This window comes from Sandaracinaceae bacterium, assembly GCA_016706685.1.
In the GTDB taxonomy this organism is placed as follows: domain Bacteria; phylum Myxococcota_A; class Polyangia; order Polyangiales; family Houyiibacteriaceae; genus JADJJE01.
In genome coordinates, this window is the sequence record JADJJE010000058.1 from 1 (window position 1) to 53,256 (window position 53,256).

The 53,256-nt window shown below is 70.0% G+C and carries 43 protein-coding genes, 1 tRNA gene and 3 pseudogenes; 30 read left to right on the top strand and 17 right to left on the bottom strand.

Features of this window, described 5'->3' with window-relative positions; translation table 11 throughout:
• The coding region (locus IPI43_34210; protein MBK7779119.1) for a hypothetical protein at nucleotides 1–878 on the top strand (878 nt) is incomplete at its 5' end.
• Nucleotides 878–1,708 carry a hypothetical protein gene (locus tag IPI43_34215; GenBank protein ID MBK7779120.1) on the top strand — a complete coding sequence of 277 codons (831 nt, stop codon included), beginning with the start codon at nucleotides 878–880 and terminating at the stop codon, nucleotides 1,706–1,708. The genes IPI43_34210 and IPI43_34215, both read left to right, overlap by 1 nt.
• A gap of 503 nt (nucleotides 1,709–2,211) precedes the next feature.
• On the opposite strand, the gene IPI43_34220 is transcribed toward IPI43_34215, so the two are convergent.
• Nucleotides 2,212–2,643, bottom strand: a complete 432-nt coding sequence (locus tag IPI43_34220; GenBank protein MBK7779121.1) for a hypothetical protein — start codon at nucleotides 2,641–2,643, stop codon at nucleotides 2,212–2,214.
• Between the two features lie 108 nt (nucleotides 2,644–2,751).
• Here IPI43_34220 and IPI43_34225 point away from each other — a divergent pair, with 108 nt between their 5' ends.
• A complete protein-coding gene (locus IPI43_34225) occupies nucleotides 2,752–3,090 on the top strand; it encodes a hypothetical protein (GenBank protein MBK7779122.1) in 339 nt (112 codons plus the stop codon).
• Nucleotides 3,091–3,113: 23 nt separating this feature from the next.
• Here IPI43_34225 and IPI43_34230 read toward each other — a convergent pair whose 3' ends face one another.
• The gene (locus tag IPI43_34230) at nucleotides 3,114–3,431 is read right to left on the bottom strand and encodes a hypothetical protein (protein MBK7779123.1); all 318 of its coding nucleotides are present in this window, start codon (nucleotides 3,429–3,431) and stop codon (nucleotides 3,114–3,116) included.
• Nucleotides 3,432–3,640: 209 nt separating this feature from the next.
• Here IPI43_34230 and IPI43_34235 point away from each other — a divergent pair, with 209 nt between their 5' ends.
• Entirely contained in the window at nucleotides 3,641–4,168 is a 528-nt protein-coding gene (locus tag IPI43_34235; protein MBK7779124.1) for a hypothetical protein, read from the top strand.
• A gap of 16 nt (nucleotides 4,169–4,184) precedes the next feature.
• Here the strand turns inward: IPI43_34235 and IPI43_34240 are convergent, their stop codons facing one another.
• Nucleotides 4,185–7,967, bottom strand: a complete 3,783-nt coding sequence (locus IPI43_34240) for a hypothetical protein (protein ID MBK7779125.1) — start codon at nucleotides 7,965–7,967, stop codon at nucleotides 4,185–4,187.
• A 129-nt stretch (nucleotides 7,968–8,096) separates the two neighbouring features.
• Here IPI43_34240 and IPI43_34245 point away from each other — a divergent pair, with 129 nt between their 5' ends.
• Nucleotides 8,097–9,473, top strand: a complete 1,377-nt coding sequence (locus tag IPI43_34245; GenBank protein MBK7779126.1) for a hypothetical protein — start codon at nucleotides 8,097–8,099, stop codon at nucleotides 9,471–9,473.
• 2 nt (nucleotides 9,474–9,475) lie between these two features.
• Here the strand turns inward: IPI43_34245 and IPI43_34250 are convergent, their stop codons facing one another.
• Nucleotides 9,476–10,735, bottom strand: coding sequence for a hypothetical protein (locus tag IPI43_34250; protein MBK7779127.1), 1,260 nt, complete (start codon nucleotides 10,733–10,735; stop codon nucleotides 9,476–9,478).
• 110 nt (nucleotides 10,736–10,845) lie between these two features.
• Here IPI43_34250 and IPI43_34255 point away from each other — a divergent pair, with 110 nt between their 5' ends.
• The 4 genes from IPI43_34255 (at nucleotide 10,846) to IPI43_34270 (ending at nucleotide 15,804) form a co-directional block, all read left to right on the top strand.
• Entirely contained in the window at nucleotides 10,846–12,948 is a 2,103-nt protein-coding gene (locus IPI43_34255) for a cation:proton antiporter (protein MBK7779128.1), read from the top strand.
• A gap of 54 nt (nucleotides 12,949–13,002) precedes the next feature.
• Nucleotides 13,003–13,590, top strand: coding sequence for a hypothetical protein (locus IPI43_34260; protein MBK7779129.1), 588 nt, complete (start codon nucleotides 13,003–13,005; stop codon nucleotides 13,588–13,590).
• A 110-nt stretch (nucleotides 13,591–13,700) separates the two neighbouring features.
• On the top strand, nucleotides 13,701–14,243 hold the full coding sequence (locus IPI43_34265; GenBank protein MBK7779130.1) for a hypothetical protein: 543 nt from the start codon (nucleotides 13,701–13,703) through the stop codon (nucleotides 14,241–14,243).
• Nucleotides 14,244–14,505: 262 nt separating this feature from the next.
• On the top strand, nucleotides 14,506–15,804 hold the full coding sequence (locus IPI43_34270) for a hypothetical protein (GenBank protein ID MBK7779131.1): 1,299 nt from the start codon (nucleotides 14,506–14,508) through the stop codon (nucleotides 15,802–15,804).
• Between the two features lie 17 nt (nucleotides 15,805–15,821).
• On the opposite strand, the gene IPI43_34275 is transcribed toward IPI43_34270, so the two are convergent.
• Nucleotides 15,822–19,016 (bottom strand): VWA domain-containing protein, encoded by a 3,195-nt coding sequence (locus IPI43_34275; GenBank protein ID MBK7779132.1) that lies wholly within the window; start codon nucleotides 19,014–19,016, stop codon nucleotides 15,822–15,824.
• Nucleotides 19,017–19,083: 67 nt separating this feature from the next.
• On the opposite strand from IPI43_34275, the gene IPI43_34280 reads away from it, so the two are divergent.
• The gene (locus IPI43_34280) at nucleotides 19,084–19,521 is read left to right on the top strand and encodes a hypothetical protein (protein ID MBK7779133.1); all 438 of its coding nucleotides are present in this window, start codon (nucleotides 19,084–19,086) and stop codon (nucleotides 19,519–19,521) included.
• Nucleotides 19,522–19,546: 25 nt separating this feature from the next.
• Here the strand turns inward: IPI43_34280 and IPI43_34285 are convergent, their stop codons facing one another.
• The 3 genes from IPI43_34285 to IPI43_34295 form a co-directional block, all read right to left on the bottom strand.
• On the bottom strand, nucleotides 19,547–21,070 hold the full coding sequence (locus IPI43_34285; protein ID MBK7779134.1) for a M48 family metalloprotease: 1,524 nt from the start codon (nucleotides 21,068–21,070) through the stop codon (nucleotides 19,547–19,549).
• A gap of 62 nt (nucleotides 21,071–21,132) precedes the next feature.
• Nucleotides 21,133–21,792 carry a hypothetical protein gene (locus IPI43_34290; protein ID MBK7779135.1) on the bottom strand — a complete coding sequence of 220 codons (660 nt, stop codon included), beginning with the start codon at nucleotides 21,790–21,792 and terminating at the stop codon, nucleotides 21,133–21,135.
• Nucleotides 21,792–22,619: an alpha/beta hydrolase gene (locus IPI43_34295; GenBank protein ID MBK7779136.1), complete on the bottom strand. Its 828-nt coding sequence runs from the start codon at nucleotides 22,617–22,619 to the stop codon at nucleotides 21,792–21,794. Before IPI43_34295 ends, IPI43_34290 begins: the two co-directional genes overlap by 1 nt.
• A gap of 212 nt (nucleotides 22,620–22,831) precedes the next feature.
• Between IPI43_34295 and IPI43_34300 the strand changes: the two genes are divergently transcribed.
• Nucleotides 22,832–25,621 (top strand): FG-GAP repeat protein, encoded by a 2,790-nt coding sequence (locus IPI43_34300; GenBank protein MBK7779137.1) that lies wholly within the window; start codon nucleotides 22,832–22,834, stop codon nucleotides 25,619–25,621.
• The gene (locus tag IPI43_34305) at nucleotides 25,572–27,764 is read left to right on the top strand and encodes a cadherin repeat domain-containing protein (GenBank protein ID MBK7779138.1); all 2,193 of its coding nucleotides are present in this window, start codon (nucleotides 25,572–25,574) and stop codon (nucleotides 27,762–27,764) included. Before IPI43_34300 ends, IPI43_34305 begins: the two co-directional genes overlap by 50 nt.
• A gap of 4 nt (nucleotides 27,765–27,768) precedes the next feature.
• On the opposite strand, the gene IPI43_34310 is transcribed toward IPI43_34305, so the two are convergent.
• Complete coding sequence (locus IPI43_34310) at nucleotides 27,769–29,373, bottom strand: GMC family oxidoreductase (GenBank protein ID MBK7779139.1); 1,605 nt, start codon at nucleotides 29,371–29,373, stop codon at nucleotides 27,769–27,771.
• Nucleotides 29,374–29,418: 45 nt separating this feature from the next.
• On the opposite strand from IPI43_34310, the gene IPI43_34315 reads away from it, so the two are divergent.
• The 4 genes from IPI43_34315 (at nucleotide 29,419) to IPI43_34330 (ending at nucleotide 32,965) form a co-directional block, all read left to right on the top strand.
• Entirely contained in the window at nucleotides 29,419–30,237 is an 819-nt protein-coding gene (locus tag IPI43_34315) for a phosphate/phosphite/phosphonate ABC transporter substrate-binding protein (GenBank protein ID MBK7779140.1), read from the top strand.
• Between the two features lie 36 nt (nucleotides 30,238–30,273).
• Complete coding sequence (locus IPI43_34320; protein ID MBK7779141.1) at nucleotides 30,274–31,299, top strand: 3'(2'),5'-bisphosphate nucleotidase; 1,026 nt, start codon at nucleotides 30,274–30,276, stop codon at nucleotides 31,297–31,299.
• Between the two features lie 62 nt (nucleotides 31,300–31,361).
• Nucleotides 31,362–32,237, top strand: a complete 876-nt coding sequence (locus IPI43_34325) for a hypothetical protein (protein ID MBK7779142.1) — start codon at nucleotides 31,362–31,364, stop codon at nucleotides 32,235–32,237.
• Entirely contained in the window at nucleotides 32,237–32,965 is a 729-nt protein-coding gene (locus IPI43_34330) for a hypothetical protein (protein MBK7779143.1), read from the top strand. Before IPI43_34325 ends, IPI43_34330 begins: the two co-directional genes overlap by 1 nt.
• Nucleotides 32,966–32,967: 2 nt before the next feature.
• On the opposite strand, the gene IPI43_34335 is transcribed toward IPI43_34330, so the two are convergent.
• The 4 genes from IPI43_34335 to IPI43_34350 all read right to left on the bottom strand — a co-directional run bounded on the left by IPI43_34335 (nucleotide 32,968) and on the right by IPI43_34350 (nucleotide 36,373).
• Entirely contained in the window at nucleotides 32,968–33,309 is a 342-nt protein-coding gene (locus IPI43_34335) for a hypothetical protein (GenBank protein MBK7779144.1), read from the bottom strand.
• A gap of 512 nt (nucleotides 33,310–33,821) precedes the next feature.
• Entirely contained in the window at nucleotides 33,822–34,388 is a 567-nt protein-coding gene (locus tag IPI43_34340) for a GNAT family N-acetyltransferase (GenBank protein MBK7779145.1), read from the bottom strand.
• A gap of 136 nt (nucleotides 34,389–34,524) precedes the next feature.
• Nucleotides 34,525–34,660: transfer RNA gene (locus IPI43_34345), tRNA-OTHER, on the bottom strand.
• A 69-nt stretch (nucleotides 34,661–34,729) separates the two neighbouring features.
• Nucleotides 34,730–36,373, bottom strand: a complete 1,644-nt coding sequence (locus IPI43_34350) for a TROVE domain-containing protein (GenBank protein MBK7779146.1) — start codon at nucleotides 36,371–36,373, stop codon at nucleotides 34,730–34,732.
• A gap of 857 nt (nucleotides 36,374–37,230) precedes the next feature.
• Here IPI43_34350 and IPI43_34355 point away from each other — a divergent pair.
• On the top strand, nucleotides 37,231–37,563 hold the full coding sequence (locus IPI43_34355) for a hypothetical protein (protein ID MBK7779147.1): 333 nt from the start codon (nucleotides 37,231–37,233) through the stop codon (nucleotides 37,561–37,563).
• Between the two features lie 4 nt (nucleotides 37,564–37,567).
• Here the strand turns inward: IPI43_34355 and IPI43_34360 are convergent, their stop codons facing one another.
• Together IPI43_34360 and IPI43_34365 are read right to left on the bottom strand one after the other, a co-directional pair.
• On the bottom strand, nucleotides 37,568–37,882 hold the full coding sequence (locus IPI43_34360) for a hypothetical protein (protein ID MBK7779148.1): 315 nt from the start codon (nucleotides 37,880–37,882) through the stop codon (nucleotides 37,568–37,570).
• 13 nt (nucleotides 37,883–37,895) lie between these two features.
• Nucleotides 37,896–39,446 carry an NAD(P)/FAD-dependent oxidoreductase gene (locus tag IPI43_34365; protein ID MBK7779149.1) on the bottom strand — a complete coding sequence of 517 codons (1,551 nt, stop codon included), beginning with the start codon at nucleotides 39,444–39,446 and terminating at the stop codon, nucleotides 37,896–37,898.
• Nucleotides 39,447–39,501: 55 nt separating this feature from the next.
• On the opposite strand from IPI43_34365, the gene IPI43_34370 reads away from it, so the two are divergent.
• The 12 genes and pseudogenes from IPI43_34370 (at nucleotide 39,502) to IPI43_34425 (ending at nucleotide 49,051) form a co-directional block, all read left to right on the top strand.
• Entirely contained in the window at nucleotides 39,502–40,173 is a 672-nt protein-coding gene (locus tag IPI43_34370) for a response regulator transcription factor (protein MBK7779150.1), read from the top strand.
• A complete protein-coding gene (locus IPI43_34375) occupies nucleotides 40,170–41,504 on the top strand; it encodes a hypothetical protein (protein MBK7779151.1) in 1,335 nt (444 codons plus the stop codon). Before IPI43_34370 ends, IPI43_34375 begins: the two co-directional genes overlap by 4 nt.
• 64 nt (nucleotides 41,505–41,568) lie before the next feature.
• Nucleotides 41,569–41,934 carry a hypothetical protein gene (locus IPI43_34380; protein MBK7779152.1) on the top strand — a complete coding sequence of 122 codons (366 nt, stop codon included), beginning with the start codon at nucleotides 41,569–41,571 and terminating at the stop codon, nucleotides 41,932–41,934.
• Nucleotides 41,918–42,187: a hypothetical protein gene (locus IPI43_34385; protein MBK7779153.1), complete on the top strand. Its 270-nt coding sequence runs from the start codon at nucleotides 41,918–41,920 to the stop codon at nucleotides 42,185–42,187. The genes IPI43_34380 and IPI43_34385 overlap by 17 nt, the downstream gene beginning before the upstream one ends.
• Complete coding sequence (locus IPI43_34390; protein ID MBK7779154.1) at nucleotides 42,184–43,029, top strand: FAD:protein FMN transferase; 846 nt, start codon at nucleotides 42,184–42,186, stop codon at nucleotides 43,027–43,029. The genes IPI43_34385 and IPI43_34390 overlap by 4 nt, the downstream gene beginning before the upstream one ends.
• The gene (locus IPI43_34395) at nucleotides 43,026–43,685 is read left to right on the top strand and encodes a hypothetical protein (protein ID MBK7779155.1); all 660 of its coding nucleotides are present in this window, start codon (nucleotides 43,026–43,028) and stop codon (nucleotides 43,683–43,685) included. Before IPI43_34390 ends, IPI43_34395 begins: the two co-directional genes overlap by 4 nt.
• Entirely contained in the window at nucleotides 43,682–44,449 is a 768-nt protein-coding gene (locus IPI43_34400; GenBank protein ID MBK7779156.1) for a cytochrome b/b6 domain-containing protein, read from the top strand. Before IPI43_34395 ends, IPI43_34400 begins: the two co-directional genes overlap by 4 nt.
• Nucleotides 44,450–44,509: 60 nt before the next feature.
• Nucleotides 44,510–45,026 (top strand): annotated as a pseudogene (locus tag IPI43_34405) (putative metal-binding motif-containing protein).
• The gene (locus IPI43_34410) at nucleotides 44,941–46,653 is read left to right on the top strand and encodes a putative metal-binding motif-containing protein (protein ID MBK7779157.1); all 1,713 of its coding nucleotides are present in this window, start codon (nucleotides 44,941–44,943) and stop codon (nucleotides 46,651–46,653) included. Before IPI43_34405 ends, IPI43_34410 begins: the two are co-directional and overlap by 86 nt.
• Nucleotides 46,650–46,904 carry a hypothetical protein gene (locus IPI43_34415; protein ID MBK7779158.1) on the top strand — a complete coding sequence of 85 codons (255 nt, stop codon included), beginning with the start codon at nucleotides 46,650–46,652 and terminating at the stop codon, nucleotides 46,902–46,904. The genes IPI43_34410 and IPI43_34415 overlap by 4 nt, the downstream gene beginning before the upstream one ends.
• Before the next feature lie 1,561 nt (nucleotides 46,905–48,465).
• Nucleotides 48,466–48,813 (top strand): annotated as a pseudogene (locus tag IPI43_34420) (alpha/beta hydrolase family protein).
• A 73-nt stretch (nucleotides 48,814–48,886) separates the two neighbouring features.
• A complete protein-coding gene (locus IPI43_34425) occupies nucleotides 48,887–49,051 on the top strand; it encodes a hypothetical protein (GenBank protein MBK7779159.1) in 165 nt (54 codons plus the stop codon).
• Here the strand turns inward: IPI43_34425 and IPI43_34430 are convergent.
• Nucleotides 48,984–50,344: pseudogene (locus IPI43_34430) on the bottom strand (thiolase domain-containing protein). The gene IPI43_34425 and the pseudogene IPI43_34430 overlap by 68 nt on opposite strands.
• An 870-nt stretch (nucleotides 50,345–51,214) precedes the next feature.
• Here IPI43_34430 and IPI43_34435 point away from each other — a divergent pair.
• Nucleotides 51,215–51,394, top strand: a complete 180-nt coding sequence (locus tag IPI43_34435) for a hypothetical protein (GenBank protein ID MBK7779160.1) — start codon at nucleotides 51,215–51,217, stop codon at nucleotides 51,392–51,394.
• Nucleotides 51,395–52,882: 1,488 nt separating this feature from the next.
• Here the strand turns inward: IPI43_34435 and IPI43_34440 are convergent.
• A complete protein-coding gene (locus IPI43_34440) occupies nucleotides 52,883–53,245 on the bottom strand; it encodes a hypothetical protein (GenBank protein MBK7779161.1) in 363 nt (120 codons plus the stop codon).
• Nucleotides 53,246–53,256: the final 11 nt, after the last annotated feature.

Here is a 53,256-nt window from a genome sequence, read left to right on the forward strand (position 1 = left end):
AGGTGAAGGGAACGGACGACATCGCCACCCTCCAGCGCGCCGCCGAGCAGCTGGCGCGGTACGAGATGAGCCCGACGAGCGTGAAAGCCGTGGCCGTTCCCTACATGGGGCCGAAGGCCCGGAGCTGGGCCGCGGAGAGCGGCGTCTCGTGGGTTGACTTGTCGGGCAATGCCGATGTGCACGCGGACCAGCTGCGCATCGTGGTCTCGGGTGAGAAGAACCGCTACGCCACCGCTGGCCGGCCCTCGAACCCATTCACCCCGCGCTACGCCCGGGTGAGTCGAGCCCTGCTGCACGACGCGGACCGCTGGTGGAAGCAGGTGGAGCTGGCCCACGAGGTGGACGTGCCCTCCGGCACGGTGAGCAAGGTGGTGCAGCACCTCGATGGGCTGGAGCTGCTCAGTCGGAATAAGGCAGGCGAGCTGCGCGCCGCGTCCCCCTCGCTGCTGCTCGACTCATGGGCGCAGCGCTATCGCTTCGCTGAGCACTCCGTGCGCAAGTACCACGTACCCGCCCGCTCAGGCTCTGAGGCGCTCCAGGCTGTTGCCGCCCGCTTGAGCGAGCAGGACTTCAAGTGGGCTGCCACCGGGCTCTCGGCCGCGTGGCTCTACACGTCCTTCGCCGGGTTCCGCCTCAACACCTTCCTGGTCGATCAACACCCCGTGGACCCCAGCGCGCTCGGCCTGCGCCCCGTGGACAAGGGGGAGAACGTCTGGCTCGTGGTCCCGAAGGATGACGGCGCCTTCTACGGCATGACCGAGCTGGCCGCTTGGTGCGCGCATCCCGTGCAGGTGTACCTGGACCTGCTAGCTCACCCCGAGCGCGCCGCCGAGGCCGCCCAAGCGCTGCGGGAGCAGCGGCTGACGTGGAGGGCGTGATGGACAACGCGCCTGCCACCAAAGACGGGTACCCGCGCGAACTGGCTGAGGAGGCGCGCCGGATGGCGCTGCACATCGCCACCATCCTGGGCGATCTCACGGACGACATCGTCATCGTGGGTGGCCTGGTCCCCTACCTCATCGTGGATCAGGAGCGCGCGTCGGAAGAGCACGTGGGAACGCGTGATGTCGACCTCGGGCTCTCCATCGGCGTGCTCTCGGAGGAGCGCTATCGCGAGATCAGCGGGCGCCTACGGGAGCGTGGCTTCCTGCCCACCCTCACCGAGCAGGGCAATCGCCAGACCTGGCACCTGCCGGGACAGCTCATCACCGTGGACTTCCTCATTGGTCAGACGCCCGACGGACCCGAGCCCGGGCGACTGCAGAATCTCGAGAGCGACTTCGCGGCGTTCGTCATCGACGGACTCCCTCTCGCGTTTGTCGACAAGCTGACCGTTACCATCGACGGCGAGACGTCAGCCGGCGAGCGCGCCAAGCGTGACGTGTACGTCGCGGGGCCCGCCGCGTTCATCGTGCTCAAGGCCTTGGCGTTTCGGAGCCGCGGGAAGAACAAAGACTCGTACGACCTCGTGTACGTGCTCATGAATTACGGGAAGGCACCGTATGTCGACGTGGCCGAGCGGTTCGCGTTGATCGCTCATGCGCCGAAGGCCGTCGAGGCCTGTACCATCCTGGCGGAGGACTTCGCTAGCGAGGAGCACCTTGGACCGAAGCGGCGGGCGATGTTTCTCGGCGATGTCGACGACGCTGAGCTTTGCCAGGACGCGGTGGGTGCGGTTCAGGGATTCCTCGACGCGATTCGCAGGTGAAGTAATCGCGGTAGCCCGCTTGGTGTCAATCCTCGACAGTGGTCTGCGAGTCGGCGCGCATGTCCTGCGGCAGCTCCTGCGTGAGCAGCTTGCCGTCTTCTCCGAGGACGCCCATCGCCGTCAGGCGGCCCACCGCGGCACGGATTCGTTCCGGAGCGCCAGCGAGCACGCTTGCGAGCCGCTCCTCCTCGGTCAGGGCGTCGGTTGCGGCAGGAGCACTCGCAAGCTCGGCTCGAGGGGGCCACGGTGCGCGTACTTGTCGCGGAGCTCGCGGCGCACATCGTCCCAGTCTCGTGCCCCACTCTCGCCCGATGACCCGGAGGGAGAACGCGTCGAGCGCGACGCCGCAGGCGTCCAGGACGCCGCTCATGAGTGGAGTGCCCATGTCTTCGTCGTTCCAGCTCCAGATGTCGGAGCAGTACCCGACGCATCCCGCGACGCTACCACTGCCCACGCGCTACGAGCGGTGCCCAGCGCTTCAGAATGAACACCGCGCAGATCCCCTACCGCGGCGTGCGTGCGAGTCCCAGCGCGAGCAGCTCGACGCGGAGCGCGTCGGTCATCAGGCCGCTTCGTCCGCAGCGCCGCACGTGCACTTGCTCGCCGGAGCCAGAGAGGAAGAGCAGGTATGCGCTGCCTTCGCTCCCCGCGCGTGGCCAAGGCGAGACTGGCCCTCCGTAGCCCGCGTTCAGCGTGAAGTGGGCGGGAGCCTCCGACTCACCCTTCCAAACAGCCACCGTGCGGAACTGCGCGCGGCTGCCCGCGCGGACCACGGTCGCTTCGACCACGACCGGGCTGCGCGCGACATCTTCCCGGACGCTCATTCTGGCGCAGCGCGCGTCGGCGCTGGAGTGGAAGGCGATAGCGCCGGTGGCGGACGCGAGCACGACGATCAGGGCCAGGCTGGTGCGCTTCCAACTGTCGAAGAGACGCATGCCTCGGTTCTACACGAACGGGTGGGTGGTGTCGTTCCCCGGTGGAGGACCACGATGAGCGCCGCCGCTGCTACCCTCGCGCGTCCCCTTCACGACGAGGAGCCCGTCATGCCCATCACCAACGCCAAGATGAAGGCCCACCCCTTTCTCCAGTCGATGTACCGCGACACCTACTTTCCCGACGTGTGCGTGGACAAGGTGAAGCAGGTCCTGGTCGCGCTGTGTGAGCGCATCGAGACGGAGAAGCCCGCGGACCTGGATGCCTTGTGCGGCCTCACCCACGCGGCCACTGACGAGATCAACGGTCTCCTTGATTTCTTCGACGAGCACGGCAGCGAGATCGAGACGGGCGCGCGCGAGGCCATCGCGGAAGACTTTGGCTACATCGCGGCGGCCTATGGGTTCGACGCGGATGTCGAAGAGCTGATCGCCACGCGCGACTGGTGAACGCCCTGGCGTGCGCGCCAGCTCTACTGCGCGCGTGCCTGCATGGCAGCGGCGCGAAGCTCTGGCGTCACACGCTCAGGTGGAATGGGCGAACAGCTCACCTGGTGGGCGCTCGTCTGGTTCGGTCCCTGCGCGCCGTCGGTCCCGGTGCACGCGTAGTAGTCCTCACCACAGGCTGCCTGCCAGGTGGTGGACTCCCAGTGGCTCTGCCGGTTGAAGACCACCGTCTGTTCGGGGGTGCAGCCGATGTGTCCCGAAGTCATCGGGCCCAGCTGGGAGGTGGAGACCATGCATCCCGTGACGAGGGAGACGATGGTGGCGATGAATGCAGTCCTTTGCATGCGTGCCTGGTAGCATAGGTCCCGGTCTGGCGCCGCGGAGCGTGGTCGCCGAGCACTGCGGCCGGTGGACAAGCGGAGGACTTCGGCCACATCGCGGCGGCCTACGGGTTCGACGCGGACATCGAAGAGCTGATCGCCACGCGCGACTGGTGAGTGGCGGGTCGCTCAGACTGGGCCATCTCCGCGCGCGCCTCACGCTACACTGCGGCATGCGCGCACTCCGCCCGACCTTCCTCACCGCACTCCTGATCACGCTCACCGCTTGCGGCGGAGCCACGCCGCCCCCGACGGAGAGCACGGCAACGGAGAGCGCGGCGACGGAGAGCGCCGCGGCGGACCTCCCCACTCAGGCCGAGATCGACGCCGTGGCTCTAGCGGGGGCTCGAAACATGTGCCCCAGCCTCGTGGCATGCGGCAATGCCGAGTACGGCGACCTCGCCGCGTGCGAAGCCCGCTGGGTCGAAGAGACCGTCGACAGCATCTCCGGGGAACAAGCCCGTCGACCGTCCTGCGCCCGCGAGCGCTTGGACTACTACCACTGCCTCATGACGCGGCCGCACGAGTGCGCGCCGAGCTCGAGCTTGCGCGTGACTCCCACGGTCATAGACGGGTGCGACGCGGTGAGCGCGCGCCTCGATGACTGCATGGGGCCGCCCGTCGAAGCCCAAGTCGAAGAGGAATACGAAGACGAAGAGGGATACGAAGACGAACTCGACAGCGAGACCACCGAGTTCTGACGAGCCGCTCCGGTCCTCACGGACCTGGGTCGGCGCTCCCATACCGCGTCACCACGTCCCACCCCGCACGCTGCGGCGTCACCAGCACCACCACGCCGTCCTCCACATACGCCACATGCACGCCGCGCCGCGCGTCGATCACCGCGGCCACCGACGGTCGTCCTTCGGGCAAGGCGTGCGCGGGGACCACCTCGCGCCAGCGGCTCCCGGCCAGCTGTGCCACGCGCACGAAGCGCTGCTCGGTGCCGAGCGCGCAGTCCACCCACACCACCCGCGGCGGCGCGGCGGAGAGGGCGAGCACGTTGGGTTCACACCGGCCGGTACCAATGGGGTGGCCCAAAAGCCGGAAGGCGCCGGTGCGTGACGTGCCCAGCACATGAAGCGGTGCGCCAGACGTGGTGGCAATCGAGGCGACCACCGTGGGGCCGGCGCTCGCCACGCGCAGCTGGGTGACCGTGCCCAGCATGTCTTCATCGAGCTCGAGGGCGGGGCCTGTCTGCAGCGTTCCGTCCGGGCGCAGGTGATGAACGCGCAGCGCGTACCCGCCCTGCGGGTGCGCGGTCAGCTCCACCAGCCGCTGCCCGTCGCTGGTGAGCCGTGCCCACCACCGCGATGGCTCCCGGGATGGGACGCGGAACTCCGCGTGCAGCCTTTCTCCCTGGGCCCCGGGCCAGTCCACGTGCACGTCGTTGCGGTTCAACGCGGTCACCAGCGTCTCGCCCCCCTCATGGCGCACGGCGTCCACGAGTCGGGTTCCCTGTGGCGCTTCGCGCGGGGGCTGCACCACACCGTCGGAAATTGGAAACGCCCCGTGGCCAACCAGCAGGAACCCCGGGCGCGTGTCCACCAAGGGGGGAACGAGTATCTCGCCCCACTGCGGGTCATGCATGATGAAGCGCGTGGTCTCCCACGTGAGCCGGGAGACCCCGGCGGGCACGGGATGACTTGCCACTGGGACCCACAGCTCGAGGCCCGCTCGCGTGGCCGTTAGCCCGATGGTGGGCGTCACGCTGTCGGAACGTGTGACGGGCAAGCGCACTCCGGGAAAGGTGACCGGCCACTCCGCCGTGCCTTGTGCCGAGATGAACCAGCCTCGCAGCGCAGCGCCCGTGGCCAAGACCAGCTGCGTTCCTGCGGCTCCGTCGTCGAACCGTGGTGTGAGGGGCGCGGCCCAGGCCCGCATGCACGCGTGTCCTCCGTGCTCCTCGGACGACACCCAGCTGCCCGTCAGGGCGATGGCCCGCCGCAACGCGGGTTGGGCGCTGCCCCACGTGCTCGCAAAGCGGTTCGCCGCTGCGTTGGCAGCCGTGGTGCAGGGGCCCTCGGGTGTCCGCGGCTCGGTGATCTCACGCTCGCCTCCGGTCACCAGGTACATGCGCGCTAGGCCCGCGCCGCTCGAGACGGCCAGCCCGAGCTCGCCCTCGTGCCATGCCACGGCTTCGTCACGCACGTAACCAAGGCCCGGGAAGGCCCGCTGCGCCACGACGTCACCGTCCTGGCTGAAGCGCACCAGCCAGCGTTTGCCGGGGTGGAAGACGTACACGCCGAGGCCGCCATCCGGCAGGGGCAGGGGCCACGTCATGGTGTCGTACGAGCTCAGCGGCACCGGCGGAATCAGCGCCGGGTGGCGGCTGCTCTGACCGTTGCGCCGGACGACCAGCAGCTGCATGGGCGCTGCTGCCCCGCTGGCGGGCGCGGGCGCAGGGAGCAAGAGCGCCACGAACCTCTCGGTCATGGCCAGCACTTCGTGTTGGTTGAACTGGAGGGGCGCAGCGGTGACCGGGTCGGTGGCCGTGGTCTCCACGTGAAAGGGTACGCCCTGCGGCGTGACGCCGCGCCAGGTGAAGTCGCCCGTGTGCTCGGGCCTCGCGGGGTTGGTGGCCACCACCCCTCCCACCACGCGCGACAGCCGGCTGCGCCAGTGGCTGCGAGGAGCTTGGCGCAGCGGCGCAAGCGCGTTCGACGGCGTGAGCGAGGGGTGCGCGGGCGGAGTGGTCCGCCAGGGAACCTGGTCCAACGGCTGCCGTTGCTCCTCCGGGTCGACCTCGTGTGTGGGCCCCTGCGCCGTGCGCGCGAAGCCGAGCGTCTGGGCGAGGTCTGCCGGCATCCAGTACCGGTCTGCCACGCGGCACGCGTCCGCCGAGCAGCTGGGGTCGGGCAGCGCGAACCTGCCTGGGGCTGCGGGCGGCATGGCGTCCCAGCTCTCGCCCCCGTCGGAGGTGCTCCACACGCTGTCTCGCGCCACCAGCACGCCGTGCTGCGCGTCGGCGAAGGCCACCGCGCCTTCGGCCGGCAGGGGGAGGGACCGCAGCGTCCCGCCGAGTGGCCCCGCCAGGAATCGGTCTCCGTCTGCGGTGCTCACCACTCCACGCACGGAGTTGCCATCGGGCAGCATGAAGCTGCTGTCCTCGTCCAGGTAGCACTCGTCCTGGTCGACAGGCCGCTCCTCGAGGCTCACTTCGCCCTCGATGGGCACGGGGATGGCGTCGAGTGGAGCGCCGCCCTGCAGCAGGTCGAAGCGCACCAGCAGGTGTTCGCCGCACGCCGAAGCGGGACAGTCTTCCCCACCCGCCAGCAGCTGACCGGACCCAAGCGCCAAGACGTCTGCGCAGGCCACGCCGGGGGGGAACTGCACGGTGCGAGAACCGGCCGCGTCGGTGTAGCACCCCAGGTCCGCGATGGGGCTCTCCTCGGGGTCGTGGTCGCACGCACCGCCGAGCGCCAGCGTCTCATTCCCGTCGTGGCCCACGAGGATGGCCTCGTTCGGGACTTCGGCGAGGGGCTGCATGGTGAGATCGGGGTTCACGCGGAACAGCTGCTCGCGCTCCACGTCTGGCCATGCGCGCGCCAGCCACCCGTGCGCCAGTGGCGCGATGTCGCCAATGTTCGACCCGTCGGGCGGGGTCAGCACGTGCAGCGCCAGCAGGTAGCGGCGGAGCGCGGGCAGCAGGTCGGGCAGGGTCACGCCGTGGTGCTGAGCAAACCGGCGCATCTGCTCCGTGAGCCATGCGCGCGTGACCTCGCGCTCGAACTCGGGGTCCATGACGCGCGACCTCCCTGGCGCGTCGTCCACCAGCGCCGCAAAGCCCTCGGGCAGCGTGGCGCCGTCCAGCTGGGCAATGCTGCTGGGTGCCCCGGAGGGCTGCAGCGCTGCGGCCCACGGTTGCTGCGCCTCCCGCAGGTACACCACGCCGGGCTCCACCAGCGCGATGCCCAGGCCTTCTTGCGAGAACGCTGCGTCGTAGACACGGCCGGGAAAGGGCAGCGGCGTGAACCCCGCGCCAGCCCACACCAGCAAGGCGCCGTCCACGGTGCGGCGAGCGGGCGGCTGCCAGCCGCGCCCCACTGCGATGGTGAGCTGGTCCTGGGGCAGCTCGCGCAGCGCGCCAGTGAAGGGGCGCGCCACGAACACGCGCCGGGCTTGATCCTCGAAGACCCAGTCCTCGCCGGCACGCCCGGTGAGCATGAGCCAGCCGTAGCCGGAGCCCATCGCCACGTCGCGCCACGCGCCATCGCGCACGCAGGCCCGGTTGCTGCCGGACGTGATGCAGTAGTCGTCTGCCGCGGTGCGCGTGCTGGCGCTGATGACCTCGGGCGTCCAGCGGGGCGCCTCCACCCACACCCACTCGCGGGCGGCGTCATTGACGGCTTCGGCTGCTGCGCTGGGCGGTCCAGGTTCCGCGGTGCGCGCCGTGGTGGCGCGTGCGCCGCAGCCACCGAGGGTACCCGACGCCAGCACCAGGGTGGCCAACAGGCGCGGGAGGATGCCGTGGATCATCACTGTGGATGCGAGCCGCACGAAGAGGACGGTACCACGCGACGTGCGCGCTCGACGGACGGGCCCCGTGTCCATTGCACTGGATTGGTATCGGCGCCCGGGGACGTGCTACCCATGAGCTTCGCGCCGCGGGCGGAGAGGAGCATGAGCATGAAGGTGCAGTGGATGATGTGGGTGGCCGTCTCGATGGTCGCCGGTTGCTATCGAGCGCATGGGCTGCCCGAGGATGTGCGCGTGAGCGTGAGCGTGAGCGTCATGGCGCAGACCGGCGCGCTGCCCCCCGTGCCTGCCGACGCCGCGCGCGTGGTCGTCGAGGACTGCACCACGGGCCAGCGTATCGAGGCCGTGACGGGCGCAGACGGCCTGGCCCACTTCGACGCCGTGGAGTCCACGTGCTGGAACGTCACGGCGGTGATTGACGGGCTTGCGCGCAGCGTCTTGCGCGCTCCGGTGCCCCTGCCTGGCCCCATCGTTTTCCCGCTGGAGATGCCTGCGCTCGATGAAGAGGACACGCTCGACTGGGAGATCGAGTTCGAAGGAGTGCCGCGCGGCGACGAGACGTCTCTGCGCCCGTATCGGCTGCAGGCCAGCGTGCCGGGCACCCTGATGGACGACTACTCGCTTCCCATCGAGCGCGTGGGTGGTCGCGCTCACGCGGCCACCCTGCTGCGCGACCGCCAAGCGCTGATCGTGGCCACCACGGCCGACGACGACCAGGTGGTTGGCATGGCGCTGGTCCCGTTTCCCGAGCCCGAGGCGGGGCACGTCGAGGCGACCATCGCCGTTCCCACGGACCTCCCGCCGCTTCGAACGGCCAGCGTCCGCGTGCTGCTGCGGGCCGGCGGCGTGTACAACATCGTCAACCCCTACTACTCGCTCGACAGGAGCGTCTTCGCGTCTTCGCCTTCGGGCTCCGAGTACCAGATTGGTCCACAGGAAGAGTGGGCGGAGTTGCAGACGTCCTCGCCCGCCGGGCTCGAGGTCGCGACGGACTACAGGTGGTTCGAGCTGCCGGGGACCGAGTCCTGGACGCCTGCGATGTCCGGCGGGAGCACCGGGTGGCGCGCCATGCAAGAGCCTTGCTCTTCCCAGCGCGTGTCCTGGGGCCGCATCCCCCTGGTGGACGGGGCCACGCACCGCAGCGAGGTCCCGCAGGTCACCGCGCGCCAGGTGAGCGGCACCTCGCTCGACACGCTGGTCATCGACTACGGCGGCGCCGGTCACCGCAGCTTCCTCGCGTTTCGCACGGCCGGAGAGCAACCCTTCGAGTGGACCATCGAGCCCTTCGACACGGGCGTGACGCACTTCGAGGGGCTGCCGCCACTTCCCGCAGGCGTCGCGGACAGCGTGGGGATCATGGAGCGCAGCGTGTACGTGCGCTTCGGCGTCACCGCGCCCTCCGCGGCATCGTTCGCGCCCATGGACCCGGCAGAGCTCACGGTGCCCTGGCGCATTCACGAAGGCTTCGTCATCGGGCAGGTGTCCGACTTCGACGAGAGCCTCGCCGAGTGCGAGCAGGTGCCCTGACCCTAGCGAACGAACGCGAGCGCCGCGCCCGAGAACGTCCGGTCGGCCTCGGGTGTGGCGCTGCAGTCGGCGGCCACGCGCTCGAAGGTCAGGGTGTCCCCGCCTGCGCCGAGCTCGAGCAGGAAGTACGCGTCGCCAGCCACGCCTCCGGGCTGCGTGGCCAGGCAGTAGACCGTGCCGGGCTGCGTGTCCTCGAACGCCACGTTCACGTCACCCGTGGTCACGAAGTCGAACAGCAGCAGGCGGTTGTTCCCGTCGATGGTGCTGAGCGAGTCCAGCTCGGTGGAGACCGCGCGACGCTCGTCCGGCAGCAGGGTGTCGGGGGCCAGCACCAGCAGACTCCCGAGCACGCCCGCGAGGTCGTCGTTGATGGAGAGGCCCGCCTCGGATGCCAGGATCCAGATGCCCGCTGCGGTGCCCTCGACGTCCACCGACATGGACCCGCAGGGGGCGTCCGCGCTCTCGCGAAACATTCCGGCCGCGCCCACGCGGTCGAGGTAGGAGGACCGCGTGGGCTCGGGGAAGTACTCGTACACGCATGCGCCGTTGCGGAAACCCGCGCCCGGACCCTGGTCGGCGCCGATGCGCTCGGGGTTCACGTAGAAGTTGGGAAAGCGCGTGTCGAAGAGGTTGAGGTCCAGTCCCGGAGCGTAGCTCGACAGACCCGTGCCGCCGGCGGTGCCCACCAGCGTGCCCGCGGCAATGACCACCTCGTTGGAGAGGAACCCACGGCACTTCTCCACGGTCTCCTCGGCGCCTCCGTACGTCTCGCATTCGAGGTTCAGCGAGTCGAAGATGTCCTGGATCACAGGCTCGATGGTGGTGAGGTGGGCGAAGTCCCCCTCCACGGCGACGCGGCCCTGCGCGTCTCGGCACACGTCGAACACGATCTGGTAGTCGGTCTCTCCGGCACGCGAGCCGGTGAGGTAGGCGTTCGAGGCCACGGAGCGCACGAAGAGTTCGGCCGGCGCCCGCACCGGGACGTTGATGGCGTTGAGCTGGAAGCCGAGCTCGAAGTTGATGGGCTCGAGCGTCCCCGGATCCATGTCTCCGAAGACCAACGCGTGCTCCACGCTGGCCGCTGGCACCGCCGCCACCGTGAAGAGCGCACGCGGGTTCGTCGCGTACAGGTCGGTGCAGAGCGGCGCATCGCTCCCATGGCCGCCACCGCCCCCGCCGCAGGCCGGCAGCCCCATGGCCGTGAGCAGCAGGAATGAGAGGCCGTGGGCTCGGAAGGCGCGAGGGGCCGTGATGCGGTGCATGCGCGAGGATCACGTTTCTGTGCTGCGGGTCAAGTGGGGGGCCTCCATGTCGCGCGCCGAGACACTCGCTTTCTTTTGCGCCGCTCCGCGCATCTGATACCCAAGACGCAATGCACGGACAGAGCCTGGTAGCCGACCTCGCCGTGGTGCTCGGCGTGGCCGCGGTCACCAGCGTCATCGCGCGGCGCCTCCATCAGCCCAGCATCCTCGGCTACCTGGTGGCGGGGTTGTTGGTGGGGCCGTACGTGCCCATCCCGCTCATGGCCAACCAGGGCCGGGTCGAGGCCCTGGCCGAGTTCGGCGTGGTGCTGGTCATGTTCGCGGTGGGGCTCGAGTTCCGCATCGCGAAGCTCATGCGCGTGCTGCCCACGTCGGGGCTCACGGGTCTGCTGCAGGTCAGCTTCATGATGTGGGCCGGCGTGTCGCTCGGGCAGGTGCTGGGCTGGAGGTCGGTGGAGTCCATCTTCCTGGGGGCGTGCCTCGCCATCTCCAGCACCATGGTGGTGAGCAAGGTGCTGGAAGAACGCCCGGTGCAGCCGGACGCGCGCGAGCTCATCTTCGGCGTGTTGGTGTTCCAGGACGTGGTGGCCATCATCCTCATCGCCGTGCTCACGGCCATCGCGGCGGGCGGCGGCCTCGAGGCCAGCGAGCTCTTGTCCACGGTGGGCAAGCTGGCGGGCTTCCTGGTGGCCATGATGGTGGGCGGCCTGCTGCTGGTGCCACGCGTGGTCCGCATGGTGGCGCGCTTGAAGAGCCTCGAGATCCTGGTGGTGTTCTCGGTGGGCCTCTGCTTCGCCATGGCCGAGACCGCCGCGGCCATTGGCTACTCGGTGGCGCTCGGGGCCTTCATCGCCGGCATCCTGGTGGCCGAGTCCGGCAAGGGCGAGAAGGTGGAGCACCTCATCCAGCCGCTGCGCGACGTGTTCGCCGCCATCTTTTTCGTGTCCATCGGCATGACCGTGGACCCCATGCAGGCCGTCAAACACCTCCCGGTCTCGCTGGGCGTCTTCGCGCTGGTGGTCACGGGGCAGCTGCTCATCGTGTCGGTGGCCGGCGTCATCTCGGGCAACGGCCTGAGGCGCTCCATCATCGCGGGCTTGGCCCTCGGGCAGATCGGTGAGTTCGCGTTCATCCTGGCGGGCATCGGCATCGGCGCGCGAGTGGTGCGCGCCAGCCTCTCGCCCGTGCTGGTCACGGTGGCGGTGCTCACCGCCTTCACCACGCCGCTGTTCTTGCGTGGCGCCGACAAGCTGGTGAGCTTCGTGGACAAGGCCATGCCGCACCGCCTCGAGCGCCTGCTCAGCCTGTACGAAGACTGGCTCGTGCGCCTGCGCTCCGAGGGCGAAGCCGCCGCCGATGCGCCGTCCATCATGCGGTCGCTGCGCATCATCGTGTTCGATGCGGTGGCGCTCATCGCCATCGCGGCGCTCGGGCTCGAGGCGCTGCCGAAGATCGTGCCCATCGTCTCGAAGTACGTCACCCGGCGCACGGAGTTGGTGCCGCTGGCGCTCAACGTGGCGGTGCTGGTGGTGGCCGCGCCGCTGGTCTGGAACCTGGTGCGCACCACGCGGCTGCTGGCCACGCTGGTGAGCCACTCGGTGGTGGGCGACAACACCGAGCAGGACTCGGGGCGCGTGGTGGTGGCCCGCACGCTGCGGCCCATCGTGCAGCTGGTGGTCTTGCTGGCGGTGGGCTTCCCGGCAGCGGCCGTGCTGCGCCCGCTGCGTGGCGGCACCTATGTGCTGCTGGGCGTCATGACGCTGTTCGTGGGCGGCCTCTTCGTGCTGTGGCGGCGAGCGGGCGCCGTGGAGACCGAGCTGCAGTCGAGCGCCGCGCGCATCGCGGGCCTCTTGGCCAGCAGCCCTGCGGACACCACGCAGAGCCCAGCCACCAGCAGCGTGGACACCCTGGCCGACAGCTCACTGCTACCGGGCCTCGACGTGGTGCGCCGCGTGCGCCTGGCGCAGGGGGCCTTCGCGCTGGGCCAGACACTCACCGCGTTGAACCTGCGCGCGCTCACCGGCGCGTCCGTGGTGGCCATCCACCGAGCCGGCGGCGATGTGGTGCTGCCCACTGGGCGCGAGCGCTTGGAGGAGGGCGACACGCTGGCGCTGGCCGGCCCGCCCGGGTCGCTCGACGACGGCCAGCACTTGCTGGTGTCGGGGCCTTCGCCCGTCGAGCGAGTGTCCTCGGTCACGTCGTCCGAGGGGTAGGGCGCGGCGCACGTTCTGGGTGGACATCTCGAGGTGACAGGGCAGGATTCGGCCATGCACAAAGCCTCCCCCCTCTTCTTGGTCTTCCTTGCGGCGCTCCTCTTCGCGGGTGTGGCGCTCCCCAGAGCGGCGTCCGCGCAGCCGCGTGGCAACATCGGCGCCAATGGCATCCACGGCGTGCGCATCGAGGTGCACGGCACGCTGGGCTACTACCAGGCGCTGGGCGCCGGCATGCGCGTGGACATCCCGCTCTTGCCCGAAGGGTTCACGGACAAGCTGGACGACGAGTTCGCGCTGAGCGTGGGTGGCGACTTCACGGCGCTGAGCTGGCGCGACCGCAACTACGCCGGCGTGCCGGGCTACGGGCGCGGCTGGGGTCAGTGGTATGGCGACTGGTCCATCTGGACGGTGGCCACCGCCAACTGGAACCTCTACCTGGGCGAGAAGATCTCCGTGTTCCCCGAGCTGGGCCTCACCGTGAGCATCCACGACTGCTGGGACCGCAACGGCCGCGACGACGTGTGTGTCACCGCAGCCCCCGTGGGTGGCGTGGGCTTCCGGTACCACTTCGCGCCTCCGCGCGTGGCGTTCGTGGCGCGCATCAACTGGCCCGTGGGCCTGCAGGTGGGCCTCACGTTCTGAGCCGCCTCCCGGAATTATTCCGATAGTCGCCGGTGCGGCACGGCTTGTATCGTCTGCGCGTTCGACTGATTCCAGTCACGTGGTGAATCCACACACCGAGAGGAACGCAGATGACCAAGCTCCCGAGTCTCCTGACAACGTGCGGGGCCGCGGCGTTCGCCTTGTTCGCGACCGTCCTTCCCACCGTCGCAAGCGCAAACTGCGGCTGGATCGACGGCGGTGATCAGCGCGCGCCCGCCGACCCCGGCCGCGGCGTGAACGACTGGCGTCAGCACTTCACCGCAGGGCAAGCCAACGCCGCCAACGTACCCGAGTGGGTGGGCAGCCGCTTCGACACGCTGCGTGGCTGCATGAGCCGCGAGAACTTCGCACGCCTCTACGCAGACGCGTCGCTCCGCATCGCGCGCGCTGGCGCTCAGGCGGGCTGGGTGAAGTGTCCCGACCGAGCCGCCCCGCCCAACGATGGCGGCCGCGGCATTCGCACCTTCCGGCCCCACTACGACCACGCGCTCGATGCAGGGCGCGCCGCAGGTGTGAGCGCCTTCATCCGACAGCGCCTCGCCGACCTGCGCACGCGCATCAGCGCCGACGAGTACGCACGCCTGTATGCCGACCTCTCCATCCTGACCGTCCACTACGCCGGCATGGACTGACGCGCTGCCCGGTAGATACAGCAGCTTCCACGGACCCCCTCCCGGCATGCTGTCTCCGTGGCAGCTCGCCTCACGGCGGCCTGAGCCGCGGCGGTAGCGGTCGCGGTCGCGTTAGCGGTAGCGTGCGGAGATCGCGGCGCGCGTAGGCCCGTGCTAGCGTCTGCTCCGGCGCGCCATGAGGCGTCGCGAGGGGACCATGCAACCGACCCGAAAGCTTTCTGTGTTGGCGAGACTTCCGCGGCCGAGCCGCAGCGCAAGAGGCGTGTTCATCGCGCTGCACCTGTTGAGCGTCCTCGGCCTGCTGCTGGCGGGATGCGCCGACGACGTGGCCCAAGGCCCCTGCGACACGCGCTTCCGCGCGTGTCAGGAGCGCATCGCCCGCGAGGTGTTGGCGGCCCGCGGAGGGCCCGTGGCGGACCTGCCCGTCATCGAGGTGATCACCGAAGCCGAGCTGCGCGAGCGGTTCAGCGAAGAGATGATGGCGCTCACCCCAGAGGAGGAGCTCAGCTTCGCGTGGTGGGGGCGCGCGTTGGTGCTGCTGCGTCTGGTCGAGTCTCCGGCGGCGCTGACCGCGGGCACGCTCGAGGACTTCGTGACGCACGTGGCGGGCTACTACGACCGGGAGACGCGCGTCATCACCCTCATCGATCGTGGCGTGCCGCGCAGCCTCGAGGACGCTTCCAACTTGTTCGCGCACGAGTTTGCGCACCACGTGCAGAACGTGGACGAGAGCGCGGGCTTCGCGCTGCACGATGGGCTGGACGACACCCTCGACGGCGTCGATGCGCTCTCGCACCACGGGGAGGGCGAGGCCGTCGTGATCTCGGGCCTCGTGACCGTCGCGCTGCGTGGTGACACGCCGGAGGCCCAGGACTGGGAGCAGTACTTCGCAGGGTGGCTCGTGGGCGCCCGCGCCGAGGTGGCAGACTCTGCGGACCCGTACGTGGTGGTGCGCAGCCGCATGAAGTACCCCGTGGGCGGCGCCTATCTGATGGATGCGTGGCTGGCCGGCGGTGCAGACGGCCTGCGCGAGCAGTGGACCCCCGGCGTCCGCGAGACGGCCAGCTGGATGCGCGGCTACGGCGAGCGTGCCTCGGCGGAGCCCATCGACCACTGCGAGATCCCACGCGCGCCCCTGGGCTACGCGGCTTGGACCGACGAGCGCCTGGGTGGCGAGCTGCTGTTCCCCATGCTGGTGCCGCCCGAGGAGCGCGGCGAGGTCTACCTGGCCGCCAGCTGGGCGAGCGCCATGGGCTGGCGCGGCGACCACCTGCGCGTGTTCGTGGGCCCCACCGAAGACGCACCCATCGCCTTGGCCTACCGGGTGCGCACCGCGTCTCTGGATGCCGCCCGAGACATCGCCGCGCGCCTGACCGCCGCGCAAGACGAGCAGGTCATCGTCATGCACCTGGACACCGACGTGCTGCTCCTCGCCAGTGAAGAACCCGGCGCGTGGGACGCCTTGAGCTTTCCGCTCGACTGCGCCGGCGTGCCCATGGGCTTGTCGCCGGCGCGCATGCGGTCGCTGGCGGACCGGCTGCCTCCGTTGACCGCGTGGTGAGCGAACAGGCGTCAGTCTTACAGCTGGAAGCGCGCCACGCTCACTTGGTCTCCCGCGTTCGTGAGCCGCACCACCCGTCGCGTGATGCGCTGCTGCGGCGTGCCCACGTGCTGCGTGATGGTCAGCGTCACGTAGGTGTCGGCCACCAGGCGGTTCCCGTTGTTGCTGTAGTAATGCGCCTGCACGTGGTACTCGCCGCGCGGCGCGTGCTCGAGCTGGAAGCGCTCGGGCCCGAAGCCCTGCGTGACGTCGTCCAGCAGGTGGCCGCCCGCCGCGGTGTCGCGGTGGCCGTAGTAGCAGCGCTCATCGGATGGGTCGGTGACCCACAGGTCGATGTCCGTGTTGTCGGTGTTCCAGGTCATGGTCACGCGCAGGTCGCCCTCGGGCACACGCAGGTTGAGCGCCTGCTGGCGGTCGCGAAGCCAGCGCGCGAGGGGGCTGTCGGGCTGCTGCTGAATGAGCGCGTGGGCGAAGAGCGCGTACTCCTCCTGCACCACGGTCATCACGCCGCGGAAGCGCCCGTCCCACTGGCCCGCCAGCGCGGCCTCGAAGAGCACGGCGGTGATGCTGGGGCGCTCTAGCCAAATGGCGCCGGCCAGGTCGCGGTAGCTCTGCGGCTCGTAGGGGCGCTGCTCCAGCACGCCGAAGAGCAGCTCGGCGGCCTCGGCATTGGCGTCCCAGCTGAGCAACGTATACGCCAGCGAGCGCGCCACCTCGGCGGACGCGGGCGCATTCTCCACGCCGCTCGACAGCGCGCGCACGGCGGCGCCCATTTGCTCATCCTCGAAGCGGCGGATGGCCTCGTTGCGGTAGTGCTCCACGGACTCGGCGTCGTGCGGCATGTCGTCGCGGTAGGCGCCGCGCACGTCGCTGCGCATGACCATGGGCACGGGCACGCGGCCCGGCAGGAAGTCCACCGGCGCCTGAGAGACGAAGCTCGACAGCTGTTGCAGCACGCGGCCCTCGTCCAGCTGGTCCAGGCGATGATGCGCGCTCGACGCGTCCAGCACGCGGCGCAGGCGGCTCCACGAGGTGCGCGCGCTGGCGGTGGCGCGGCCGTCGCGGCGCTGCGCCGTCAGCTGTGCGAGGGCCTGCGCCAGGGGCTCTTCGCGCAGCGCGTACTGCTCGTACTCGGCGTCGGTCTCCAGCACCAAGAACGAGGCCACGCGCGAGGGCACCTTGTAGTGCTGGCCAATGGCCACCGCGAGGCGCTCGTGCTCGTCGTCGTGCCCCGCCAAGAGGTGCGCCACGGCCACCTCGGCCCAGGCGCGCGACGCCAGCTCGCCGTTCGGGCTCAGGTCGAGGTCACGCGTCCACGTCACGGCCCGCTCGCCCAGGTGGCCCACCAGGCGCACGCGTGCGGCGCCTGCCCGCTCGAGGCGACCGACCACCATCAGCTCGGTGCCGGGCGCGAAGCTGGACGCGCCACCGGCCACCAACACCTCGCTGGTGGTGGCACCCGTGGGCCCGCGGCCCTCCACGATCACCTGGTCCACGCGCAGGGCAGGGCGCTGATGCGCCACGGCGCAGCCCGGCACGCTCTCGATGGACAGGCAGTTGAAGACTCCCGCTCCGGCCACGCGCCGCAGCAGGTCCGTGTTCTCGGCGCCGAGGCCCGTGCGGTACGCGAACGTGCGCGTGGCCGCCCAGGGCGACGTGCGCGCCCGCAGCAAGGTGGGCAGGTCGCGCTCGCCCCACGTGATCTGTCCATCGCTCAGCACGAACACGTCGGCCGCGCTGCCCGCCGCGTCGCGCATGGGCGGGGTGTGCAGGGCATCGAGGGCGGCCGAGAGGTCGGTGGCGCCTTCGAGCAGCACCTCGTCGAGCAGCTCCAGAACCCGCGCCCGTCCCGCCGCGTCGTTGCTCACCCACTGCGGCACGAGCCAGCGCGCGCCTGCGTCGAAGGTCACCACGTTGAAGCGCCGGATGCTGCTGCTGCGCTCCAAGATGGCGCGCAGCAACGCCACGTCGATGCCGAAGCGCTCGGGGTGCTCGGAGAGCGACGTGTCCAGCAGGAACACCGCGTTCTCGGCGCCCGCGCCGCCCTCGCCGCCCAGCGAGTCGTCGCCCCGCAGCCGCAGCGCGAAGTGGTGATCTTGGCGTGTGGGGTCCGTGCCCACCACGGCCTCCACACCGGCCGCGGCTTCACGCGGGCGCAAGCGGAACGACGCGCGCCCCGCCTGCGTGTTGCCCTGCACGCGCAGCCCAAAGGCGTGGTTGCCCGCGCTCTGCACCGCCTGCCCACGGTAGTCGCCGGTGTAGCGCAGGCTGCTCACGGTGGCGGTGCTGGCGTGCAGCTGAAGGTCCAGCGACGACAGCGCGCCCTCCGGCACGGGGAAGATGTACTCGAGCTCGTCGCCCACGCGCGGGAGCGTCTGCTCGTAGCTCACGATCACGCGGTGGAAGCCGCGCGCCTGAATGGGGAACACGCGCGCCTCGAACGTGTTGGGCGCCACCTCTTCCACCAGCGCCGGGTCCACGCGCCGGCGGGTGACCTGCTCGTAGACCTCGCGGCCGTGCTCGGCGCGCACCAGGCGGCCCACGCGCAGCTCGCCCCACGCGCCCGGGTCCACGCCGGCCATCACCTGCTCCACGCTGCCGCCCTGCATGGCCACCTCGCGGCGGCGCATGGCCTCTTCGCCGGTCACGTCGCCGAAGAACTGCGGCTGTTGCGTGCCCTGGCCCAGGTACATGGCGTAGCTGGACACGCTGGCCTCCGGCGGCAGCGCGTAGCGGAACGTGCCCTCGAGCGTGCGCTCGTGCGGGTTGTAGAAGATGTGGTCCACCACCGTGCGGGCACGGAAGCCCTCCACGTGCACCCGCACGCGCACGTCACGCAGCTCGAGCGTGTTGCCGCCGCCGAGCGACACGGTGGCGAAGTGCGCCGACGCGCTTTCGCGCCGCCAGGACTGCGCGGCCGGCTCGGGCTCGCCGCTGGCCCCTCCTTCGCCACCCATGGTAGCGGACGTCTCCGCGTCCATCTCAGCGCGTGCTGCCCCGCTGGGGGCCCCTTGGTAGCCGCCCGTGCTGGATGGTGATGGAGCGATGCCGTCGTCGGTGGGGCTGTACTCGGCGGTCCGCTCGGCCTCTGGGCTCTCCGGAGAGGGCGGGCTGCCGCCGGTGTCCACCTCGTGCTGGTTCGCGTGGTGGTAGGCGCTTGGGCTGCAGGCGCACAGGAACAGGAAGACGAGGGTTCGACGCAGGTGGTTCACGGGACCTCCGCCTAGGGAACGCCCGTCCGCCGCTGGGCTTACACCTCGGGTGCGCTATGTTCGCCGCATGGACGCCCCCGAGAACGACGCCCTCGAGCGCTTCGTCGCCAGCATCGCCACCAACCTCCAGAAGAATGGCTTCCCCAGCCGCAGCGTGGCGTTCTCGCTCGAGCGCATGTACGAGTCCGCCGCGGCCAAAGGCCTGAGCTTCAACAAGGTGCTGGAGGTGCTGGCCGAGCGCGGCGTGGCGCACGAGAAGACCCCCGAGAAGGTCATCTTCACCAGCCCGCTGCCCAGGATGCCCGAAGGCGCCGACCCCTTCGGCGGCATGGACCTGGGCGCGCTCGGCGGCATGTCCCCCGATCAGTTGATGGCCGCCGCCAACGAGGCCGCGCAGCGCATGAGCCCCGAGCAGCTGCAGGCGCTGCAGGCCATGGTGGGGAACATGAGCCCCGAGCAGATGCAGCTGATGATGGAGCAGGCGCGCAAGCTGGGCCTGGGCTGACGAGCCTCGGCGCACGGACCGCCGCCTACTCGCTGCAGCCGGGCAGCTGGGTCAGCTGGGCGTGGAGCGCCGCGAACTCCTCGTCGTGCTGCCCCACACGCTCTGCGGCACGGGTCAGCACCGCCGCTCCCGTGCAGTCGCCCATGACGGCCAGGTCCCATGCGCGGCTGTACCAGGCGTCGGGATCGCGCGACGTCACCAGGCCGAGCTCCACGAGCGCGCGCGTTGGCTCCTCGGTGCTGTTCGGATCCAGCGAGAGGAGATCCTCGGCGCTCGGGGTGACCAGCCACGCCGCGCTCGTCATGTCTGCGGCGTTGCCCACGGAGGAGCGAGCCGTTCCCGCTGCGAATCCCACCAGCGCGAACGTGACGACCAAGACGAAGAACGAGAGCACGCTGCTGCCGTTCGCCGGCGGCGGTGGTCGCGGGAAGTCAGGCGCGACGCCCGCTGCGAGCATCCGGTCGTACAAGTCTGGATGACTCTTCTGCCCTCCGCCGGGCATGACGGCCGGTAGCAGCCGGTCCTGGTGCAGCTTCTCGAGAGCACGGGCGTACGCGGGCGAGGTGTGTCCCTCGTGGGCTCCTGCGTCTGCGGCATGCTCGGCGCGGTGCATCGTGCGCGCGCCCAACAGCGAGACCACGACGAGCGCCCCCAGCAGTCCGAGGGTGGCGAGGATGCCTTGGCTCACCACGGTCGGTCGCAGCAGCAGCAGGCTCAGCGGCGCTACGGACACGCACAGACGCATGAGGTGGATGCGGCGCGGCTCGCGGAGGTGGGCCAGCTCGTGCAGCGCAACGGCGCGCAGCTCCTCCGGGTCTAGGATCTCCACGAGGCGCTCGGTGAGCGCAATGTCGTTCGACAGCGGGAACGCAAAGGCGTTCGCCGTGCGCCAACGCCAGACCATGACACGCCGCAGCGGCGTCTGAGCGCGCTCCGCGGTCTCCCGAATCAGCGCTTCCACCTCGGGGGTGGGCGCGGTCAGGAGGCCGAGCGAGTGCCACAGCGGCAACGCCGCGAAGCCCCACGCGAAGTGCAGCGTGATGGCCAGCGTCAGCACCATGCCAGTCTGGTTGTCGAACGCGGAGGTGACGAAGGGTGCCCACACGAGCGGAGCGATGGCCCAGTAGTAGAGGGTCCCCGGCCCGAACGCGAGGTCGGCCAGGCGCTCGCGCGCGGTCCTGGCGGTGGTCAGCGACGGGTGCAGCGCCCGAAACGCGAGCTGCGCGCCAGCAGCGGCTGCGGCCATGCTCAGCACGGTGAGGACGGACGCCAGGAGGCCGAGGGGCTCCGTGGTGTAGAGGGCGAGGAACCCAACGGTCATCACCGCCACCAGGCCAGATTGCAGCGCCACCGCGCGGCACCCCTGAGCCCAGCTGGCCCGCAGCGACCAGTGCACCTCGGGGCCGGGCGCCCTGCGCTTCTGCGGCCAGCTGAGCAGGACGGTCCACACGAAGCCGATGGTGGCCCCCAGCAGCGGCCACGACAGGAGTGGGCCGAACCACACGTGGCTCCCCAGGATCTCCGCCAGCTGCGCGCCATAGTCGCTCACGTTCCGTCATCCTTCACCAAGACGCACCCGAAGGCGACGAGGTGTTCTCACCGCGAAGACGCTCAGGCACGAACGAACCAGCGCTTACCGTCTCGGAGCGTCAACTGGAACGCAGCTGCGTCCTGGCAGCAGCGCGCGAACAGCGAGTGCGCCTCGTCGTCGCTCAGCGCGTCGTCCACGCGGAAGCCCGAGAACCCGACGCCGGTCGCCTCGGCGTGGAACTCGTAGCGGAACTCGTAGTCGCCGGCATAGGCCAGCGCGATGCGTCCCTTCCAGGCGACGTTCCAGTGTTCCCCAGCGGGCTGAAAGTGGATGCGGTGCTCCGCCACGTCGTCGTGACCCAGCAGGTAGATGTGGAACGCGCGCTCGTCGAGGTCGGTCACGTCGAGTTCGGGCGAGTCGAGCGCATCTGCGACCAGCACGCGGTCCGCCAGGCTCGAGAACGCGAAGGGCACCTCCGCCGTGCCCACCACCCAGCCGTTGGAGCCCCACTTCGTGGAGGACAGGCTGCACGCGTGATAGTTGCCCCAGACGATGGGCGACCGGAAGTCGTCGTCGATGTCACCATCCAGGCCTTCGTCCTCTGCGTAGTACTTTGCGCTCTCGAGGTGCAGGTCGAAGACCAGGCCTCGCTCGCTCTCGAGGCGACCTGACCACTCGAGGGCCTCGATGGCGTGACCTGCGGGCCACGGGTTGCCAGGAAAGTAGATGCGTCCCTGCATCACCCCGGCTCGGCGATGAACGCGGCTACCAACGCGTTGAACGCGGCCGGCGCGTCGTACTGCGTGAAGTGGTTGGACTCGTCCACCACCTGGATGGCGTTGCGCCACAGCTTGCTCTCGAGGCCAAGGCTCTCGAGATACGGAAGCCGCACGGTGCGCTCGTACTGCCCTTGAATCAGGCCGATGGGGCAGGGGTACTCGCGCACCATGCCCACCTCGTCGGCGAGCACGCCCAGCGAGTTGGCGAGGTCACCGCGCGCGGCCGGGTCCGTGCGGGCCACCGAGGCGGCGAACCACTCGGGGATCGCGCTGTAGAAGACGGACGCCTGCCAGTGGCAGATGTCCCGGTCAGTCAGCGGGCTCGTCAGGAAGTGCGGCCCGCCCGGCATGGGGAAGAACGCGCGGCCCAGCTGCTCGTGCGTGGAGACCGGCGGCGAGCCGAAGATGAGCGCCCCCGCGGGCGAGGGCAGCCGTGAGCCCGCCTCGATCACGGCGTGCCCACCCAGGCTGTGGCCCACGAAGAAGGCCCGCTCGAGCTTCAGCGCGTTGGCGAACGCAGCGAGCGCCTCGGCATAGAAGGGCAGGGAGTAGGCGTTCTTGCCCGCGCTCTCGCGCTTCGTCATGCCGTGGCCCGGAAGGTCGAACGCCACGCGCCGGCACGTGGCCAGCGGGTTGGGCGTGCCATCGGGGAGCGTATCGGCCAGCTGGTGCTCCCACGACTCCGTGGAGCACGAGTTGGGATGCACGAACACCACCACCGGCCCCGTGCCGCCGTCGTCGTAATACGCGATGGACTGGTCGCCGAGCAGCGGCGAGCTGACGCTCACCCGCTTGGTCGCCGCAAACCTGTTGGACCCTGCTGCTTCGATCGATTCCGACATTCGATGCTCCCACCCGTGGCGTTCACGTGTGGCGAGGGTACCCGGGCCGCCCTCACCGTGGAGCTTTTCTACCATCGGCGCGCCTTGTGCGGAAAAATGATGAAACGTCAATTTTCGTCGTGCAGTCAAACATGGGTGCATGCTATTTACGGTGGGCCATGCTCGCCTCCGCTCCGCTGCGCCTCGGTTTCACGCTGCACCGCGTGCTCTCGCTCCTGCCCGTGCTGGCGCTGCTGGCCTGGGCACCGCTCGCTGGCTGCGGCTCGAGCGCTGCGCCCGGGGCAGACGCCGGGCCGGACGCGGACGTCGACGGCGGGACCGACGCTGGTCAAGACGCGGCTCTCGACGGTGGCCAGGATGCAGCGCTCGACGCAGGCGCCACTGACGCAGGCGCCACCGACGCTGGCCTCGATGGGGGTGCCGACGAAGGCGTGGACCCCGGGACAGACGCGGGCGCCGATGGGAGCGTGGACCCCGACGCGGGCGCGGACGCTGGCCTCGATGGGGGCCCCGAAGACATGGGCCCCCCCGGGCCGACTGCGCCCACCATCGGAAGCGTGGAGCTGACGGGCGGCTCGGCCTGCCGCGCGTTCACCTGCACCGCCGTGGGTGTGACCGACCCTCAGGGCGACGCGGTCACGCTGCGCTACGCGTGGGAGGTGGACGGCCAGGCTGTCGCAGCGAGCGGCGCCGAGCTCCCCGTCGGCGCCGTGATGCCGGGTCAGACCGTGGGCTGCGTGGTGGACGCCACCGACGGCAGCATGGATGGCGGCGTGCTGGTGTACGGCAGCGCGGTGGCCTCCAACGAGATGGTGGCCGCGGACGAGCCGCCCAGCGCGAGCGTGGTCATCCCTGGCCACGTGCGTGCGGGCGAGCTGCTCTCGTGCACCGTCACCGCCAGCGACGACTGCAACCCCACCCCCGCGTTCAGCACCGCGTGGTTCGTGGATGACGTGCCCGCCGGCACTGCGCCCACGCTGGACACCGACACGCTCCCGTCGGGCGCCGTGGTGCGCTGCTCCGCCACCGTCACCGATGGTCAGAATGATCCGCGCGTGGTCGACTCGCGCGAGGAGACGGTGCGCCCCTCCACGTGGTCGCTCGAGGCCCTGACCCCCTTCGGGCGAGCGGGCTATTCGCTGGCGGTGACGGACGACCTAGACGGCGATGGCCTCGGCGAGATCGCCATCGGGGCCCCGGACACCAGCACCACCACGGCCACCCAAGCCGGCGCGGTGTACGTGGCGCACGGACGCGACCTGGTGTCCGCCACCGATCTCGAGGAGCTGCGCATGGGCACGGGCGGCTTCGTCATCGCCGGCACCTCGGGCTCCTACGACGTGGCCACCATGGGCTGCACGCCGTATCTGGTGTCGGCCTGCCCCACCATTCGCAACGTGGGCGAGCTGGACGGTGAAGACACCGGCCCCGCGGGCGCCGGCTTTGGCGCGGGGCTCGCGTGGCTGGGCGACGTGAACGGCGATGGCTTGGGCGAGCTGGTGGCCAGCGCGCCCTACGAGCTGGTGGGCAACTTGTGGCGTGGGCGCTCCTACGTGATCAGCGGTGCGGGTCTGATGCACGACCCGCTGGCGGGCGGCACGCTGGACGTGGCCGGCTTCACGGTGTTCGGTGAGTGCGGGCGCAGGCGCGATCTCGACCAGGCCATGCGCATGATCCCGGCCCCTGGGCGCGCCACCAACGCCGACATCGCGGGTCACCGGCTGGTGAGCGTGGGCGACGCCAACGGCGACGGGCTCGGTGACTTCGCGGTGAGCGCGCCCAACCACGGCAACGACGACGAGGGCTCGGTCTTCCTCATCTACGGTCGCGCGGGCGACGAGCCGCTCGACGTGGGCGAGATCTACAACCGCGGCTGCGGCGCGGTGGAGGTGTCGAACCCCGGTCCGCGTGACGGCATCGACGGCATCGCCGCGTTCGGACCCAACGAGAGCAACAGCGCCTCGGCGCCCTCGCGCTGGGGCACCCACCTCGCCAACGCAGGAGACTTCGATGGCGACGGGTACGACGACCTGCTGGCTCCGAGCTCCGGCCTGAGCGCCACCAACGTGGCCCACATCCTGCGGGGCGGCGCGCGCCGGCGCTCGCTGCGCCTCGCCAGCCCGAGCCCGGATGCGAGCGGCATGTGGGGCGTGCTGCTGGGGAACTTCTCGTTCAACGGCACCACCACCACGGGACGCTTCGGCGTGGGCCTGCCCTCGGGCGGGGGTGGCGACGTGAACGCCGACGGCTTCGACGACCTGGCGTTCGTGGCGCGCGACTTCGACCGCAACACCTTCATGAACGTGCTCTTCGGCCGCGCCACGGACGACGATGGCACGCTGCGCACCGACGAGACCGTGGACAACTCGGGGCGCGGCTTCGCGGTGCCCGGCTCCATCAGTTTCACGACCACCTCGGGGCGCGCGCGCATCGTGGGTGACCTCAACGGCGACGGCTACGACGACATCGCAGCTTCCGCCGTGGGCGAGCTGACCAATCGCGGGCGCGTGTACGTGATCTACGGTGGGCCGGGCCTGACGCCCGGCGTGTCGGCCACCAGCTTGCTGGCCGGGGTGGGCGGCTTCGTGGTGGCGGGCACGCAGGACAACGAGAACCTCGGCGCGGAGCTCACCAGCGGCGACATCGACGGCGACGGCTTGGACGACCTCGTGCTGGGCGCGCCCGGCTTCGACAGCGACGCGGGCTGGGACGCGGGCCGCGTGCTGGTGGTGTTCGGCACGGACACCCACGGCGCCATCGACCTGCGCGGCAGCAGCGAGCCCGACGTGCTGCGCGGAACGGTGGAAAGCCAGTCTCTGGTGGGCGGCCGCGGCGACGACTTGCTGGTGGGCCTGGGCGGCGCCGACGTGCCTCTCGGGTGGCGAAGGCGACGACCTCATGGAGTTGGGCGACGCCACGTTCCGCCGGGTGCGCGGCGGCCGGGGTGAAGACACGCTCACACTCGCCAGCAGCTCGGGCGACCTCGACCTGCGCACGGTGCGAAGCCGGGTGGAGGGCGTGGAGCGCTTTGCCCTCAGCGGCCAGACGCTCACGGTCTCGCGCATCACCGCGCTGCGCGTGTCGGACCACTCGCGCGTCACCGTGCAGGGCAGCGGCCGGCTGCTCACCACCCCGGGCGACGGCTGGATGTCCCACGGCCTGCTCGCGGTGAGCGGGCGCACCTACCGGGTGCTGCGCTCGGGAGACGCCGAGCTGCGGGTGGAGGTCACGCTCGAGACGGCCATCCCGCCCACCGTGTCGGACGCGCCATGGGCAGTCCCCGAGAACCCCACGGCAGGACAGGTGCTGGGCGCCGTCACGGCGGTGGACCCCGACGGTGACTCGAGCGCCATGCTGTTCGCCATGAGCGCCGACCCGAGCGGGGCGCTGGCCATCGACAGCGCGACGGGCGCGCTCAGCGTGACGTCGCCCGCGTGGTTCGACTTCGAGGCGCAGCGCGGCGAGTGGGCCGTGGTGGTGAGCGTCACGGACGAGAGCGGCCTCGAGACCCTCACCAGCATCCCCATGAGCGTGGCCGACGTGAACGAGGCCCCTGGCTTTCCGGAAGGAGCCCTGGTGTGGAACGTGGAAGAGGGCACGCCCGGCCCCTTTGGCAACATCGGCGCGCGCGACGTGGACGCGGGCGACACGCTCACCTACTCGGTGGCCACCGACCCGGCGGGCCTGTTCGCCATTGACCCCGTCACGGGTGAGGTCACCCTCGCCATGGGCGCCACGCTCGACTTCGAGAGCGCCGCGCTGCACCAGCTCTCGTTCACGGCCACGGACGCGGCCGGCTTGTCCACGCAGCGCGCCGTGACGGTGCACGTGGGCGACATCGACGTGGTGGAGCGCGACCTGCGCCTGACGTTCGACCTGCGGGAGTGGTCCACGCGCGACGACGACCTGGCCCAGACGTCGGCCGGGCTCGAGATCTTCGGCCTCACGACCTCGGGCCAGACCGAGTACTGCTACACGGTGCCGGCCAGCGACGCGATCCACACCGAGAACTTCTCCACGTCGTGGAACGGCGGCTGGCCCAGCGCACCCATGTCGGTGGAGGCCGAGTACAGCGGGACGTTCTGCGCCAGCACCTCCGTGGTCTATGACGAAGGGTCGTGGAACGCGAGCGTGCCGGTGGACGTGCACCTGGGCATCCCGGACGAGGTGGCGCCGGGCTCCACGTTCACGCTCACGTCGTCGGCCACGCCTGTGGACGAGGGCGCCGCGCTGTGGGGCACGTCACCCGGGCTCGCGTTCGAGTTCGGCATGCGGCTCAGCAACGTGAACTTCTACCTCGCGGGCTGCGACAACCTGGTCACCGACACGTGCGCCGTAGCGTTCGACCGCCGCAACATCACCACCAGCTTCCGCGACCAGTGGGGCACCGACTCGTTCGCGTGGACCGCAGGCAAGCTGGACGACCCGGGTCGCTTCGTGCTCACCGTGGCCGAGCCCATCGAGGTGGACGGCCACGACATCGTCATCGACTGGGACGACTACTGGTTCAGCATCGCGCGGCAGCTGGGGTTGCCCTCCAACACGGGCAGCTTCCAGTACCAGCTGGGCGGCAACAACTCGAGCTCCGGGATGATCGCCACCATGGACTACGCCATCTTCAACACGGACGTGGTGTTCCGCAGCGCCGCGTCGTCCGTGGTGGCCCTCGAGGTGCTGGGCGTGGACGGCATGCTCACGTTCGAGGACGGGACCATGGTGCCCTTCCGCCTGGGCACGCCGCAGCAGGTGACCGTGCCCGCTGATGGCGACGTGGATGGTGACGGCGACGTGGACGTCTCGGTGACCTTCTTCCTGGACGCCGAGTTCACCAACGAGTTCGCCCACGCCGAGCGCGCGGGCTACGCGCTCTCCGGCGGCTTCGGGAGGACCCGCGTGGTGTCGGTCGCGGGCGACGTGTTGGTCAACCGCCGCTTCGGGCCCGCGCTCGAGCAGCTGTGCGCGCCGCGCGTGGGTGGCCAGGAGATCCCCATCACCTGCTTCACCAGCGGCGAGACCACCACCCACGAGTACCGGCCGAGCGGCTTCAACGAGCCCCGCATCCTCGGTGGCATCGACCTGGCCACGCCCTGACGGTTCAGGCCGTGCGAGCGTCTGCCTTCGGCGGGACGAAGCCCATGGCGCGCTCGGCCATCGCGGTGATCGTCAGCGACGGGTTCACGCCCGGGTTGGCCGACACCGCCGCGCCGTCGATCACGAACAGCCCCGGGTAGTTGAACACCCGGTGCTGTGCGTCGATGACGCCGTCGCTGGCGGAGGTACCCATGCAGGCACCGCCCAGGATGTGCGCCGTGCTGGGCGTGCCCAACAGCGTCTCGGTGGCGAGGCTCGTGGGGATGCCGCGCACCTTCTCGGCGAAGCGCCACGCGATGTCGGTGGCCTCCTGCATGAAGGCCTCGGGGCCCTTCTCACCCGGGTCCAGCTTGGTGACCAGCCCCTTCGCGAAGCCGGTCATGGGGCTGCGGCCCAGGCGCAGCTTCAGCGAGCCCTCGAGCGTGCGCATGTACAGCATGATGGTGCTCTGCGAGGCCATGTCCTTGGCGCGCTTCATGGCGCGGTAGCGCCCGCCGTGCCGCCGCAGGATGCGCACGGTCTCGGCCACGCGACCCGCGAACGACTTGCCCGGCGCGTGCGGCAGGAAGTACGGCTGGAAGAAGTTCGAGCCCTTGCCATAGCGCACGATCTCGAAGTGGCTGTGGTCGTCCGTGTGCACGATGGACGAGATGGCGATGCCCTTGGCGTAGTCCACCTTGTCGTCCTCGGCGCACACCCCGATGATGGACTCGCTGTTGGTGCGCACGAAGTCGCCCACGCGGTCGGACAGGCGCGGCAGGCCCTCTGGGTCCGCCTTCATGGCCAGCAAGAGCGGCACGGTGCCCAGCACGCCGCCCGCGAACACCACGTTGTCGGCGCTGAAGTCCACGTAGTCCCGGTCTTCGGTGGAGCACTTGGTCTCGAGCACGTAGCCCCCGCCCGCCAGCTCACGCACGGCCACCACCTCGGTCTCCGGGCGCACCACGCAGCCCAGGCGCTCGGCCAGGTACAAGTAGTTGAGGTCGAGCGTGTTCTTGGCGCCCACGCGGCAGCCCGTCATGCACGCGCCGCACTGGATGCAGCCCACGCGCGAGGGGCCCTTGCCGTCGAAGTACGGGTCCGGCACCTCCTTGCCCTCTTGGCCCTTCTCGCCGAAGTAGATGGCCACGCGCGTCTTCTCGTAGTGGTCGGCGCGGCCCAGGTCCGCCGCGATCTCGCGCACGATCCGGTCGCCGATCTCGTCGCACGGGTTGGGCTCGGCGCCCAGCATGCGGGTGGCCGTGTCGTAGTGCGGCGCGAGCTCGCTCTTCCAGTCCGCCAGGTGCTTCCACGACTCGGCCCCGAAGAAGTCGTCCTTGGGCGTGGGGTGCGTGCACGCATAGACCAGCGAGCCGCCGCCCACGCCCACGCCGTGCACCACGGTCACGTGATCGAAGAAGCTCATCTGGAAGATCCCTTTGGCCCCCATCTGAGGCCGCCAGTACCAGCGCTTGAAGTCGGTGTTGTTGGTGGGGAAGTCCTTGCGGCCGAAGCGCAGGCCCTTCTCCAGCACCAGCACGCGGTAGCCCTTCTCGCTCAGGCGAAGCGCTGAAACGCTGCCGCCGAAGCCGGATCCCACAATCACGAAGTCGTAGTGCTCGGTCTGCATCGCACGATGCTAGCAGCGCCGCGCCCGCGCGAGTATCGTTCGCGCGTGAGATTCCTGCTGCCGCCCGACCGCAACCAGCTCGCCACGCAGGCTCGCGTGTCGCTGCTGGCCGAGTGGATGAGCGACTGGCTGGGCCGCACCGTGGTCATCACCGTGGCGCCCACCTACGGCCACATGGTGGACGCCGTGCGGGCCGGTGAGACCGATCTCGCGTGGACGCCGCCGGTGGTGTTCGCGGGGCTGCACGCCTCCACGCGCTTCGCGCTCACCGCGCAGCGTCAGGGGGTGTGCTCCAGCCGCGGGGCCATCATCGTCCGGCGGGGTGACCAGGCGGCGTCCATTGCCGAGTTGGAAGGTCGTCGCGCGGCGTGGGTGGACCCGCTCTCCATGAGCGGGCATCTGGCTGCGCTCTCCCAGATTCGTCGCTACGGCCTGGACGCGGCCACGCTGTTCGCTTCACAGGAGTTCTACGGCAGCTACTCGCGCGCGCTCGCGGCCGTGCTGGACAACGAAGCGGACCTGGCGTCGGTCTACGGGCAGCTGCGCGACACCGCCGACGAGTCCGTGCGGCGTGCCTTGGACGACCTGGTGGGCCCGCGTGCAGCGGGGCTGCGCGTGCTCGAGCGCACCGGCCCGTTCCCCTATGACGCCATGGTGGGGACGCTGGCGCTGCCACAGCCCATGGCCAACGACACGCGCGACAAGCTCCTGGCGCTGAAGCACACCCCGAGCGCTCCCTCCATGCTCCTGGATGTCTGCGCCGCCGAGCGCTTCGTCCCAGCAGAGCCGGCGGCCTATGCCTGGCTCGCGGCCACGCCGTCTTACCAGGCGTCGCGTCGCTCCTCGCGGCCCAGCAAGCGCTGACCAGCGGTCGCCAGATGGCTGTGCTATCTGGCGGAGATGTCTACCAGCCAGCCCTTCGATCTCTCGGCCGAGCTCGAGCACGCGCGTCGTGCCGTGCGGGCCGCCGCCCTCGTGACCCGCGCGGTGCAGGCGGACCTGGTGCACGCCAGCACGCTCGAGAAGAGCGACAAGAGCCCCGTCACCGTGGCCGACTTCGCTTCGCAGGCCGTGGTGGCCGCCACGCTCTCGCTGGCCGGCTCGGCCGTGCGCGCCATGGTGGGCGAAGAGGACGCCGCCGACCTGCGCGGCGAGGACGCCACCACGCGCCGTGGCCAGGTGGTCCAGCACGCCCGCGGGGTGCTCGGCGCGGAGCTCAGCGAGGAAGACGTGCTGGGCTTCATCGACCTCGGCGGCCACACGCCACCCCTCGACGCGGGCGGCCGGGCCAGCGGCACTTACTGGACCCTCGATCCCATCGACGGCACCAAGGGCTTCCTGCGCTCCGAGCAGTACGCCATCGCGCTCGCGCTGATTCACGACGGCCAGGTGGTCGTGGGGGCGCTCGGTTGCCCGCGCCTGCCCGTGGACATGGACGCCGAAGACGAGGGCGTGCTCATGCTGGCGGCCCGCGGCCAGGGCGCCTTCTCGGAGCCGCTCTTCCGCGATGGCAAGCGCGTGGCCATCCGCGTGAGCACCGTGCAGGACGCTTCGGAGGCGCGCTTCTGCGAGTCGGTCGAGGCGGGCCACAGCGACCAGGACCAGAGCGTGCAAATCGCGCAGGCGTTGGGCATCACGGCGCCGGGGCTGCGCATGGACAGCCAGGCCAAGTACGCGGGCCTCGCGCGCGGCGACGCCAGCATCTACCTGCGGCTTCCCACGCGGAAGGACTACCAAGAGAAGATCTGGGACCACGCCGCCGGGCTCATCGTGGTGGAGGAAGCCGGCGGGCGCGTGACCGACGTGCGCGGCGCGCCACTCGACTTCGGGCGCGGTGGAACGCTGGCCGGCAATTCGGGTGTCATCGCCACCAACGGCCCCATCCACGACGAGGTGCTGGCGGCCGTGATGAAGGTGCTCGGGTAGCAAGGGTGGAGGCCGTGCTCGGCGTGGTCGTGTTCTCGCGTGGACGTTGCTATCGTTCGCCAGTGCTTCGCCACGCTTCGCTGATCCTGGTCATCGTCTCCCTGTTCTTTTCGAGCGCTGCAGCCGCGCAGGCCGGGCGCAGGGCGCCGGGCTCGCAGCAAGCGGCCGCTCGCGCCGCGTTCGAGGAGGGCAGCGAGCACTACGAGCACGGCCGCTACCGCGAGGCCATGGACGCCTTCGAGCGGGCCTACGCGGCCATGCGCTCGCCCGAGTTCCTCTACAACATCTACACGGCGGCCCAGCGCGCGGGTGAGCTGACGCGGGCCCAAGAGGCGCTGTCGGAGTACCTCGAGTCCCACGTGGTTCCGCAAGACGAGCGGCCCGCGCTCGAGGCGCGTCTGGTGCTGCTGCGCCAAGAGATCGCCGACGCCGAGGCCGCGCGGCTGGCGGCCGAAGAGCAGGCGCGCGTCGCTGCGGCAGCCGAGGCCGCAGAAGCCCAGCGGCTGGCCGAGGCCGAGCGCCGGGCTCGCGAGGCCGAAGAGGAGGCCGCTCGCGGCGCCCCGCGCGTGAGCTCCGGAGCCACGGTGGGCTTCGTGGTCGGCGCCGGAGGCCTCGCCAGCTTTGCCACGTTCGCGGCCCTGGCCGCGCGCGAAGACCGCCGCGTGGGCCGCAGCTGCGGCGCCGAAGTGGGCGAGTTCTGCACGGAGTCGGACGTCCGCCGGCTGCGGGCCTACTCGGCCACGGCCGACGTCTCGCTGGTCATCGGCGGGGTGGGCGCCGCCACAGGGCTCATCGTCTTCCTCGTGCAGCGCAGAAAGCGCGCCGACATCCTCGACAATGCGCAGGAGGCGGACGAGCCGGGCGCCTCGGTGCAGGTGGCGCCCTTGATCGGCGGGCCAGCGGGCGCTTGGGGCCTCGCGGCCGGAGGGACGTTCTGATGCGGACCATGCTCCACCTGGCGCGCACTTGCGGGCTGCTGGCGGTCGCCCTGCTCGCGGCCTGCACCATCGTGCTGGACACGGACCGGCATCGCAGTGATGTGGTCCCCGTCGCCGCCACGGAGTTCTGCGCCGAGCTCGCGGACATCGCCTGCACCGGGCTGCGCGACTGTTGCCCACAGCCGGCGCTCGACTTCGACATGTGCCTCCGCACGGCGGATCGCGACTGCGCCAGCGACTTCGGGGCCCTCGGAATCGACCCCCGCACTGGCTACGACGCCAATCAGGCTGGCCTCGCGCTGGCCGAGGCGCGCGAGCTGGTGGCCGCGTGCGACCCCGGCATCGAGACCTGGTCCAACGCGCCGAGCGGCCTCCTTCGCATCTTGGCGGGCACCATCCCGTTCGGCGAGCCCTGCGACCCGAACATCCTGGACCTCCCCAACCTCTTCGCCTGCGAGGACGACGGAGTGTGCACGCAGATGGGCACGGCGGCAGAACCCGACTGGCGGTGCGCGCCACCCACCCCTCTGGCGGCCGAGTGCACCTTCGACGCGGAGTGCGCGCCGGGCTTGCGCTGCAGCGCCGCCTTCCAGTTCATCACCAGCGGCACCTGCCAGCCCCTCAAGGCCAACGGCCTGGCCTGCGTGCGCGCCTCCGAGTGCGCCACGCTGATCTGCGACACCACGTGCCGCGACGCCACCAACGAAGAGGCGTACTGCGGCGACTGAGCTCAGTGAAGGCGCTCGCGGTCTTCGCCGTCGTCGATGGCCACCACGCGCACCTGCCCGTCTGGGCCACGCTCGATGCGCACCACGCGCCCAACCTCTTCCTCGGGCTCCTTGCGGAACGGGCCGGGCTCGCGTTGGCGGATCTTCGCGGCGAAGCTTGCCGCGAGGTCGTCGGGGTGCGGTGACGACGGGCGACGGTGACGCACGCGGCGCCACCAGAACCCAGGCAGCTTCCACGCGCGCCCGCCATCGAGGCCGTTCAGCGGCAGCAGGTTGATCACCGCGATGATGGCGCTCACGCGGGTGAACACGTGCACCATCCCGGCGCTCGGCGGTCCCAGCACCTCCCGTCGCCCGGGCCCTGGCCCAGGCGCCAGCGACCAGTCCCCAGCAGTGACACGCCGCCAGGCATCGCTGCTTGCGCCAGCACACCGCCCCACGCCCACGATCCACGGCGAGTTCTGGGTAGGCAGTGGGACAGGCCCGCGGTAAGAGCACAGCCCATGGCGGAAGCCGTGCACGTCAGGCTCGTCACCACGCACCGCCCCCCCCCCCCCCCGCCCCCCCACAGTCGCCGCGCCTAGCAGGCCGTGCCCCTGGGTAGCTCGTCGTGCGCGGCCACCAACACGGCCGAAGGTCGGCCAGCCACAGACCAGGAACGAAGTGGAAGGCCCTCGAATCGTGGGAGCATCCCGAGGGGGGACCAAGTCCAGGGAGCGCGTCACGGGCATCCCGCGAGGATGACGCGCACCTGAACGAAGCCGGGGTCGGCTCACCCGGCGGCGCCGTCACCCCTCGTCGCTCAACATGAGGGGCGGGAGTCTCGAGGCCCGAGCGGGCCGCTCCCATGTCGAGGTCAGGCGCCGCGTCGAAACCGGTCGGAGGCTCCCGGCCGCATCACCCGATCGCTCCTGCGGGCGGACTCAGCCCAGCCAGGACCGAACGGAAACGCAAGGGACCTCCTTGGGGAGTCGCATGGGGGGGGCGGGGGCATGGAGTGCGGCCCTTCCGGACCGTCCTCGCTGGTGGCCTCGATCACGCCGCCGAGCTTCGTGTAGAAGCGCAGGGCGCGCTCGTTCTGCACCACGCACTTGAGGCGCACGGGGCCAGGGATGTCGCGCATGGTGGTGCGCAGCAGGCCGAGGCCTGCGCCTTGGCCTTGGTGGGCTTCCACGATGAAGAGGTGATGCAGGAAGCTGTCCTGCAGCCACACACCGCTGAACCCCACGATCTGTCCGGCGAACTCACAGACCAGCACACGCTCGCCGTCCGTGTCCTCGATGAAGTCGGTGCGCTGGTACTGGCTGGGGTCCACCCACGTGAAGGTGTGGCGGCGGCATGTGAGATAGACGTCGGCCAGCGCGTCGCGGTCCGCGAGCGTGGCCACCCGCATGACGTAGCGGCGGCCGGAGTGCGGGGACACGTGCACGACCTGGTCGTGAGCTTCTCGAGGGGTGTGGCGAAGCATGCGAGCGCGCGAAGATAGAAGAAGCAGGCAAGGGACGCGAACGGGACTGATCAACCCTAATGATAACCCGTCCGCTTCGGCCCGCTCCAAGTGGTTGCACCGGTGGGATTCGAACCCACGACCAACCCGTGTTTGACGATAACGACTCTCATTCGGACCGCGCATGCGCGACGGTCAAGTTGCTGAAGGCCGCTTTTTGTTGCTCTACCCGACTGAGCTACGGTGCAGTGAGGATCAAAGGGTCCTCGGACGGACGGCTGGCTCTCCGTACCGTCCGCCCGAGGAGCGTCAGGGGCTCACCCCGTGATGAAGTCCGCCATCACGCGCGGCGCCGCGGTATCGAACCCCACCACGTCGAGCATGCTCGGGTCGTCGGGGGCTGCGATGCTGAACTTGGTCGCGGTCATGCCGACCACGATCAACTTCGCCGCGATGCCCAGCTGCTGGCGGTACTGGTCCAGCGCTTGGTGCGGGTGCACCTTGCCGAACCAGGTCTCGTTGTCGGTGTACACCACGAAGGCGTCCACCTTGGTGCGGGTTCGCGCGGCCCACAGCATGGGCTGCGCGCAGTCCGTGGCGCCCATCGGGACGGCCGCCACGGTTTGGATCACCTGCTCGAGCGACATGCGCGGGTGCAGGTTGAGGGGCACGAGCTCGTGCGAGAAGCCCATCACCATCCAGTTCGGTTCTGCCCGCATGGTGGCCATGGCCATGGCGGCCGAGCCCACGCGCGGGGTGATGCCGGTCATCCCGGCCACCTGCCCGCAACCCATCGAGCCGGACACGTCCAGCGCGAAGAGCATCCGCGCCCCGGTAGCGGGGATCACCCCGAAGGTGAGGTCGAACGCGCTCTCGAGCGCAGCCACCACCTGGGGCACGGGCTTCCACTGCTTTCCACCGCGGACCCCGTGGCCCATGCGGTACGTGTTCAGCGCCACCAGCACCGACAGGGGGTGCACGCGCGCCTTCGCCAAGCGCGTCACGTCGTGAAGACGGGACACGACCAGCCGTGTGCCTTCAGAGCCCTGCGCCAAGACGCCGAGCGTGGTCAAGCGACCCAGGTTGCGCAGCATCGCCGTCATGGGCATCTGCTCGAGCAGCGCGCGCCACACCAACGGCGAGCCGTGGAGCGTGGTGGGCACCATCTCGTGCGTGAGCCCGTGATCGGTGATGAGCTGCGCCGCCCGCGCCTCGTCGGTCTCCCCCTGGAGCTCCTCGAAGGCCAGCACGAGGCGCGGCAGCGCCTCGATCGGGATCGCATCGTAGTGCGTGGTCTTGCCCGAGCGCACCACGGCGCGCGCGCCGAAGCCGTTCGTGCCCGTGGTGAGGTAGCGCAGCACCGCGTCCTGCTCGAGCGAGCGAGGACCCACGGCGCCACCCGCGAGGCGCAGCGCGTCTCGGTGCGAGAAGCCCGCGCGCTGCCGGTACTTGACCACCTGATACGCGAGCGCATCGGGCGTCTTGGCCATGTACCAGCGGCACACCGCCTTGCGGAGGCTACGACCCCAGCCTCGCAGTTCCTGCACCGTGGTGAGGAACTCGAAGAGCTGAGCGCCCGTGCGGCACACGCGCGGCAGTGCCGCGAGGGCCGCCGTGCGCGTCACGTCGTGCGGGTGAGCGCACGCCATGGCCAGCGCGAAGATGGCCGGGCTCTGCTTCGGAGCGCGACCCGCCTCGCTGATGGCGACGATCATCGCCACTGCGCGCACGCCGTCCTCGTCCAGGCAGGCCGCCACACCGCGAGCGTTCGCCAACACCAGCTTCTGCTCACTGGCGTAGTACGTCCCGCCCTCGGCACCGAGGATCAGGAAGCGCTCGAGGCGCGTCCACGGGGACACCACGAAGGCGTACCCGCCGGCCGCGTTGCGGGCCTGCTTGGGCGACGCCGGCTGCGACTGCGGGGTGCTGCCGTGCTTCATGTACTTTGCGTAGCGGGTCATGGCGTGGTCCTCGTTGAATCTCTGCGGAGGACTAGAGCAACGGGCGTGCCATGCGGGATTTGCAGCGATTCTTGGATGAGCGCCCCGAATCGTCCCGCGCAACCGGATATGAATCTATCTGAACGGATACACTCGTTGCCGTTGCGGTCGGTTGACGCGCGGCGCAGTGTGCTCCGCATGGAGCCGTTCGTCGTCGTGGGAGCGCTCGTCTTCGTGGGGGTCGGAGTCGTGTCCGCCGTCATGGAGAAGCGGCAGAACCGTCGAAGGGCGCTTATATGGCGTGCGTTGGCCCAGAGGCGGGGCGGCACTTGCAACGAACTGCCGGGGCAGGTCACGGCTGCGACTCCTCCCGACTCCGTGGATGTCCGCGTGGCCCACGCGGTGGTGCGCTTGGACCGGACGACGCGTACCAGCGGCAGTAACGCCATTCCCGTCACTCGCGGCCGCGCGCGCTTCTCTCTCGGCGCAGGCCCGACGTTCGAGGTGACGCCCGCTGGCATTCTCTCAGGCGTCGCGCGGAACATCGGACTGCAGACCTCGAGCTCGGAGACCCGGGCTTTCGCTACGCGTTCGTCGTGAAGGGCGCTCACCTCGATGACATCAGGAGGGTGTGGACGATCCCGCTCCAGCGGGCGTTCACACGGAGGCTCCCCGCCGCAACGATGCACTCCGACGGCACCCATGTGACCCTGACGTTGGCAGGATCGGGCGAGGAGACCCAACATCTCGACGCCATTCTGGACCTCGTTGGCGCGTTGGCATCTACAGGGGCTGCCGAGTTCGAGGCTCTCGCCGCGCTGCCCGAGGTGACCCTGGTACCAGCATCGGGGCCGCGAACCAAACCGCCTGCGCGGCGCTTGCGCCTCACCACCGCCCACGGCGAGGCGACTGCCACGCTCCAGTGGGTGAAGTCCGCCCCGCGCATCTGGCTGACCCTGCCCACCTCCCGCGACCTCCCGCCCTTCCGCATCGTGGTTCGCGACGGCACCGCAGACGGACTCCCGACCGGCCTCCTGAGCGAGTACGCGCTCCGCCTGCTGGGCGAACTCAACGGCGTCCTCCTGCTCAGCGAGGCTGGCAAGCTCGACGTCCGTTGGCTGGGCATCCCCACACCCGACGGCCTGATGGTCGGCGCGAAGCTGCTGGGCGAGCTCGCGGGCGGCACGCACCACGTGGGCGCGTTCCGCTAGCCCCTCAGTGGCTGAGCTCCCAGTGGCAGCCCGCGTTCACGGCGGCGTAGCCCGCCGAGAAGTCGGTGGACGCGTTGTAGGTCCAGAGTTCGCTCGCGGCCGCGAACGTGGTGGTGGCGCCATCCGGCGCGCGGCACGTGCACTCGTAGGGCGGCGCGGCGCTTCGAGCCGGGTCGGTCCCCACGCAGGTCACTTCGAAGGTCCCGCCGCGGCACTCGAACGTGACGTTGGGGGTCCCGTAGGAGTGGGTGCAGGCTCCCTGCGCGTCACAGCCCGCGACGAACACAAAGAGCAGGGCGAGGCGCGTGAGCGTGGTCATGCGGGGCAGCGTCTCACCCGCGCTCGGCGGCCGCAAGCGAGCGCGCTGAATGGCGAGGGCCCGAGTAGGCGTAGTCCTCGAGGTCGAAATGGCCGCTCTGCCACCACAGCCGGAGGCCCGTGTGCGGCCGCACGAACGGCGAGTCGCCGTGCTTGTCGAAGTAGTAGCTGTTGGAGGCCGCGCAGCCTGGCTGCGTGAAGATGGTGCTCTCCATGCGGCGCCGCATGTCTTCGGTGTAGGCGTCGTGGGGCGCCTGCTTCACCACCACGCGCGTGGCCGAGCGCCGCTGCGTCTCGCGGATGCAGCGCACGATGTGCCGCACGTTGGCCTCGATGATGCTGAACCACGAGGCACCCGTGACCGAGTAGGGCCCGTTCATGAGCCAGAAGTTGGGCGCCTGCGGCACCGAGATGCCCTCGTAGTTCTGGTAGCGCTGCTGGTCCCAGTAGGCTCCCAGCTCCACGCCAGAGAGGCCCACCACCGGGAACGCGGGCATAGCGCCCAGCTCCAGCACCTTGAAGCCAGTGGCCAGGATCAGCGTGTCGATGGGGCGCTCCCGGCCGTCCGCCGTGATGATGGCGTGCTCCGTGATGCGCGCGATGGGCTCGGTGATCAGCTCGGTGTTCGGGCGGTTGAACGTGCTCAGGTAGCGGTTCGAGAACGACGGTCGCTTGCAGCCGAACGAGTAGCGCGGGGTGAGCTTGCGACGCACCTCGGGGTCCTTCACCTGACGCTGCAGGTGCTCCAGGCAGACTCGCTCCATGGCGCGCACCAAGAACGGGAACTTGGTGTGCTGCACCACGCCCAGCACCATGATCACCTCGGTGGCGGCGCTGGTCACCACGCGCATCAGCTGCTGCGTGGGCGGCGCGGCCTCGAAGAGCGCCTGCACCTCTCTGGCAATCGCGAAGTCCACCTTGGGCATGACCCAGATCGCGGTGCGCTGATAGACGTCGAGCTGCTGCGCGCCTCCGGCGATCTCGGGGATGAGCTGCAGCGCCGAGGCCCCTGTCCCAATCACCGCGATGCGCTTGCCGCGCAGGTCGGCGTCGTGGTTCCAGCGCGCGGTGTGGATGACCTGGCCAGCGAATCGCGCCACCCCCTCGATGTCCGGTATGTGCGGCTTGTCGAGCGGTCCCACGGCGCCGACGAGGAAGCGGGTGGTGATCACGCCCTCGCTCGTGTGCACCCGCCAGACGTCGAGGCGCTCGTCGAACACCGCCTGCTCCACGTACGTGTGGAGGCGCAGGTGCCGGCGCAGGTCGTACTTGTCGGCGCAGTGCTCGGCATAGGCGCGCAGCTCTCTCCCCGGCGCGAACGCACGCGACCAGTCCGGGTTCGGCTCGAACGAGTAGCTGTACGTGGTCGAGGGGATGTCCACGGCCACGCCCGGATACGTGTTGTGCCGCCACACGCCGCCCACGCCGTCGGCTGCGTCCAGGATCACGAAGTCCTCGATGCCCGCCTCGCGCAGCTTGATACCAGCGCCCAGTCCCGAGAAGCCCGCGCCCACGATCACCACCTCGTGGTTCACTGCGGCGCTGGAGCTTGTCTTGGAAGTCATTGCGTCTCAGGCTCTCGCTCTCGCGTGCGCTTGGCAAGCGAGCTGAGCAGTCTCCATGCGCATCCTGGTGGTCGAAGACGACGCAAAGATTTCCGGCTTTCTCCAGCGCGGGTTGGGAGAGGAGGGCCACCGCGTGGAGGTCGCCCGCACCCTGTCTGCGGCCCGCGCCGAGGCGCGCTCGCTCGCCTACGACCTCATGCTGGTCGACCGCATGCTGCCGGACGGCGACGGGCTCACGCTGGTGCGCGACATGCGCCAGCACGGCGACGTGACCCCGGTCATCTGCCTGACCGCGCGCGACCAGACCGAGGACAAGGTGGAGGGGCTCTACGGCGGCGCCGACGACTACCTGGTCAAGCCCTTCGAGTTCGGGGAGCTCCTGGCGCGCATCGCCGCGGTGACGCGCCGGGTGCCCAGCGCGGGCACCCTGAACGTGGGTGACCTGAGCATCGACCTGCCCAGCCGGCGCGTTCACCGGGCGGGGCGAGAGCTGCACCTCACCGCGCAGGAGTACGCGCTGCTGCGCTATCTGGCCGAGCACGCCGGGGTGGTCCTCTCACGCACGCGCTTGCTCGAGGCGGTCTGGGACATGTCGCACGACCCACGCACCAACGTGGTGGACGTGTACATCAGCTACCTGCGCGCCAAGATCGACAAGGGCTTCGACCACAAGCTGCTGCAGACCGTGCGAGGTGTGGGCTACGTCTTGGACGACAAGCCCCGATGAGCACGTCCATCTCGAAGCAGATCGCGCTCGGGGGGACGGCCATCTTGGGCGCAACGCTCATCCTGGTGGGCGTGGCCACCGCCATGGTGCTGCACCGGCGTCAGACCAGCGCGCTCGACGAGGCGCTGCTCATCGCGGCGCACGGACGCGCGCACCCCGAGGTGGACGTCGAGGTCGAGGTCGAGCACAGTCGCGCGCCGATCGACGCTTGGATCGTGGTGCCGGGTGACGGCCGTGTCTCCGCGTCCCTGGCGCGGGCCGCGCTGCGCGGCGAGGCTCCGCTGCACGTCACCGTGGGCGACCAGCGCATGGTGCTGCTGCCCTTCGAGGTGGAGGGCGACGAGGACGAAGAGCGCGAGGAGCTGGCCGCGGCCGCTGCCCCGGTGGTCACCCTCGCACGCAGCGTGGGCCCCTTCGCGGGCGTCTATGCGCTCCTCGCGGCCATGGCGGCGCTGGTGGCCACGTTCGTCCAGCTCCAGGTGGTGCGGCGCGCGTTCGAGCCCGTCGACCGCGCTCGCGAGCGCGCCAGCCGCGTGACCGGGTTCGGGGTCGACCAGCGCCTCGACGAGGACGCGCCGGTCGAGATCCAGCCGCTGCTGGTGGCGCTCAACGGCCTGCTCGAGCGCCTCGACCGGTCGTATCGCGCGCAGACACGCTTCACCGCCGAGGCCGCTCACGAGCTGCGCACGCCCGTCACGGCCATGCTCGGGGAGCTGGACGTCACGCTGCGCAGCCCACGCTCGGCCGAGGCGTATCAGGAGGTGCTCACGTCCATGCGCGACGACGTGCTCCGCCTGCGCCAGCTGGTGGAGGGGCTGACGGCGCTCACGCGCGTGGACGCCAGTGACCTCGGGCGCAGCCACGAGCTGATGCGCGCGGGGGAGGTGGCGTCCAACGCGCTCGCTGCCGAGGCCGCGACCCTGCGCGCCGCGGGCAACACGGTCACCGTGCAGCTCGACGACGACCCCGAGATCGAAGCCAACCGCTCGCTGGTGGAGGCGGCGCTCGGCAACCTGCTGCGCAACGCGGCGCGCCACGCACCCGGGCGAGACGTGGTGCTGCAGGTGGCACGCCGCGGTGACTTCGCCGAGTTCACGGTGGACGACGCGGGCCCCGGGGTGGAGGAGTCCGAGCGCGAGGTGCTCTTCGACCGCTTCGTGCGCGGGGGACGGGCGCGTGAACTCGACCGCCAGGGCCTCGGCCTCGGCCTCTCCATCACGCGCGAGGTGGCTCGCCGCCACGGGGGGGACTGCGTGCTCGAGCGCTCACCGCTCGGGGGGCTGCGGGCGCGTCTCACGCTGCGGCTCCCGGCGCCGCTCAGCGACGTCTAAGGCCGCTCTAATCGTCCTCCAATCTCGGCGCCCCAAGCTAGGGGCGAACCAAGAGGAGGTTCCGATGAACAAGCACCTGGCTCTCGCATATGCATTCGCAGGACTGGCCGTGGCGGCCGCCCTGATCGCTTTCGTCACCACGTCCACCCTCACGCCTGATCCCGCGGAGGTCGCCACCGGCGTCGTAGAAGCTGCGGCGCCCGATCCCGGTACCCCCGCGGCGGCGCCATCCGAGGCGCCCGCGGCCACGGTGGCGGCGGCTCCCGCACCCGAGCCGGCGGTCGAGTACGTGTACGTCGACGAACCGGCGCGCGCGGGCGGTCGTCACGACGACGATGACGACGAGGACGACGAACACGAGAACGACGAGCACGAGGACGGCGACGACGACCGCGAAGAACGAGGTGGCCACCATGACGACGATGACTGAGCGCGAGATGCAGAAGCGGCTGGTCGACCTGTCGGTCATCACGCTCTCGGCGCTGGTGTTCGGCGGTGGCTATCTGCTGGCCTCGAGCGTGGACCGCGAGCGCGCGCGGCTCGCCCCGCCCGTGCAGGAAGAGACCGTCCAGCTCGCCACGGTCAGCCTCGACGTGGCTGACGTGCCGCCTGTGCCGGGGCTGCAGCCGGCCCCACCGCCCACGCGCCGCGTGGTGGTGGTGCGTCGCACGAGGGCGTCATGAAGCAGCACGCGTTTCTCGCCATGGGCACCGACTGGACCATCCTCGCCGACGGCTGCGGCCCAGAAGCGCTGGTGCAGGCTGAGCGCCTGGTGCGCGACGTGGAGGGGCGGCTCTCTCGCTTCTTGCCGGACTCTGCCGTCTCACGGCTCAACCGCGACCGCGAGGCGAGCGACCCCGTGCTCGCTGCGGTGCTGCACGAGGCCATGGGCTTCTTGCGCGACACTGGAGGGGCCTTCGACCCGCGCCTCGGAGCCCAGCTCGCGTCGCTCGGCTATGACCGCCCGTTCGCGGAGGTGAGGAGCCCTGCGGGGTCCCCGCGCCTCGACGAAGTCCAGGAGCTCCAGGTGATGATCGAAGGTGCCCACGTCTCGCTCGAAGGCAACGGCAGCGTGGACCTCGGCGGCATCGCGAAGGGCTGGACAGTGGACCGGGTGCTCGACGCGCTCGTCGCTGCGGGCGCGGGGGCCGTCCTCGTGGATGGCGGCGGCGACATCGCCGTGCGCGGCGCCGAGTGGCCCATCGGCGTGGATGACGACCTCAGCGTGCTGCTGCGCGATGGCGCCGTGGCCACGTCATCGACGCGCGGGCGGCGCTGGCAGTCGGCACAGGGTCAGCACGCGCACCACATCCTCTCGGCCCGTACCGGCCTCCCTGCAACGTCCCCGGTGGACACCGTCACGGTGGTCGCGCCCAACGCCACCACCGCCGACGCGCTCGCCACGGCGGCGTTGGTCGACCCGTCCGGTCAGCTGCCGCGCCTCACGGGGCCGGGCTTCCAAGCGGCCATGCGCGCGTCGAGCGGCGCCTGGTACACCACGCCCAACTGGAGCGAGGCGCCATGAAGAGCGCGTTTCCCACGTGGATTCAACGCTTCGCCCTTGCGGCCCTCGGAGCGGCCACCGTGCTGTCCATGGCCCCTTTGGTGGAGCGCTTCGCCGCGCCCGGCGTGCCCGTGATGTGGTGGGCAGACCGTGCCCTCGGCATGCTGGCGTACGTGTCCCTGTGGATGTCCACCCTGTTCGGTGTGATGGTGGGCAGCCGTGGGGCGGGCGGGCTGCTCGACCGTGCCACGGTGCTCCAGCTGCACAGCCGCTGGGCGCTGGTCGCGCTCAGCGCCACAGGACTCCACGTCCTCACCGTGGTGGCTGACCCCTACTCGGGCATCTCGCCGCTGGCCGTGTTCGTGCCCGGCGCGGCGGAGAAGCTGACCGTGCCGGTGACGCTCGGCACGTTCGCCCTCTATGGCCTGGTCAGCATCGGAGTCGCCACGTACCTCGCGGACCGTATCCCGAAGGCGGTCTGGCGCGCCATCCACGCCACCGCGTTCGGCACGTACCTGTTGGCCCTCGCTCACGGCGTCCTCGCCGGCAGCGAGACGCAGGTGCTGGCGGTGCGTGCGCTCTACGTCGGCACCGCCGCCGTGCTCTTGGCCGCCGTCTTGCAGCGCGTGTTGCTCAGCCTCGCACCCTCCACCTCGAAAATCGGACCTGCATCATGAAACGCATCCTCGTCTGGGACCTCCCCACTCGGCTCTTCCATTGGCTGCTGGCGGGCTCCTTCATCGCGGCGTTCACCATCGCCAACGTGATGGACGACGACAGCCCCACCTTCGCAGTCCACATGCTGCTCGGCGCGGTCATGGGCCTCATGGTCGTGCTGCGCGTGGTCTGGGGCTTCGTCGGCTCCCGCTATGCGCGCTTCGGCTCCTTCGCCTTTGGTCCGAGTGACGTGCTCGCCTACCTGAAGGGCACCGTGAGCGGCGAGGGCAAGCGCTACATCGGCCACAACCCGGGCTCGAGTGTGGCCATCTGGGCCATGCTGGGGCTGACGCTCGGGCTGGGCGTGAGTGGCGCCCTGATGTCCACCAACGAGGCGCTCGAAGAGGTCCACGAGGTGCTCTCCTATGCGCTGCTGGCGGTCGTGGTCACCCACGTGGCAGGCGTCATCTGGCACACCCTGCGGCACCGCGAGAACATCACCGCCAGCATGGTGAGTGGCTACAAGGACGGTGAACCCGAGGGCGCGATTCCGTCTGTGCACCCTGCGGCTGCCGCCGTCTTCTTGGTGCTGACCGCCGCCTGGGCGGGGCTGTTGGTGCAGGGCTACGATGGCGCGACGCGAACCGTCACTCTTCCGTTGGTGGGCACCACGCTGCAGCTGGGCGAAGGCCCCGAGGGCGGAGGCGGCGACACAGGCGAGCCGGGTGCCACTCGCGCCGAGGAAGCGGTGGAAGAAGAGGAAGAGGAGGACGACGACGACTGAGCCCGCGGCGTCCGGGGCGTCCGTTGACACCGGTCACGCGCACGCGAGAGCATCCCCATCATGAAGACCGTGGGTGGTTCGAGGTGGGTGTGGACTTGGGTTGGCACTGGCTTGGTCACGATGGCGCTCGCGGGCTGCGGCGAGGCGGCCGCTCCTGCGGTGGACGCCGGCTGGACGTGCACCACGGCTACGCAGTGCGAGGACGGGGTCTTCTGCAACGGCGTGGCCACCTGTGCGCCGTCCGATCCCAACGCGGACGAGAACGGCTGCTTGGCCGCCGAACCGCGGTGCGCGCTAGCCCAGTGCGATGAAGCGGGCCGACGCTGCCTCGAATTCTGTGGGTCGGTGGCCGACGTGGACGGCGACGGTCACGTGTCCGTAGCCTGCGGAGGCGCCGATTGCGACGACACCAACGCCGAGCGCTTCCCCGGAAACCCCGAGCGCTGTGACGGGCTCGGTCGACGAAGACCGGCCGCTGACGCTCGGCTGCGATGTGGACGGACTGGCGCTGTGTGGCGTTCGCGTGCTGCAACCGACAGTCCGACGGGGGCCTCGCTTGCGGTCAGGACTGCAATGATGGCAGCGACGAGGTGAAGCCCGGCGCGCCGGGATCTGGCTTCGTGGACGGCTTGACTGCGATGGTGTCGTGGACGACGCTCGGCGCGGTGGCGACGTCGCACCCTACCAGGCGGGGCCTCTTCGGCTTCGACGCCGGTGTGGGGATGAGCGCCTGCGCGCAGCCGAGCACTCCGCCCACGGTCTGTGGAGGCCGGCCCGGCGCGGCGTGGTCCGACCGCTCCACCGACTGCGACGACAGCACGGCCTCGGTGAACCCCAACCGCACCGAGCTGTGCGCCGGCGGCGACGACGACGACTGCGATGGGGACCTGCACCCCAACGAAGACGCCGATGGCGATGGCTGGATCAACGCGTCCTGCGGAGGCACCGACTGCGACGACGATGACATCGCGACGTTCTTGGGAGCCCCCGAGCTGTGCGACGGACGCGACAACAACTGCGACGGAGGCGCGTTCGAGGAGGATCTCGATGGTGACGGCGAGCTCGGGGTGGGCGCGGGCTGCGTGGGCGGACCACGCGCTGCGTTCCCGCGCACGGACTGCGACGACAGCAACGACTTGGTCGCCCTGGGAGCTCCTGAACTCTGCGATGGAATCGACAACGACTGCGACGAGGACGTGGATCAGGTCCCTGACGCGAGCGCGGCCTGTCCGGGTGACGCCTACGCCTGCGTGGCGGGCGAGTGCCTGCAGTGCGCGACCTGCGACCTGACGGGCCCCAACCGCACCTACTGGTATCTGCTCTCCGAGCTGGGGGCCACGCGCTTCGACGGCTTGGACCTCGACGACGGGCCGGCCTCCACCGGCTGCTCCACGGACCTCACGGCACCGGATGGACGCACGCAGGTGGACAACATCATCGGCGGCGTCATCGACCTCGGCGCCAACGCGTTCGGCATCACCGTCAACGAGGACCTCACCGACGAGATCCTCGCGTCCGACATCGTGCGTGTGCTCGAGGTGCGCGGCGTCGACGGCTGCAACGACCCCGAGGTGGAGGTGCAGCTCTGGCAAGGCCGCGTGCCACCGCGAAGACGCGCGCACCCTGGCTGTACAGCGAGGGAGAACCTCCTGGACCCCGACACGTCGCCCGCTTCCAAGTACCTCGCGACCAGCGAGCTGAAGACCGCCAAAGCCTGGGCCAGGCGAAGGTTTCTCCTGCGTCACCTTCTGGGAGCACACCAGCAAGCTCTGCCGCGGGTCGCTTCCCGGCGCTTCCGGGGCTGGAGTGAGAATTGGGGTCTTGATCGGGTGACCCAGAGGGGGCGACGCTCGGCGCGTGAACGACGTCGAACTCTATCAGGCGGTGCTTGGCATCCAGGCGCCACGGAAGGTGACGAAGGTGGAACTGGCGCTGACGGACGGTCGCGTGGACGCGTGGGTGGAGCACCCGCGCGGGACAGAAGTTCGCGTGCCCCGACTAGCCAGACGATGGCCCCATCCACGACCCACGCCGGCGCGAACGTGGCGCCATCTGGACACGTGCCAGTACCGGACGCCCGCTTGCACGCGGGGGCCGCCACGCGTCCGCTGCGAGGAGCACGGCGTTCGGCAGGTGGTCCTCCCATGGGGGAGGCCAAGTCGCAGTTCACGCTGCTCTTCGAGCGGTTCGCGATCGACTGTTGAAGGCGACCGACATCGCGAAGGCCGCCGCCATCCTGCGCATCCGGGACGAGGCCATGGGCGACTATCAAGCGACGGGCGGTGGCGCGCGGCCAGGCCCGCCGAGCTGTCACCCCGTCCGCGCCCACGCGCGTGGGCGTCGACGAGAAGTCTCCCGGCAGGGGCAGAGTACTTCACGATCAGGCAACCCCGACACCAAGACGGTGGAGTGGATTGGCGATGGGAAAGCAACGGCCCACCTCGACGAGTACTGAAGGGCACCTCCAAGCGACCCGAGGCAATCGAGTGCGTCGCCACGGACACGTGGAAGGCCCGGCCCATGAGCTCGACGCTGCGCAGCGTCCCCCCGACGGAATGCGCAAGATCGTTCTCGACCGCCACCACGTCACGCACTGCGCCACCGCGGCGGTGGACCAGGTCCGCGCAACGAGCATGCAAGCCTCACCCGGCAGGGAGAGACGCCGCCACCGCGAAGACGCGCTACCTCCGGCTGTACAGCGAGGAGAACCCCCCCGACCGACACGTCGCCCGCTTCGAAGACCCCAAGACCAGCGAGCCGAAGACCGCCAAAGCCTGGGTCTTACTGAAGAGCCTCTACGCGTCACCCTCTGGGAGCACGCCAGCAAGCCTGGCCGCGGGTCGCTCCTCAGCTCCCCATTCGCCCGCTCAAGGCCATGAAGCTCCCGCCGCTCCAACAAGCTCCGCAAGCACCCCTGCGGACCATCGCGCGAACATCCTCACGCTGCATCGACCACCGCGTGACCAGCGCCGCCTGGCGAGGGCATCAACCCGTCATCCAGGAACTCAGCATCGCAGCCGCGCGTCGCGCAACCGCGAGAACTTCAAGACCGCGATCCTCTTCCAACTCGACAGACTGACCTCCATCCCGCTCTACCCCTCAGCCGTGACCGACCCGAACCCCCGGTAGCCCCGCTTAGCCTCAGCCTCATTCGCTCGCTCAAGGCCATGGAGCCCCGCCGCTCAACAAGTTTTCTCGTCAAGCACCCTGGCAGACCATCGCGCGAACATCCACGCGTGCATCGACCACCCCCCCGCGGGGTGACCAGCGTTCCCGCCTGGCGAGGGCATCAACCCGTTCATCCAGGTGCTCAAGCGCAGGACGCGGCGCCGGAAGCGAGAACCGCGAGAACGCGACCCTTCCAACCCGGTGGACTCGACCTCCATCCCGCCGCTCCCCCTCATCTGACGCCACGAACCCCGGAAGTGCCACCAAAGTCCATTGATTCCAAATCCATGCGATACCCTCGAGATGATGTGTGAAGTTCCCGGCGGCGAGTATGCCATGTGAGTTGCGGTGGGGGGTAGGGTCCGTGCAATCAACACCACCTCGACCGCCGAGCCCCCGCCGAGTATCTTCGCCGACCATGACCCGGTCGACCGCGCGACGGGCCGCTTGGCTCGCGCAAAAGATGTTTGCGGCGGGCTTTGGGGACGTGGATGCCCTCGAACGGATGCGCGACGCATCCGCGCTCTTCGACGTTACACACGGAATTTTCCTCGAAGAGGCCATCAAACAATCGCCATTCCTGACAGGGCGTCAGCGCTTTCAGCCGCGATCGACGAAGGGCCTCAACCAGCGCGACGTATCGTGGCACTCAGGCGCAGTCGACCCGCGCTTCGAGGGCTCCGTGAGGAGGGGCCGCGCGCTCTTGCTCACCCAGCAGGGGGAGCTCTCGCACGATGCGCCCCTCTGCATCGCCATGGCGGCGAGCGGTGAAGAGGCTGGCGCACGCCGCGTAAAGCTCTTGGCGCCGTTGGTGCGCGAGGGCCTCGAGGTGCTGGTGCTGGAGAACCCTGTTCTACGGCGCGCGGCGCCGGCCCGGTCAGCCGTCCGCGCGGTTGCCCACGGTCTACGAGCAGTTCCACATGAACCACGCGTCGGTGCTGGAGACGATGGGGCTGCTGCGCGCGCTGCGGGAGCGCCCCGGCTTCCAGCACAAGCCGCTGGGCCTCGTGGGCTACAGCATGGGCGGCTTCATGGTGTCGCTCGCCGCCGGTGCGTTCGGCCAGCCCCTGGCCGTGGTGCCCGTGGCGGCAGGCCGTTCACCGCGCAGTGTGTACCTCGACGGGGCCCTGTCGTGGGCTGTGGACTTCGCCGCGCTCGAGCGCGAGAGGCCTGATGCACGCGCGTTCTTGGGCGAGCTGTTCGAGGCCACCGCTCGGCACCTGCACGCGCCCGCGCCCGGGTCGTCCATCGTGATGGCGTCCGCCGAGCGTGACGGGTTTCGTGTGCCTCGAAGAGACCGACCAGCTCTTGCAGCACTGGCCCGGCGCGTCCTGGTGGCGCTACCGCGGTGGGCACACGCACGTCTTCACCACGTTCGACGCGCACATTCGGCGGGCGGTCCGCGACGCCTTCCGTGGCCTCGCGCGCGGGTAGCAAGAGAGACGAAGAAGCCCGCCTGGACCGAAGTCGAGGCGGGCTCGTTCATGCGTTGCGCGCGGGTGTCAGACGCCGATGACGAAGCTGACGCTGGCGCGGTGCCGCCGCCGCCGATGTTGAGCGTCGCACGTTCCGGCGCCGGCCACCTGGTGGTCGCCCGCCGTGTCGGTGACCCGCTTGTAGGCGTCCAGCGCCCGGCGCACGCCGGAGGCGCCCACAGGGTGACCCGCGCCGATCAGGCCGCCGCTCGGGTTGATGGGGCAGCGACCGCCGAGGGCGATGGTGCCGTCCTCCACGGCCTTCCAGCTCTCACCGGGCTTGGTGAGGCCGAAGTGGTCGATGGCCATGTACTCGCTGGTGGTGAAGCAGTCGTGCGTCTCGATGCAGTCGATGCCCGACACCTCCGCGATGCCAGCGCGCTTGCGGGCGCTGGTGATGGTGGAGCGCACGTGCGGCAGCACGTGCACCGGCGTCCTTGCTCTCGGCCACCTTGTCGTCGAAGCGCAGGCGCGCCGTGTTGTGACCCCAGCCCTTGATGCGCGGGATTTCGAGCTTCACGCCGTTGCGCGCGGCCCACTTGCTGGCGAACGCGGCCGACGCGAGGATCACGGTGGCCGGAGCCGTCCGTCACCTGCGAGCAGTCGCTGATCCACGCGGCCGCCCACGGCGCTGCTGAACTCGTCGCGCGCCAGCGCGTGGCCCTTGTTCGGCGTACCAGGTGCGGGTCTGCGCGTTGGGGTTGAGCTTGCCGTTGGCGTAGTTGATGGCGCTGATCTCGGCGAGGTGCTCGTCCTTCAGGCCGTAGCGCTTGTCGTACTCGTCGCCCAGCTTGCCGAACAGCTTCGGGAACGGGAACTCCACGCCCTTGGCCTCGAGCTCGTACCAGGCCGCGGTGCCGAGGTAGTCGCCGCCGATGGCCGGGCTCACGGTCTTCATCTGCTCGACGCCGACCACCAGCGCGCAGTCGTAGCGCCCGGCCTCGATCTCGCCGCTGGCCGCGAGCAGCGCGATGCTGCCCGACGCGCAGGCGGCTTCATGCCGCCCAGTGGGCAGGCCGCCGAAGGCCGGTCGGCCTCCGAGAAGAAGGCGCCGATGTGGCCCTGCTTCGCGTAGAGCGACGCGGCGAAGTTGCCCACGCCCGCTCTCGATCTCTTCCGGAGCCACCTTCGCGCCGCGCAGCGCGCCGGCCACCGACTCGCGGATCATGGCGACGAAGTGCTTCCGCTCCTTGCTCCAGTTGCGGGCGAAGTCGGTCTGGTAACCACCAAGGATATAAACCGGGACCCTGATTTTCTCCTTCTGCTGGTGGGACTGACGCTCAGCCGGCGACGAAGAACTGGCCGACGTTGATGGCGTGGGTGGTTGAAGCGCGTGCCCGGCGCGGCGTTCGCCAAGATGGTGGCACGGGGACGTTCCGACTTCTCGAGCATGCCGATGGTCTGCGCGAGGCCGATGGTGTCCCAGCACGCTGGGCGGCGCTTCCAGTTGGAGCCCTGACCCATGATCGGGTCGATGCCCGTGATGGTAGCCGGTGAACTCGCCCACGCGGTGGAAGGAGTAGCTGATGTAGCCAGAGATGACCTTGCGCGCGAGGGCCGGCCTCGGGGCGCCTTGGCGGCCACGAACGCGGCCATGGCGGCGTCGTAGCGACCGATGCGGTGCAGCGCCGCAGCCCCCGCGATGAAGCCGAGGTCCGGGAACTTGATCTCGTCCACCGGCTGGTAGCGATCCGTGCCGGATGAGCGCGAGCTTGCGCTTGCCGTCGCGCATGAAGAAGCCGCGGCCGTCTTGTTCCGAGCGTGCCCTTGTCCATGGAGCTCCGCCATGTACTTCGGCAGTTGGAGCGTGTCGTGGCCCCGTCCTTGGGTGAGGTGCATGATGCGTCCACGATGGCGCGGTGGATGTCCCAGCCCACGAGGTCCACGGTGGCGAGCGGCGTGAGCGCGCGCGGCCGCGTGTAGGGCCGACGATCTGTCGACCAGCGCGGGGCCGTGCTGCCCGCGAGGATGGCGCACTCGTTGAGGACCTTGAAGCCGACGCGGTTGCCGGCGAAGCCCGCCGTGTCGTGGTGCGGATCATGGTGCGCCGAGCCTCTTCTCCGAGTAGGCCTCGATGAAGTCGAGCAGGCCAGGTCCGTGTAGTGGTTCGGACTGAGTCTCCGTGCCGACGATGACGCGAGCGGTTGAAGAAGTGCAGGCCCAGGAAGGTCTGGCGGAAAGTCTCGCTGCGGCCCTCGGCCAGCGCGTCGATGGCGAGGCTGCCGGTGACGGTGGCCGCGATGGAGTCACGCGCGCGCGCGGCGTCGACGCGGGCGAAGAACTCTCCCGCTTGAGCGAGTGAGCTGCTCTGGTGACGGCCTGAAACGATGGAGGTCCGGCGCCGGCGCAGACCGCCTCGAGGTCCTCGTAGCACGCCAGCGTCCACCCGGTCAGACACGGTGGGTGAGAGGACCATGGTCCTAGCGGCGCTGGCGAAGCCCCTGCTCGGCCTCTTTCTCAGGGCGCGCGAAGAAGGTGACTTGGGGACGGCCTGGGTGAAGAGGACGCCGCTGCTGTAGCCCATGGTGCCGTTCGCGCCGGAGCACGACGACGTGGTTGAGCTGCAGGACGCGAGCAGGTTCTGCGCGGATTGCGTCGAGGTGGACACCAGCTTGTTCCTGTGGGGCCTGTTTGTTGCCGCCCCGTGAGGTCGACCGCGCGAGCCAGGGGTTGGGGCGCTGTTTACTAGATTTACCAGCGCACCCCGAAACGTGACGCGTCAGGGTGCGGACGTCAACCCCGGAGTAACGAAATACACTATCCCGCTAGGCTTGTGACAGCAGTTTACACGCTGTTTACAAAACGCGCGTTGGCTGGGATCCCGCGTGATCCTGCGGGATCTCGGGGGGATCCGGGGCGATCAGGAAGGTGGGCCGGATGGGTCACTTGGGATCGGGGTGATGGGCACCCCCGGCTGGAAGCCGGGGGCAGCAGACCAGGCCTGGGCGATTCGAAAGTCCTCTTCGGGCGGGACCCAAATGGTGAAGTCAGCCGGCCTACCAAGGGTACCGGACCCCGGGTCTCGTTCCGTTCGACTGCGCCTGGGGCCGCGGAGGGAGGCTGCACGGTGCCGGAGGAAGTTGCCCCCAGATCTTCTTCTGGATGCGCTCGGCCGACCAGCCTCCGCGCAGCATGGGGTCTGGCCAGCCGCGGCAGCTTGAGGATGGTGGGCAGGTCGGGCGGCGGCGAGATGGCGCTGTCGTAGTCGGTGCCGATGGCTGGCAACGTCTTCGCCTTTCGCGATGTTCACGATGCGCTCGAGGTGGTCGACCACGGTCTCCACCGGGGCGCCGCGCTTGGCGAGAGGAAGCCGCTCTGGAACATGACGCCCACGCAGCCGCCCGTGTCGGGCTACTTGCCGCGCAGCTGCTCTCGTCGGTGATGTTGCGCCAGTGCTCGTACACGCCCGCGATGCCTGTGTGCGTGACCATCAGCGGCTGCGTTCCAGTCGTGCACCGCCACTGGGCGTCGAAGAAGCCGCGCCGGGCTGATGCGGGCGAGGTCCAGGAAGATCTTCGCGTTCAGCACCTCGATGTACCGCGGCTCCGGTTGGTGAGTTTCGTCGTTGCCTCCCAGAGGCGCTGCGGCGAGCTGGTGGTCCCGGAGGCTCGAGTTGGAGAGGTGCAATTAGCGTGATGCGCAGCACGCTGGTGCGGGTCCAGCTTGTCGGAACCTCGAGGTCGTAGCTCGAGGCAGTTGCCGCCTTGCACGCCGAGGAACACGCCGCCGCTTTCCTGCGGCGCGCGCCTTTTTGGGTATTGCGCCGTGTTCCGCAATGATGCGGAACACGTCAGGCATTTCGCGAACTCGTCCTCGGAAGCGCCTCAGGCGTTCTGAAGAAGAGGCTGCGGCGCACCTGGCGGGCAAGAACGGGTTGGTGGTGATCAGCCACACGCCGCCCGTGAGCCCCGCAGTCTCCATGGCGCGCGGGAAGCGTCGCAGTGGCTGTAGAAGTGGCGACCCGCAGGCCCTCGCCGTGCTTCTTTCCGAGGTCGTAGCTGAAGATGCGCGTCCAGATGAACGTGCCGTGAGGTGGCAGGTCGATGCACGCCGGTTTTCGCGCAAGCATCTCGTCGGCCTCCTGGCTGATGGAGAGGCGCGCGGCCCAGGCGGCGAGGTCTTTGCGGGGATCGGTGAAGGCGAGCGTCGGCATGCGCGCAGGGT

Excerpts from the sequence above, each read along its gene's own strand:
- IPI43_34360 (MBK7779148.1), bottom strand. The coding sequence starts at position 37,882 with ATGACCACGCTCACGCGCCTCGCCCTGCTCTTTGTGTTCGTCGCGGGC.
- IPI43_34375 (MBK7779151.1), top strand. The coding sequence starts at position 40,170 with ATGAGCACGTCCATCTCGAAGCAGATCGCGCTCGGGGGGACGGCCATC.
- IPI43_34310 (MBK7779139.1), bottom strand. The coding sequence starts at position 29,373 with ATGCAGACCGAGCACTACGACTTCGTGATTGTGGGATCCGGCTTCGGC.
- IPI43_34400 (MBK7779156.1), top strand. The coding sequence starts at position 43,682 with ATGAAACGCATCCTCGTCTGGGACCTCCCCACTCGGCTCTTCCATTGG.
- IPI43_34385 (MBK7779153.1), top strand. The coding sequence starts at position 41,918 with ATGACGACGATGACTGAGCGCGAGATGCAGAAGCGGCTGGTCGACCTG.
- IPI43_34410 (MBK7779157.1), top strand. The coding sequence starts at position 44,941 with ATGTGGACGGACTGGCGCTGTGTGGCGTTCGCGTGCTGCAACCGACAG.
- IPI43_34305 (MBK7779138.1), top strand. The coding sequence starts at position 25,572 with ATGGAGTTGGGCGACGCCACGTTCCGCCGGGTGCGCGGCGGCCGGGGT.
- IPI43_34215 (MBK7779120.1), top strand. The coding sequence starts at position 878 with ATGGACAACGCGCCTGCCACCAAAGACGGGTACCCGCGCGAACTGGCT.
- IPI43_34225 (MBK7779122.1), top strand. The coding sequence starts at position 2,752 with ATGCCCATCACCAACGCCAAGATGAAGGCCCACCCCTTTCTCCAGTCG.
- IPI43_34370 (MBK7779150.1), top strand. The coding sequence starts at position 39,502 with ATGCGCATCCTGGTGGTCGAAGACGACGCAAAGATTTCCGGCTTTCTC.
- IPI43_34395 (MBK7779155.1), top strand. The coding sequence starts at position 43,026 with ATGAAGAGCGCGTTTCCCACGTGGATTCAACGCTTCGCCCTTGCGGCC.
- IPI43_34290 (MBK7779135.1), bottom strand. The coding sequence starts at position 21,792 with ATGCAGGGACGCATCTACTTTCCTGGCAACCCGTGGCCCGCAGGTCAC.
- IPI43_34265 (MBK7779130.1), top strand. The coding sequence starts at position 13,701 with ATGACCAAGCTCCCGAGTCTCCTGACAACGTGCGGGGCCGCGGCGTTC.
- IPI43_34230 (MBK7779123.1), bottom strand. The coding sequence starts at position 3,431 with ATGCAAAGGACTGCATTCATCGCCACCATCGTCTCCCTCGTCACGGGA.
- IPI43_34350 (MBK7779146.1), bottom strand. The coding sequence starts at position 36,373 with ATGACCCGCTACGCAAAGTACATGAAGCACGGCAGCACCCCGCAGTCG.
- IPI43_34260 (MBK7779129.1), top strand. The coding sequence starts at position 13,003 with ATGCACAAAGCCTCCCCCCTCTTCTTGGTCTTCCTTGCGGCGCTCCTC.
- IPI43_34330 (MBK7779143.1), top strand. The coding sequence starts at position 32,237 with ATGCGGACCATGCTCCACCTGGCGCGCACTTGCGGGCTGCTGGCGGTC.
- IPI43_34245 (MBK7779126.1), top strand. The coding sequence starts at position 8,097 with ATGAAGGTGCAGTGGATGATGTGGGTGGCCGTCTCGATGGTCGCCGGT.
- IPI43_34235 (MBK7779124.1), top strand. The coding sequence starts at position 3,641 with ATGCGCGCACTCCGCCCGACCTTCCTCACCGCACTCCTGATCACGCTC.
- IPI43_34380 (MBK7779152.1), top strand. The coding sequence starts at position 41,569 with ATGAACAAGCACCTGGCTCTCGCATATGCATTCGCAGGACTGGCCGTG.
- IPI43_34365 (MBK7779149.1), bottom strand. The coding sequence starts at position 39,446 with ATGACTTCCAAGACAAGCTCCAGCGCCGCAGTGAACCACGAGGTGGTG.
- IPI43_34300 (MBK7779137.1), top strand. The coding sequence starts at position 22,832 with ATGCTCGCCTCCGCTCCGCTGCGCCTCGGTTTCACGCTGCACCGCGTG.
- IPI43_34255 (MBK7779128.1), top strand. The coding sequence starts at position 10,846 with ATGCACGGACAGAGCCTGGTAGCCGACCTCGCCGTGGTGCTCGGCGTG.
- IPI43_34440 (MBK7779161.1), bottom strand. The coding sequence starts at position 53,245 with ATGCCGACGCTCGCCTTCACCGATCCCCGCAAAGACCTCGCCGCCTGG.
- IPI43_34220 (MBK7779121.1), bottom strand. The coding sequence starts at position 2,643 with ATGCGTCTCTTCGACAGTTGGAAGCGCACCAGCCTGGCCCTGATCGTC.
- IPI43_34390 (MBK7779154.1), top strand. The coding sequence starts at position 42,184 with ATGAAGCAGCACGCGTTTCTCGCCATGGGCACCGACTGGACCATCCTC.
- IPI43_34280 (MBK7779133.1), top strand. The coding sequence starts at position 19,084 with ATGGACGCCCCCGAGAACGACGCCCTCGAGCGCTTCGTCGCCAGCATC.
- IPI43_34250 (MBK7779127.1), bottom strand. The coding sequence starts at position 10,735 with ATGCACCGCATCACGGCCCCTCGCGCCTTCCGAGCCCACGGCCTCTCA.
- IPI43_34320 (MBK7779141.1), top strand. The coding sequence starts at position 30,274 with ATGTCTACCAGCCAGCCCTTCGATCTCTCGGCCGAGCTCGAGCACGCG.